The sequence below is a fragment of the Paenibacillus thermotolerans genome, assembly GCF_028745515.1.
In the GTDB taxonomy this organism is placed as follows: Bacteria; Bacillota; Bacilli; order Paenibacillales; family YIM-B00363; genus Paenibacillus_AE; species Paenibacillus_AE thermotolerans.
The window spans coordinates 57,672-108,847 of record NZ_JAQZSG010000016.1; the positions used below are offsets into that span (position 1 = coordinate 57,672).

The window sequence follows — 51,176 nt, forward strand, 5'->3', positions numbered from 1 at the left end:
GGGCATTGGAATCATAAAAGCGTGGAAGGAAGATGGCGGATATTCGTACATCGTGGAACGCGGCGATCCTATATATTGCGCCTCCATAGCGGAAATGTACCAAAAACTGTTTTCCGGTAACGGGAATCCGTACATTGTTCAGAGGGCAATACAACTTGCGCAAATCAATGGGCGACCGATCGACATTCGGGTCATGATGATGAGAGATGCGAACAAAAAATGGAATTATGCAGGCATGTTAGCTAAGTTGGCAATGGAAAAAAGTATCGTTACGAATGTATCTAGAGGCGGAAGTATTCTTTCGGTTGATAAAGCACTAAATAAATCTCTCGGCATTAGCGGCGATAAATTAGAAAGCATGAAAGAAGAAATGATTCGTCTCTGTTACGTTTGCAATAAAGTTTACAGCCGCTATGTTTATCAATCGGAAATCGGCTATGACCTGGGGGTTGACCAATCGGGGAAAATTTGGTTCATTGAAGCGAATCGCGGTCCGTCGCGCGTCGGATTTGCAAAGCTCAAAGATAAGACGATGTACAGGAAAATAAGGCAGTTGCAATATGAATACAGAAATAGAAATAGTATAAAAAGGCCCCCCGATCATTCAGGCGGCTGACAGAAATCGCCGGCCGCCTAATTGTTTAATATATCGTTCTTCCTCTTTCATCAGGCACGCCGGATTTTCGATAGAAATAAGTGTTAATCACATCGCGCCAATGCTTCGCATGGGCGGCTTGCTCTTCCAGCCGTGCCGACACGTGCGAAAATCTTTCTTCGTCGATCTTCCCTTCCAAAGCCCGCCACATGTCAACCAGCCGCTGCGCTTGTTCCGCTCCTTCGAAGTGCGTGTCGTAAATATGCTGAATGACGGTTTTCCCGGACTTCAACCGATGCGAATACGGAACATGATGGAAAAACAGCAGCAGCTCGTCGGGACATTCGGTCAACGATTCATACGTTTCCGAGTTCGGGCTATTGTACTGCAGCGTATAGCCCGTCCCCGTCGCAGCGGTACGGTCTACCCCGATTCCGTCGCGGTCGGCGAAATGGTACGTCCCCCAGCGCGAGTATTCGTACCCGTCGACGTCCGGACCGTAATGGGTATTCGGAGTAACCATCCAACCGACGCCGAGCGGCGCCGTATAATTTTCGTATATACGCCACGAATTCATCAGCATATCGCTAATAACATCCGTTACCTGGTCGTCATCGCCGCCGAAGGTCATTCGAATCCATTCCTTCGCGATGTCCTCAGCCGATAAATCGGGGTTCCAAGCCAACCGCCCATACCCGTAAAGGTTCGCTTGAGCCAGCGTATGACGTGTCCAGTTATCGTCGCTCCCGACGTTGGAAACCGCCGCAAAACCGCCGTGCTTGGCGCGAAACAGCGTTCCGTCGACAATCCTTTTGACGGTGGAGCCTTGACCGGACGCATAAGTGTCGAAATCAAGCGCCTCCTTCCACTGAGGCACCAGATAGCAAAGATGCCGCTGCTGGCCCGTGTATTCTTGAGTGATCTGGAATTCGATGAGCTGATTCGTCTGCGGCATCGCCCCGAATAACGGAGAAACCGGCTCGCGCACCTGAAAATCCATCGGCCCGTTCTTGATTTGCAGGATGATGTTATCGCGAAACCTTCCGTCCAGCGGCGTGAAATGGTCATAAGCGGCTTTCGCCCGATCCGTCGTCCGGTCTCTCCAATCCTGCATGCAATTGTATACGAAGCAGCGCCAAATCAGCAGTCCGCCGAACGGCTCAAGCGCATCGGCAAGCATATTGGCCCCGTCCGCATGATCGCGGCCGTAGGTGAACGGCCCGGGACGATGCTCCGAATCAGCCTTGACCAGGAAGCCGCCGAAATCCGGAATATGCTCATAAATACCGGCGACCGCGTCCCGCCACCATCGTTTCACGGTTTCGTCCAGCGGATCGGCCGTCGATAACCCTCCGGCTTGGATCGGTGCCGCAAAGTTGATGCTCAGAAACAGCCGAATCCCATAGGAACGGAACACGTCGGCCGCAGCCGCCACCGACGGCAGCAGCTCCCGGGTAATAAACTTGGTCTCCTCCGCGTGCACATTCACATTATTGATCGAAATCGCATTGATCCCTACCGATGCCAGCAATCTTGCATAGTCCCGCACTCTGTCCAAACGCTTCGTAATGCCGCCGTTTTCGTAAAAGAACGATTTGCCTGCATACCCGCGCTCAATGCTGCCGTCCGCATTGTCCCATTGATTGATCATCCGAAGCGGATTCGCGGGGTTCTCCAATACGTCGAGCCGATCCGGCACCCGGCCGGTTTGAATCCATCTGATGAGATGAAATACGCCGTAAAGAACGCCCGCGCCGCTCCCTCCGATGACAAGCAAGGCACGCCGTCCGACGACGCCTTCAGGAACGGCTTTCAATCGATATCCTTCCGGACTTATGGACGAAAGCTCATCGGCGTTCACGCCATATTCCGCCCAAAGATCGGTATCGGCCGTTCCGACAACCGTGAAGCATCCGTACGGCGGCGCTTCCGTTACCGTTGCCGGCTGCAGTCCCGCCGTTCTATAGACCGCATCGGTCAACTCTTTGACAGCCGTCGCAAGGGCGGGCTCGGAGGCTGCCGACCGAACGACGATGCTGCCGAGCCACTGTTCAACCCGATCGCGGACTTCCTCGACCGCTTTCCGGTATTGCAGCCATGCCGCGTACGATGTGCTCGTCATACGGTCTCCTCCGAACGGGCGAGTCCGGCAACCTTCCGGAACGATCGCTTCGCTTGATGCTGCGCATCGAACAGGAACGGCCAATTTTTCCTTCCGCGAACCGGGAAGTGATCCAGCCAAGTATAGTCGTCCGCCGCTCCCCAGAACGTAACGGCGGTGATGTGCTTGCTGTACTGTTTAAACAGCCGGAAAAACTGCTCGTAGCGCTCCGCCTGAAGCTCGAGCATGTCCGCGGTCGGTTCGGTCAGATCGGTTCGGCGGTCGTCGAAACGGAATACCGAAACGTCCATTTCCGTAATTTGCAGCTGGAGATCAAGAGAAGCGTACCGCTCGATCGCCTCTCGAATGGCATCGATCGAAGGATCGTACAAATTCCAGTGGGCTTGCAAGCCGACGCCATGGATCGGGACGCCGTTCTCCTTTAACGACCGAACCAACGCATATATTTTTTCTCTCTTTCCCGGGTTAGACTCATTGTAGTCATTGTAGAACAACAACGCTTGCGGATCCGCCTCATGGGCGTATTCGAACGCTTTCGCGATGTACTCCTCGCCCGCGATTTCAAACCATTTGGTCGGACGGTACAGCTCGGGCCCGTCGTCGGTGACCGCTTCATTAACGACATCCCAGCAATATACAACGTCCTTATATCGGCCTACTACCGTATCGATGTGGGACTTCATTCGGGAGAGAAGCGTTTCGCGGCTCGCGAGGCTTCCGTCCGGCTCTTGAAACATCCAATCCGGGGTCTGATTGTGCCAAACGAGCGTATGACCCCGCAGCTTCATGCCGTTCGCTCTCGCAAACGCCGCAATGGTGTCGGCATTGTCGAACGTATACTCGTCCTCTGACGGATGAAGGCTGATAAACTTCATATCGTTTTCCGCCGTGATCGAATTATAGTGAGTTGTCAGCAGGCGGCCCTGGCTTTCCAATGTTGCCGGGCTCACCGCCGCCCCGATTAGGAAATGCTCCTTAAACAGCTCATGCAATTTAGGCAGCGCTTCGTTTCCCATACTCTCCATTCGTTTCCCCTCCCGTATCGATTTCGCCGATTGTCTCTACATCGCTTCCCCCAGCTCGAGCAGCTCCGTAACCGTTACAAGCTTATAGCCTTGATCTGCCGCCTCTTTTACCAGAATCCTAACGGCTTCCACCGTTTGCGAGCGGTCGCCGAAGCCGTCGTGATAAATCAGAATCGCGCCGTTAGCCAAGTGCTTTCGGCTTGTTTTCACGATGTGGTCTACCCCCGGCGCCGCCCAGTCCTCCGTGTCCAAATTGACCGCGCCGATCATGCGGTTGGCGATCGTTTTGCAGATTGTGACGATGTCTTTGGTGTAATCCAAGTAAGGCGGGCGAAACGTTGCCGGCAGCTTCCCCGTCAGTTCCTTCGCAACTAACGCGGTTGCGGCGATTTCGTTCATGCTTTCGTCAGCGCTCAGCTTGGACAAGTAAGGGTGCGTCAACGTATGATTGCCGATCTCGTGCCCGTGCTCATGCACTTGACGAACCAGCTCGGGGTACTTTTTCATTTGATCTCCGACCATAAAAAATGTCGCCTTTCCCGATACGCTCTTGAAAATATCGAGAAGCTCCGAAGTATATGCCGGGTCCGGCCCGTCGTCAAACGTAAAAGCAACGGCCTTATGCTCCGTATTTACTTTGCGTATAAGTTCAGATTTGTTCATGGGCGTACCCCTCCCGTTTGATCGGCATCGGGTCCCGAAGCTTCAGTCGATCGCTCCGGCCCCGGTGCGTTGCGCTTTCAATGTATTTCGGTATTCGCTCGGCGTCTTCCCCTCGACCTTCTCAAATTGCGTAACGAAGTAATCCGAGTTGCTGAAGCCGACCCGGTCGGCAATTTCGTAAACCCGAAGCTCCGTCTGGCGAAGCAGCTTCTTGGCCTCCTGCACTCTATGCCGCAGCAAAAATTCGTTAAAATAAAAACCGTACGATTTCTTGAACAGCTGCCCGAGGTAAACCGGATTCATATAAAACTTCGCTGCAATGGACTTTAAGCTCATATTTTCGTTGTAATGCGTTTCGATGTACCTTTTCACCTTTTGGATGCTGCCCTTGCCGTTCTTTTTGCGCTGCTCCGCGATGTAGCTTGCGCTTTCCGAGACGAACGTGGAAACCATCGAGCGCAGCTTGAGCAGGGTGACCGGGTGCTTTAGCGCATCCAATACCGGCTGCAGCGCGGCAAGCTCCCTTTCGTCGCCGTCCATTTCCTGCAAGGTGCGAACGATGCCCATGACGCATCTTGAAATCGAAGCTCCTACCGCATCCGGTGTGAAATACCGGTCCCGAAACGCATCGAACAGCTCGGAAACAGCCTCGTCCAATCGGTTGAAGTCCGACTCCTCGACCGATTCCAACAACCGGTGGTACAAGGCGTTATCCAGCTCGATATTTTGTACGGGAATTTCCGCGATATCATCGAACAATACGGCCTTGCTTTCTCCCAGTGCGTATTTACGCAGCCGAGCCTCGTTTGCCGTTCGCAGCGATTCCTTCAATTGGTCTAACCGATACGCAACGCTGCCGCCGTAAACCATAACAGTGCCTTCCATGGAAGAAGAGAGCCGCTCCTGCACGGACTGTATATAAAGGTTCCAGTCCGTTTTGGCTCCTCGCTTGGAACAGGCGGCGATAAAGCCGTAGACGCCCCGCTGCTGTTCGTGCAGAAGCACCTCCGGATACCCCGTGTATTCGACGATCGTTTGAGAAAGCGTTGTTTTTATGTGGCGGAGGCGTTGAAACAAATCGGCTTCTCCAAAGTCGACCGGTAAATCGTTGACCTCTACGATGAAATATCTCATCGCTTGCCCTTCCACGATCCCCGTCAGAACGGCCAGCTCCATCATCAGCTTGGAATCGGCGCGCCCCGCCAAGAGCTCTTCGAATTTCGTTTCATTGGAAAGGGAATCGGCACCCGCATGGGGCATCTGCTGCGTCAGCCGGTCCAAAGCCGCAGCCAGCTCCTCTTCGTCGATCGGCTTTAAGATGAAGTCCTGTACGCCGAAGCGCATGGCCTGCTGTGCGTATTTGAAGTCGCTGAACCCGCTGACAATAATGAACAACGGTTCGTGCCGCTCCTTCCCCTTGACGGCTTGTATGAGCTGCAGTCCGTCCAGAACGGGCATGCGAATATCCGTAACGACAAGCTCGGGGCGCTCTCTTTCGATCCACTCGAGCGCCTCTTCGCCGTTGCCCGCTTCAAGAATCGTATCGAATCCGAATTGGCCCCAATCGATTAATTGTTTTAAGCCCTGTCGTGCGTATACCTCGTCGTCCACCAACAATACTTTACACACGATCGGTTCCCACCCCGCAAACGAAATTAAAACGCTTTCATTCCTTTCCAACAGTATACACCGGAATGGAGATACATTCACCTTCGCAAAATTTAGATTTTCCTTAGGAAATTAACGGGAAAAGTAAATAACGAAATTCGTATACGGGGAAGTACATTTTTGTTTTACAAAAGATAAAATGATCATCAGGCTTCCAAACATGCAGATGATCAGCACGATATCCTCTCAGCCACAACTCGCCGTTAATTCGTCTTAGATAAAAACCTTTTGGAAAATCATCGTCTTCATAAAGTATTTCGGTTGCTATTGTGATGGAGCCAAATGGAGCTTGGTTTTGCTTTAAAGGATAACCTAAATAACCTTCAGGCTGATCCAGATACTCCAGTCTTAGGTGAGGTCCCAGCTCAAGCGGACAAAATTCCAACCCAAGTTCTCCGGCTGTCCTAAAAATTTGAGCCGTAGTAGCTCCATCGGGAAAACCAAGATCACCGACGGTAAGTTCAACGGTATGCAAGCTGTACTTTGTATCGGAAGTCGTAAATTTATCATCAGCTAATAGTCTCTCTCCTGCCTCATTCATCAAGATCGAATAATGTTTCAATTTCTCGATAAGCTGCGATTTCGTAAGTCCGCCAACCTCCACGACCCTTTCAACAACTTGGCAATTAGGGTATATTTGCCCATTTCCATTGCGCATTCGTGTCACTCCTAATGAAATGGTACATAAGCTGAAAATCGAATCATTTTATATTCACCGTAGACCTCACCAAAATAATGATTTTTATCAACTACATTTATTTCCTCTGTGACTACCCGCATTTGCTCCTCCGCGAGAGTTTTATTCTATTGTTCAAATACAAAGCCTATCCCCTTTGCTCACTAATTAAAGGTACATTTTTAGACCTTCATGTGTTGCCTGAAAACCTAATGTTTTGTAAAATTGGAGAGCTTCTGGTCTCTTTTTATCTGTTGTTAATTGAATCACTTTGCAACCACGTTCCTTTGCACGCTCGATTGACCAATTAATTAACTGAGAGCCAATTCCCTTCCCGCGCTCGGAAGATGAAACTCGGACACCTTCGATTGTAGCTCTCCAACCTCCTTGATATGTGAGGTGGGGAATATATGTGATCTGTAGAACACCTACTACTTCTTCATCGCTACAAGCCACAATTAATTCATTATTTGGGTCAGCACTAATCGATTGAAACGCTCGTACGTAGTTCTCTGGCAAAGGCTGCTCATACTGTTCCCTTTTATTTCCTAATACATCGTCCGCAAGCATATATACAATTTTATCCAGATCTTCAATCATGGCCAGTCTACATGTTATTTTTTTTGTATCCATACATCCTCACAGCTTTTCCCCCATGCTACGATATTTGAAAAATTTTATCCGTACCCACAATAATTTGTAGCATTCTCATATAACTATCGAATCAGTTAGTGTAATCATAAATTAGGTGAACTCAATCAACTTCTTGTCTATCTCCTCAACCGCTCCAATATCCGATATACCATCCCACAGAATAATTGATTTAGCCTCATCGTTCTCAACAAAATCATCAAGCTGATTTATTTGACCCGAAAACAAAGCGCCATATTCTGTCCTTTCAGGGCCATGAAAACTGGGTTGGAGTCTAAATTTCATTAAACCTTTGAAGTTAATCTCCTCGATTGATTGATTGGTTTCCTCGAGAAGTTCTCTAATAGCACACTGCTTAGCGGTTTCTCCTTGTTCGATGATTCCACCAGGCAATTCCCAACTGTTGCTCCATTTGTTATACAGGAAAAGGTGCTTTCCCTGGCAAGTCACTACAATTAAAGCATGCGTTAGCGGGGCATCGAGTAAGGCAACATTAATCTGGTCCTCTTCGATTTCAAAGAATTCTAAGAAAACATTCCCCTTGGCATCTTTCATGATTACCATTGCTTTATCCCTCTTTTTCTTTAGCTATTGAGACAAAAAACACGCTAGACCCTTTGGCCTGCGTGCTGTTTATCACAGGATAGTAATCGCGAAGAACGTTAACCCATCCTTAATTTTATATGAATGTGTTAACGCTTGTCGTGATGATAGGATTGTGCTGGATCAGATAAAAGTTCGATTCCCTCGTCAACATTATGGTAATAATAACCACAATGCCATATTTTTTCAACAAACAAGTAACATTTTTATTGAATATTACTGCCCTTGCGTTCAATGAAGGCTTGCCGCAATACGAAATATACGATGAATAGCTCACGGTTAGATCGGATTCCCGTCAGAGTTAATCGGACTACCAATTCATTGGAATGCAACGCCAGTGTAAGCTTCTGTTATAACGGCGTGAACAGAAAGGACATCCCGCCACAAAATAAGGGATTGAAGCTATGCCAGCATCCGACAAAATCATCTCATTTTGATTTGTACCAATATAGCGAACGGACCAATTGAACACTGCCACATCTTAAGCTCACTTTTTCCTATAGACGATGGCCTTAATTCTTTCTTCACTTAGACAGTACATTTCGGACAATTTCGAAATATCAAAGCCGTTCCTAAATTGCATAATGATTTCAACGTTTCGTTGCTCCAATTCCTCTCGAAGCCCGCTTTCTGACCCCCATAACTTACGTTCTGCATTCGGGATATAAATATGGGTCCCTTGAATATATTTCTGAATTTCCCTTACCAGTTTTTCCGGTAAAACTTTATTAGCATTTACATATTTACTCATAATGTCTTAACCATCATCACATTTTGATCGAATAGCTGAAATCCTTCTGCGGATAAAGACAAAAGAGTAATGAAGTTCTGAGAAGAAACCCTAGCCCATGCTGAGTTTACTCCAATCTGCTGCATGGAAGCTAGCGTTGCTTGAATAAGATTACGCACTTCATATTGTGAAACTTCATATTTTGCTCTAAAATGGACCCCGAAAGCGGTTGCGAAATATTGATCATCCTTTTCCCACACTCTGAAGTAGGAGATACCTTTAATTTGCTTATCATTATCATATAAACCCAAGAATACATGCTCTGGCGTTAACTGCGCAAAATTCCCGCGATATTCTTCCGCAAGAAAATATTCCTTATCTTCCTCTAGTATTTCAGATATTACCTGTATATCATCATTTGAAGCCACTTGAATAGAGCTAAGATCTAGATGCTCTGGCGGCACCCATGAATCAAGGTTGCGATGCTCGGCAAATACATGAAAGAATTTATTACAATGATAATTAAAGGACTCCCAGAGTGTGATTTGGTCATTTCGTATTTGTCCGAGCGGCATACTTGTGCCTTGATAAATTCGCTTACCGCCTGCTTGTTTCACTTCATTTTCACACTTTTCAACCAAATGTGCCAACAAATGATCACATTCCTGCTGAATGCCATAGCCATATATAAATCCATTTTTTGTATCCGTTGAAATACCTACGGATACAAATGCAACGATTACTCCGTTTTTCTCTGCAGCAAATCCTTTCAACCGAAGGTCTTTTAAGATATAAGGTGCTCCATTTGTCGATTCAGGGAATAACAGTTCTTTCCAATCATCTTTCCTATAAGAAATATTGTTTTTATCCAACTGTGCTTGTTTATTCGCAAAATGTGTTTGGAAAAACAAGCGCTCAATAAGATCAAAGTCGTCATCGGGTTTTATGGGCCGTATAGAATAATCCGTCGCTGGCATTTTCAAGCCTCCCTTACTTTTATTTATATCATGCCATACAAGAGGATAAGGAAATATGTCAAAGTCAATTATATAAAAATCTCAACATAAACCAGGTTACTAAGAAATGCACTGCTTGTTGTGCTATCCGTTTGTTGAACGGAAATTAAATAAGCGATGGATCGGCTCCATCGCTGTGCTCTCGTATGCATTAGCTCAATAATAACATTTTCACTTTAAGCTAGCATAAAAATTCGGTTGTAGCTCATTTCTTTCCCTAATATAGTCAGATAGCCTCCTAGAACTCCCGCGCCCTACACTCAATCAGAAATCGCCGTAGTATCCAAGTCGGATCCTTTATGACCGGATTCATCGTCGCCTGCATCTCCGCGATAGCGGTGTCAGAGTTAGCGGTTAGGACTATGACGCTTTTCAGTGAAGGGACGACATAGATATACTGCCCGCCGTAACCGGAAGCAAAGGCAAAGTCCAATCCATCAACGCAGCCGACCCACCAAAGGTAGCCGTAAGCGGCATAGTCGGGCCAGCCCGCGGATTGTTTGGCGAAGGACGCGTCGACCCATCCGGCGGGGAGGAGGCGCTGGCCGTTCCAGATGCCGTCCGCCAAATACAGCTGGCCGAAGCGAGCGAGGATACGGGGTGTGAGAAACATATTATTACCGCCCCAGTTTACCCCCTCCGGAGCCTGTTCCCACCAGACCGGGACCGGGATGCCGAGCGGCCAGAATAACTTGCGGCTGGCGTAGTAAGAAAGCGGTACCTGCGCCGCCATCGTCAGAATGCCAGACAGTAGATGCGTGGAACAGGTACAGTAAAAGAAACGTTCGCCCGGCGAGTGGACGAGCGGCTTGTCGAGGATCGCGCTGGTCCAATTCCTACTTTTCCAGATATCTAGCATCTCTTGGCTGTTCTCCTCGACTTGGATGCCGTGTGTCATCGTGAGCAGATTCCTAATAGAAACGCCCTCGATGTTAGCTAGCCACTTCTCAGGCAGATTCGGCGACAGGTCGGAGACGAGCTGATCTACAGACGCAATAAGACCGTCCCGGATGGCGATGCCGACGAGGGCATTCATGACGCTCTTCGTGATGGACTTGATGCTGTAAGCAGCGGCTTGATCGGCCGGCGGTTCGTATCGCTCATAGACAAGCTGCGCATCCTTAACGATCAGGAGGCTGTAGAGACTCGGAAACGTCTCGAGAAGTGTTTCATAAGCTTGATCCAGTCGTCGTGCGTCCAGTTGGGCGGACATCGGTTCCATCATCGTGAATGGGACGTATTCTTCGATTCGGTGCATAGGTATCCACTCCTTCTGGATGAAATGATTTTACTGCCTACAAGTTACCGTATGCCAGCAACTGTCTTCCAATATGTCCATGCTCGTATATATCCACTCGCGTCCGTCCCGTGTTTTAAACAGGTTGCTATTCTAGCGTACAACGCTAACAGAACGTCTTGAGCAAGAAACTCTCGATCACTCTCCGACAACAACCGTGGGTCCAGTCCGCGAAGCGATGACGTCAATGATTCCATGCTCAAGTCGTCCGGCGTCGAGCAGAACGCGAAGAGTGCGTCGTATATTGGCGGACCGATCATCGGCGACGGGTCTATCAGCCCGACCAAGCCCTCGTCGCAGAACAAGAAGTTATGCGCTCCGCAATCGCCGTGTAATAAATATGCTTCAGGTTCGTGTCGATCCCGTTGAGCATCGACCAACCGCAAAACAGCGATGTGATCGTCCTCGGGAAGAATAGTGCCGATTCGGCGACGCGCGTCCCCGACGCGGCGTTCGATGAAGTCCGCCCAATTCAACGTCAAAGGTTCGTCTAACCACCCCCACCCAGGGGCAGGCGAAACCTGCCGATAACTATTCAATACGTTCCTAACTAAATGTCCCATCCACTCCCATTTAGGTATTGAGGTCGCTTCCGTGCCGGGCTTGCCAACGGTGTAGTCGTATACGAAATATCGATATTCGGGATCAATGTACCGAACCTTCGGCATCCATCCCCCAGCAGCATATTCCTGAAGGAAGGCCGTTGCGTTCCTGTTATATACCGGCTCGTCGTACTTTAGTACGAAGCGAGGACGATTGTCCGTCAAAATTGCAAAAACACGACCGTCTGTCTTGCCCGTCATACGCGATGACAAAACACTTGACTTAGGGATGATCCCTTGGTTTCGCAGCAGATCGAGAACTTCTTCCGGCTCAAGATCTTGTTCCTTCAGCGCCGGGTCGTATTCGTGCGCCAAAATGCTCATTATCATTAGTGTTTCATAGCCGGCTTCGGTACGGCATGCGTCGCGCATCGTCCCTTCAACCCGGAAACCCATCGATTCGTATAATCGTCTCGCTCTCATATTCCGTTCCCTTACATCCAGCCAAAGCCGTCTCGCGTTCCGTTCATGAAACGCGAACCATTGAATCGCTTGGATCGTTGCTTTCCCGAAACCTTTCCCTTTATCAGTTACAACGAGGCGAAGCAGTTCGACGGTGCTGCGGGAAGCCGCTGTTCCTAGCAAAATAGCGAACCCGACACGTGAACCCCTTGCGTCTTCAATTATCAAATGCAGCATATCCTCGGAATCTAACGCCTGTTTGTGTCTCTCAAAGCTCCATGGCGCAATATAAGGACGGTTCGCTTCATCAAGCTCGGCCGCGACCACGTAATTCAAGTCCTCTATGCTGCTCGTTCTGCGAATCGTTATTTGTTCGTTATGAAACAAAGTATCTGTCATCTTTCCCAAAATCCTTTCATAAAAAATGCTTGGGTAAATTCTGCCTGTTATTAAATGAAAATATCAAATTCATTCACATAAACCGCGTTACCGGATACCTCCACAACATTGCCGTTATCCGATACGGACACTTGAATCCTACCGTTCCTTCCGATTTCATGACCCTGTTCGATAAGAAGTTCTAATGAAGGAACGTTGTTATCTACGTACCTGGAATAGTAAGCCCCCATGACCCCGGAAGCAGTGCCTGTAACAGGATCCTCAATCGTACCCGAAAACGGAGATGAAAAATGACGCGCGTGCATGTGCGCATTAAAATCGTAAGTTTCCAGACAAAACGGGTGGATGGACGATCGGGGCATTTCCTTCAGCACATCAGGAAAAACCTTATTATTTGGCTGCATTCGTTTGAATGCGGCTAGAGTTTTAATGGGAACCAACAATGTCCATGTACCTGTGCTGCCGTACAACGTGGGAAGTTGCGTTTCAATATCGCTTTCTTCGATGCCCATCGAACGAGCCAAATCGTTAAGAGAACCATTAAACACTTGAAACTGGGGAACAGCCTGTCTCATGGTGATAAAAAGCCCGCCGTTTACAGTGAAACGTACCGGCAAGACTCCTGCTTTTGTTTCAATCGTAAGATCGGTTTTATCACCCAGTCGCCCCATTGTTTGTAGGGCATATAAAGTGGCCATCGTCGCGTGCCCGCATAGATTGATTTCATGTCCTGGCGTAAAAAATCGGATTCTGACATCTGCTTTATCGGATTTTAAAGGGAAAGCCGTTTCATTAAAGCCGACCTTCTCCGCGACTTCCTGCATTTGCTCCTCCGAGAGAGTTTCGCCGTCAAAGACGACCCCCGCTGGATTTCCCATATTCGGAATATTGCTGAATGCATCGTAATGGTAAACTTTTACTTTTTTCACATGTCCACCGCCTGTCCGTTTGTACCTATTATCTTACCAATTCCGGGTGGTGTAGTGATGAAATTTATTGAAGATAATGGCCCGGACGGTGATGTAAATAAAAAAAGCGATGGAACTATTCCATCGCCTCCATCGCCTGTTAATTCAACGACTTACTTCCGAAAATTGCGTTCACCAAGGTAAATCCAGCAACAAATGAAACGATTCCAAAATTATTAATAATTATCATCCAATACGGAATAGGTATGCTAAACGTCGTAGAGGTTGCAGTCATCGTAAAAAAAGAATATACAATGGGACTGTAAAAAGAGAGGATTAGGCACGGAACGCATATACTTAAGAGTAACTGTAAATTAACTTTAAAAAACCATTTTTTAACGAAAAGCAGTGAAAGATATATACCGAACAAAAAGGGTACAGAAGAAGTAAACCATAATTGAGGAGCGAGATTAAAGGTGGTACCAACAATTTCCTTTACTGCTTGTTCATAATGGTGAAATGCTACAACCAATAAAAATAACCCCAATAACCAAATGATTTGGAAGCCAAATCTTAACCAGTTAAAAGACATAATGTCCCCCTTTCGCAACCTCATCCTTCTGCGGCTAACAAATTTAATTAGTTCTTCTTGATTTATCAAAATGAACATCCCCCTCTATAGGGAATATCACGCGCCGACGTAATACTGCGCCTGCGCATTCCACAGTTCAGCGTATTTCCCGCCCCGATCGCTTAATAGTTCGTCGTGGGAGCCGCGTTGAATAAGCCGTCCTTCGTGAAACACGGCGATGTCGTGGCAGAACCGGCAGGACGAGAGCCGGTGGGAGACGAAGATGGCCGTTTTGTCACCGATCAACTCATTAAATCGGGAATAAATCTCAAACTCCGCTATGGGGTCCAAAGCTGACGTCGGCTCGTCAAGTACCACAAAAGGCGCATTTTTGTACAGTGCCCTTGCCAGAGCCACCTTTTGCGCTTCGCCCCCTGAAATTTCAACGCCGTCGTCGGAAAAATCCTTGTGCAAGAAGGTATGAAGCCCTTTGGGCATATTCTTTAACTTTTCGCCGAACCCCGCCATAATAAGGGACTCCTCCGCCATTTTTGCGTCATAGTTCTCGGCGGCGGCAACGTTATGGCCAAGCGACAATGAGTAGAGTTTAAAATCTTGAAACACAACGCTGAAAACACCCATATACGCCGAATAGTCGTACTCCCTTATGTCAATGCCATTTAATGTGATAACACCCTCTGTAGGTTCATAAAGCCGGCATAGGAGTTTAATCATTGTTGTCTTGCCGCTGCCGTTCATCCCTACAACGGCAAGCCGCCGGCCGATATTAAACTTCATGCTAAGGCGCTCAATGGCGTATTTGTCGGCGCCGGGATACTTAAATGACACGTCGCGAAACTCAAACTCCAGTTCGGTTTGCGGGATTCGTCTTTTTCCGCCGCTTATTCGCATGTTGTCCGGCAGGTCAAGATAGTCGAACAAAAGTCCGAGATACTGGTTGTTTGTAATAAAGTTCCCTAGAACCGAGACAAGCTTGGCCAGTGCGCCGACAGCGCCGGTAACCGCGCCGATATACTGAACCACGCTGCCTAAGGGATACATACCATATAGCGCCCGAAGGCCGATAAAGAGATAGACGCAGCCGCCTAGCACAGCATTGATAGCTGCCGCCAACGCGTTGTTCTTTCCGAAATAGTCGAAAATTTTGTACCAGAACTCTGCTCCAACCGATTTTTTGTAGTGTTCCTCGATCGCGGACGCCTGTTTATAAAGGCGAATGTCCTTCGCGGCGTTCTTAGCCTGCATATATTCGTTAAAAAAATGTACATAGGTGTTTGACTTCGGGTTTTCCTCAAACACCTTCTTCTGGATCCTCTCCTCCCTCTTCTTTAGTACATAGGTAAAGGGAAGTATAAGAAGGATGAGAAAGATCAGCAAGCCGGTGGCAAAAGGAGACGTTATAAACGTATGCTCGTATGAAGAGGCGGATGAAAACATGCCGATTACCAGCACGATAGACGCCGCAAGTTCAAAAACGGGCTGCAATAATTCCGGCAAACTGTAATGCAAGCGCATAATGCCAAGTCCGTTACCGTTAGTCTTGGCTTCAATATCCGCCAACGTTTCGTTATTTTTAGCATCTTCCACCTGATCGTAATTAAGCTGCATATACCGGTGACCTAAGAAAAAGTAGAAACGCGCCCACAAAGTACTGTTTAAGGTCGTAATCCGGCGCGACACCGCGGCGTTTACAGCCGAGAGGATAAACGCGAGCCCTACGGCAAGCGCGACGTACAGCGTAATGCGTTCCACATTGCGCGCGCCGGCCAGCTCGTTAATGATCTGGGCAGACAGGAAGAGCACCATTAACGGCTGCACAGCTTTAATAAAGGATGTGACGAAAGTAAGAGGAATATAGGTTGGCGTTAAACGATTTACAATGCCGTATCCGCGACGAAGGTTACGCCAGATGGAGCGATTCTTCATTTTCGGCAACCTCCTTATCCTTATAGTAGTGAGACTGGACCTCAAACATCTCGGCATATTTCCCGCCAAATCTCATTAGCTCATCGTGCGTGCCGCACTCGGCAATGCCGCCGCCGTCGATTAACAAGATCCTGTCGCAAAAACGCGTGCTTGCCAGCCTGTGAGATATGTAAATCGATGTTTTGCCCGCAGTCAGTTCGGCGTAACGCTGATAGATCTCGCTCTCGGCAATAGGGTCAAGCGCAGCCGTAGGCTCATCCAAGATGATGACCGGCGCGTCTTTATACAGTGCGCGCGCCAGCGCCAGCTTCTGCTTCTCACCGCCTGAAAGCTCGATTGCGTCGTCGTGCACACGCCTTACAAGAAGAGTCGATTCACCCTTCTCAAGTCCGCTTACCTTATCCATAAGTCCGGATAAGTATAGGCATTTCTTTACCTTCTCGTAGTCTGTCTTATCAGGAGACTGTTGCGAAACGTTTCCGGCAATATCGCAGCAGAAGAGATGAATATCCTGAAACACCGTGGAAAACAGTGTGAAATAATCATCCCTGTTATAGCGCGTAATGTCGACGCCGCTGAGCGTAATTTCGCCGCTTGTGGGCTTATAAAGCCCGCATAAGAGCTTAATAAACGTCGTCTTGCCCGCTCCGTTCGCCCCGACAATGGCGATGCGCTCTCCCGGCTTTATTTCAAGATCTATGCCGCTAAGGGTCGGCTCCTTCGCCTCCGGATATGTATATCCGACGTTTTTTAGTGTGATTGCAGGGGGGAGCATGTCGCCGGACGGCAGCTTATGGCCGGCGCCGGTGTTTGAAATATCGGGTACGTCAAGATAAGCGCGTATGTCCGACAACTCGCTTAAGGCTCGCATAAGCTCGCTGGAATGTGTCAAAATGCCCGACAACCAACCCGCAAACGCTCCAATGGCGGCAAACACGAGCACGAAATTGCCCAACGTCATTTCGCCGTTTAGCAGCAGGTAAATCAGAAACGCGTACGCCGCGCCGTCGCGCAATAGGCTGAGCGCGGCATCCGAAAGCTGCGCCTTCATATCACCCGTCGCTACCTTTTTCTCTTTTTCGGTACAGGTAGCGAGTACATTTTGAAAAATGCCGCTGATCAGGCTGCTAAGGCCATAAAGGCGCACGTCTTTACCACCGGACGGCTCTTTCGATACCTTCTGGATATACCACAGCTTGCCCTGAAGCTTTGACCGCTCCTCGCGCGTGTCCCTCTCGATCTTGCGCGCGCGGGAGAGCGCCAGCCAGTTGATTCCAGCCGACAGTGCAAGAAAGAGAATAATAAGGGGGTGTACCGCAACAATAACCGTACCATATGTAAGAAAACCCAATACGTTCATTGATAGCTGCGACATGGTGCGCGGTACGTTGGAGGAAGGAGAGTGATTACTTTGCATGGCTCGCCACGCCTTTTCCCCCAGCTTGGCGTATCCGGGGCTCTCCAGCACCTCGAAGTCCATGACCAAATGCTTATGCATGGTGATTTGAAGGTGTTTCAATATGCTGATGGTGCCCACTGATTCGTTGGTGATGAGATCGGCGTAGCTTTTCGCGCAGCTCAGCACGGCGAGTAGAAGAGCCATAACGCCCACCGACAGTATAAATTCGCCTGGCGTGACGCCTGCCGTAATATTGTCGATGACAATTTTGGGCATAAGTATACTGACAAAGGGCAGACCGACACCGACAAGCACCGAGATGACACAACAAATCAGCGTTAGCGGCCTTGCCCGCCAATGAAGCCGCATGGAGTAAACGATGTTTGACCACGCGGAGTACGCCGCTTTCTCTTTTGCCACAATAAAACCTCCTTATTTGATTAATGAAGCATCGGCTAAAGTCGATATTGCTGCAGGATATCGCCTTAGCGCATTGTCGAGAACAGCATAGCACTTCCGCGAATTTCGTCCTATCAAGCATTAGTTGAATTTGCAGGCTTTTGGGTCATTCAACTGCCGGTAGAATCAATGTACACACCATAATGTAAATAAGCGATGGATCGGTTCCATCGCTCTGCTCTCGTTCTCAATCATCATATACAAAATCTAAGTCATTATTGTCGGACAGTTTAATTACTTTATTCTTATACAACTCCAACCTTGCTTCAAAATCTCCTCTATTTTTTTCATACTCCCGTGTCCATTGATACATCATTTTTAACATTGCAATATCAGGTTTATAATGACATTTTTCAATACCAAGATTTTGCTTGAGGAACCGAGTTGAAATTCTTACCTTCCTCTTCCAAAGCGGAGTATCGAGAAATATGATTGTATCAGCCATGTCAAATAAGCAACGATAAGATTCACGGTCGGTTCCTTCAAATATCCAAGAACCATGCTTATCAATTTCCATAATAACCTCAACCTGCTCTACTGCTGTCCGCTTGGATCTCCCCGACTCTGTACGATGATAGACGACAGTATCCAACTCATACCAAGGAACGTTGATTTTATTTGATAACCGCTTGGCAAATGTCGTCTTGCCACTCGCTACTATTCCAGTGATAAGAACCTTTTTCATATTCCTCCGCTGTACATGTCCCGCTAATTGAATACCATCACTTTTTCCCTATGGGTAAGCTCCATGAGGTTATGTTCGTTTTGTTGGAAAAGGATTCTGATACCTAGTTTCAATCCCACACCAATTTCCCCTTCCTCATTTTTGCTATGTATATGATTTGCCCTGTGTGGCTAGGTAGATGTCTGAATTGATGTAAGAGCATTTCCAGAATAGTGGATTGATTATTCAAGGCAGCGGAGTTAAACGTCGGGTAATTTAGATAAGGTTGTTCCAGAAGTCTTTCTGGGTTCGCTTTCATCATTTCAAGAACTCGAATGATGCAATCATATGATTTATTTGATATCTCCAACGCTTGCTCTTTTGACATTCGGAGACCGCGTTTGAATTCGTTGCTTCTATCCTCGATGTAAGTAGCGCCAAAGTATGCGGTTTCAAACCACTGATGAACAGCGCCCGAAATGTGTGCTATTAAATTAGCTATGCTGTTACTCTCAGGTGTCGGTGACCATATGATATCCTCTTCCGATAACTGTTCAATTACCTTGCGCGTCCACTTCTGATCTGCTTTATATTTGATCAATAGATGGTCAATCACAATATTTGAACTGTCCAATAATTTACACCTCCCATATTTTGCTACAATCGTATCAAACGTTTGTTCGCATGTAAAGGGGGGCAAAGCGTTGGATCGGGAACGGATATTACACTCATTCCCAAAGTCTGCTTATGCCTCTGATAAGAAGGGCAGCCTGGTCGACCGTCTGTTTCACGATTTCCGCAGCTGCGTGGTCTTTGGCTAACCTAAGGCCTTGGCCGGCCCAAAGTGACATATACTCCGGATTATTCATTTTAGAGGCTGCTTGGCGAATATCCCTCGTCAACGCGTTTTGAATCGGGTAGGCGGGAATATCCCCCTCATAGAAGCGCATATCCTTCATGAATTCCGTAAGAATGCCACGCGCAGCTTTTCCTGAATAGAAATTTGTAACCTCGGTTGAATCTTCGTTTGACGAAATTATTTTCTGCTTATGTACTGCATGGGCTCCGCTTTCAATGCTTGCTAAAAAAGCAGTACCCATCTGCACTGCGGAAGCCCCTAATGCGAGGCTTGCAACAAGCCCACGCCCATCCATGATGCCACCCGATGCGATTACGGGAACCGACACATGATCCACAATTTGCGGAACAAGAGCCATAGTACCAATCAGTGCGTCTGCGGTGCTTGTTAAGAACGAGCCTCGGTGTCCTCCTGCCTCACTTCCTTGGGCAACAACCGCGTCTACTCCAGCGGCTTCTAAAGCTATGGCTTCATCGACTGTCGTTGCTGTACCAACGACGAAAATCCCTTTCTGTTTTATGGCTTGAACAATATCCTGCGACGGTATGCCAAAGGTGAAACTAAGGACGGAGACATTTTCTTCAAGCAAGACCTGTACTTGTTCTTCGAACGACTCCACAAGCTTCGGGTTCGATGTATTTGGAGCAATACCTATCTCCGCACGATATTTGTTAAGGTAATTATTCATTGCGGCAATGGTATCTTGGGGGGGATCCGGTTGTTCGGGTATGAACAGGTTTACACCAAAGGGCCGATCTGTTCTTTGCTTTATCTCCCTGATGGCAATTCCGATTTGCTCAGGCGATAAATAACCTGCTCCGAGGTTTCCGAGCCCTCCGGCGTTTGAAACTGATGCAACTAAATCCGGCGTCGTCGGGCCGCCTGCCATTGGCGCTTGAAGGATAGGGTATTCAATCTTGAGCTTTCGTGTTAGTTCTGTCTTCATTATTTCAAACTCCTTCTTGGCTTCATCTGACGCTACACTAGCGTAACAGTTTACTTTGTTGAATTTCATATTCTTCGACATAATTACGATACTTATTGCCGTTGTAGTAATCTATAATGTCTTGGTTAATTTCTGGGTAGAGTTGAATCGTGTTTAATTCCGAAATCGGTATCCATTTTACAGCTGTTTGATTAGGGTCTGGCTTTTCGGGGAGTTTAGGGGTTCATCCTGCTTTCAATTCGCATTCAAATGTAATGCCAACGGAGTGCGTACTACCATAAATGTAGTTGTTTTTAGTTGGTTGATATTCATAAACAAATGCAACGGAACCGACTTTTATGTCGGCACATGCCTCTTCTTTGGCTTCCCGCATTACAGCTTCAACGAAGGTTTCACCCGCTTCAAGGCCACCTGCCGGAAAATTGTAATGTACGCCGTCGTCGTTATCGTTTTTATACTCGATGAGCAAGATGGCTCCATCCTGAATGATCAGGGCGCAAGCACGAAGGCGTATCTTCTCCACCCAATCACGTCCTTTTGGTTTTGGTTACGACCATAGAAAATTGTATCAAACCCACAGCAGACTCGTGTCACGGGTTGGGAATGTATTCACCTTCCTTCTTGATCCATGAATAAACATCGTTAAAAACTCTTTCTGTATCCCCATTCATCTGATATTGTTTATTGTCACTAATTATTATTCCAGATTCATTGATATCAAAGGAATAATTAGTTAGAGCGCCTTCCTTGTTTCGATAAAAGATAAACATCATAATTTTTCTGCCGGTGCTCCCTTTATATGTTCTGAGCTGCCGATGATACGATACTGTATCTAGTAAGTTGATCAACTCACTGATATTTGTCTTTTCATTAAATTGATTAAATTGTATTGAATAATGTTGCGTTTCGCCTTGAGAGATTATATGAAAAGCTATCTTTTCAACCTTAGTTGTATCTTTCATCACACTTTGAATCTTTATTGGATACGCAAAGTACCAAATTAATCCTAAAACAATGAATGCAACCATGATAGATATTAAAAGGCGCATTTTTTTCACAAAAGCATCCTCCCCTTCACCGCGAGTTAACGTTACCATAATCCCCTAAGTGACTTGTACAGTTTAAAAGATCGCATTCCCATTCATCGCATACCAGGAAGCCTGCCCGCGAAACGAACCTGCATATAAGCCATCCAGCTGCATAAGCTCATCGTGGGTGCCATCCTCCGCAATCGTCCCGTTATGCAGAACGAGAATGCGGTCGGAATAACGTGCCCACCCCAGCCTATGAGATACGAACACCGCCAACTTCCCCTGGACCAGCCTTTTGCAACTGTTATAAAGTTCCATCTCACCGCTAGGATCGATGGCCGAGGTTGGCTCGTCAAAGGCGACCACATCACTATTGCGCAGCAAGGCCCTTGCTATTGCAAGCCGCTGCCACTGTCCTCCCGAAAGCTCACGCCCGTCTTCCCACACAGATGTCAGCATCAGGTTTAGACCTTCGTCGCTCTCTCCTAAAGAATGAAGTCCGCACGCATCTAATGCAGCTTGAATGCTTTTGTCATCTTTAGCATGAATGGATTGGCCGGCTGTGACATATTCCCGTATAGTTAGAGGATAGTGTCCGCAATCTTGAAATACCGCACTTACGCTTTTCCATAATAAAATTTTGTCCAAATATCGGATATCATGACCATTGAGGGTGATTCGTCCTTCACTCGGCTCGAACAGTCCCAGCATCAATTTGATAAAAGTTGACTTTCCAGCGCCGTTATCGCCAACAAGCGCAACCGTTTGACCCGCATAAAGCGTAATATTTAGTCCGTGCAACACCGACTCTTCTACACCCGGATAACGAAAGGAGACGTTTTCAAATCGAATCGTATTTATCGGCTTCTTGAGGACCTCCAATTGATGTGACGACACTTTAACAGGTTCGATCAAAAACTCAGCCAGATCGGATGCTTTCACGCCCTGCACATAAAGTTTGCTTAACGACCATGACATCTGCAAGGGGACGCCTTGTGCTTGAAATATGGTTTGAAACACGATTGCAACCGTACCTACCGTAACCGCTCCAACATCAAGCCGATACATCATGATAGCTAGAGACGTAAACATGGTCGCCATGAACCAGGTGGCGAACCAAGCCGACATCTTCCCCTCTTGTCTTCTGTAATTGTTTCGCGTGATCTCATACGCGCTCGCCTTGCCGTACCATAATTGCCTAAAATAACTTGTAGCGCGAAACACCTTCAGTTCTTTCAATACTTTCGGCTCCGATAGCGACTGTTTCAAATAATCGGCCATTCGGCCGTCTGTCGTCAGCGCTCGTGCGCTCTGTTTAACGGCAATTTCAAGGCGAAGCCTCTGGATGAGAACGATCATGCTGACGGCTAATAGTAATATAGATAACGTAGGATGACCGGCAGATACTACAACAAGCATCCCTGCGAATGTGCAAATTAGACGTATCGTATCCGCTAAGTTTTTCAAAATGCCGGTCAACTCCTCTCCCGCTGCCGCCTGTGCCCTGCTTAGACGGTCATAGTACTCGGAATTTTCCAACTGCTCTAAAGAGGAGTGGATACTACGATTTTGAATCTCCGTTAACATGTGTAGTGAAGCCCGATTTGCCATCAATGTGTCGCTCATTTTTCTTGTAAATCCGAGCAGAGCCGCTCCTATGGACGCGCCTACAAGCAGAAGCAGCGACGGCCAAACTTCCCGGAACACAGTATCCCATTCCTTTCCTGCATAGCGGATCGCTATGTCGATCAGCTGCCGTTCCGCCGTTGCCAGAGGCACAATAACCAAACCCGATAATAGCGGAACCATTGACCATAGCAAAATCAAAAAAGGGTGCTTCATCGCAATCAGCTTCAGAAGCTTTACTATTCCAAAAGCCCGCTGTTTGTATTGATCCAAACCGTATCCTCCCTATACCTTGATCATCATGCATACCATGCAGACTGAAGATGATATAACCGCGCATATTCGCCTTGCCGCTCCATCAATTGCTCATGAGTCCCTTGTTCAACTAGATTGCCTTCCTTCAAAACGATGATGCGATCGGCTAGCCTCGCGGCTCCTAATCTATGAGTTACAAGAATCGCCGTTTGTCCGGCAGCCGCTTGTAGAAAATCGGAAAACGACTGTTTCTCCGCTTTGGGATCGAGTGAAGCGGTCGGTTCATCAAAGACGAGGAAGCTTTCGCCTCGCATAAACGCTCTTGCCACTGCAACCTTTTGCCACTGCCCGCCCGATAAATCAGAGCGTCCGAATTCCGTTCCCACGATTTCATCAATCCGTGTGGTCAGCCCGCCGATCCCCGCTTTCTCGAGAGAGTTGCAAATCATAGAGTCTTCTTCGATGTTATTCATATCACCGACAGCTACATTTTCCCGTAAACTCAATTGATAACGGGTAAAATCTTGAAAGACGACCGATGCTCGATAAGCAGAATCTCCGGCATTGACAGCACCTTGTTCCGTCATCCAACGGACCGTCCCTTCATCTGGGTTATACAGTCCTAGCAGAAGCTTTACTAAAGTTGATTTACCGGAACCATTTTCGCCTACGATTGCTACTTTTGATCCAGGCTCAATCTCGAAGCTGATCTGCTGCAACGTCGGTCGGCGATAGGGCGTTTTATCATATCGGAATACCAACCGTTCAACCTTCAACCCAATTTTTCCGGCATATCCAGTTTCATCGGCAAACCGGTCGTCTTCGAGCTCACGGTATGAAATAAAGTCATGCCCGCGGATCACCATTTGCGTCAGGGTTCCTACCTGTTTCACGGCATTCGGAATCGCTCCGGCCAATATGGTTATACACTGAAACAACATGACGTAATCACCGGCGGAACGTGAATTGCTCGTACTTGTCAGCATGATGATAAGGATCGCAACCCCGCTTATCAACGCAAGCGACATTTCCGGAACGAGCTTGCTCCTCTCGCTTTTGACCAGTGCTTGTTCGTTCCGCTTGCTTGCATCCTGAAAATATCCGATCCAGCGCTGCTGCAGTATAGATCCAAGGCCGAAAATCCGCATTTCTTTTGCAGGGCTTTTGGAAATAAGCAGATTGTGGATATGATCAGCCAACCTGAACGTTGAAGTTTGATTTATTTTAAAATGCTCCAAACGGGCATCTATTGAGGAAAATAACCAGCCTTGGAAGCTGCCGAAGGAAATTAAAAAAATAGCTAATGGCCAGTACCCCATCCAACAGATGACACCAAATAAAAATACAGTTTGCAAACTATTCAGTAGAAGACTCATACCTTCTAGATATACAGAATCAGGGGAGTACATCAATGCGCGATTTCGCAAGTCTTTCACCGCAGGCAATTCCGTCAGACGAAAAGGCAACCGCGCCGTCTTCTCGACTACAGCACGTTCTTTTTGGAGAGTGCCGATTTCGTAGATCCGCGTATGCATGAGCAATGATGAGGAACCGATAAAAGCCGAGGCTGTCATAAGGATGGCAAGAAAAGCACACAAGACGATCAAAGTTAATACTGAACCCGGTCGGCCCCATAGTTGAATGCTGTCAATCACAAGTTTAATTAAGATCAGTCTAAGCGGCAGCAGCAACATGTTGAGTGTGTCGAGCACCGCTTTTCGCTTCATCGGCCTCTGATCATCGCTGCCAATCATTTGTACCGAATACATAAAAATGCGATACATCTCGGTTATGATGAAAATCCCCCCATCGATTCGATATTGAAAAATGTATCCTAATATAGAAAAAAAGTGTAGACTGTTATTTCACCGGTATGTATAATAATATTATCGAAGGCAAGGATACCCGTGCTTTATTTGAATTCACCCAAAAACCGTAATACCATCTTCAGTATTTACTAAGACACCTTTAGGGTGTCTTTTATGTTTATACAACCCACACCAAACAGAAAAAGCAGGTTGCCGAAGCGACCTGCATGTGCGCGTTAGTGCAATCGCTTAACGAAACGGGACGGCGTCCTGTCCCATCAGCGGTGAACGCTCCAACAATTTCTTGATGATCCAGCCGTCGTCACGAGTGCCTTTCTTCAGGTGCCTACATGCCCCCTCAATAAGTCCCGCCCACCACATTGGCGCGAGCAGTTCCCACTCCACCGGCTCAAGAGGCGAAACTTCATCATAACCATAAATCACTTCGTCGTACTTTCCCCGCCACGAGAGCGCAAATTCGCCGACTCTATGATCCCAATGAGCAAGCTCAAAGTCGAGTATACCGGAGAGCTTCCCATCTTGGAATCGTAAGTTCCAAGGTGTAAAATCACCATGGATCACGATACCTGGCCGGGAATGCAACTGCAGTCCCTCCACCCGTTTGCGAGCACGTTCGAGGTGCCACCGCAAAATGCGTATTTCTTCCGGTCTATTCTTTTCATTTTCTGACAGCAATATATCTAACTCGTCGTCGAATAGGATCTCCTCACATCGCCGCCAATCCTTACGCTGTCCAATTCCGCTGAGTCTCTTAAGATCATTGTGGAATTGCGCTATAAGGCGTCCCCTGGCTCGCTGCTCGGCTGCCGGATTCTCGACAGAGGGCGGTTCACCTTGAAGATAAGGGAACAACCCCCAGAATTGCTCCCCCGACTCAATCGGCCCTTCAATGACGGATGCAACAGGCCATCCAAGTTCGGCAATGCTCTTGAGCAGATTTGCCTCATACTCGATATCATCGATGTGAGTTGCTTTATGCCAGAGGCGTAGTACAAGGCGTTCGTTATTACAGTTCACAAGCCAATGTTGGTTGAGTCTCCCTCCCAGCGGAGCGACTACATTGATATTAAGCTTTTCTAAGAGTTCACCACTTGGCAGCATCGAGTCTGCACTATTGCTCACCATTCAACCTCCCTTCTCTCAGTTTGCGAAAAAATGTATGTATCTTTTACACGATACCAATACTGATATATTTCTGAATATCCTAATTTTTCATACAGCCTAATGGCGGGGAGGTTGTTTGCTACAACCGCCAAATAGCTCGATCGAGCACCGTTATCCTTTCCCCATTGCAAAAGATGCCGTATCATCTGTTCTCCGAATCCTTGGTTCCTGAATGATTGATCCGTGATAATATCATACAACCCTATATAATCTCGTTCGATCACCGCAAAACCACAAGCGATCACCTGTTTATTGTGATACAGAGAAATGAACCCTTTTTTCGTCCTGATGTTGGAAAGCATTCGTTCGATTGTAGCCATATGATTACCTTTAAGGCCACTCAATCTACAGAACATCTGGATCCATTCCGCGTCGATTCGATCATCAATCTTTACATTTTGGAACTCGGGGGCTTGGATTTGATCTAATCTCCGTGTCTGGACACTGGTAAGGTCTATCTGATCATAGCCTTCTTCCTCTAAGACTTTATCAAGGTTATAAGGATGAATGAATGGCGTAATCTTAAAGGTGGTCCGCAATTGGTTAGCCGTGTAGATTTTCTCGCATTCTTGGATTTTGTGACGCAGGTCTAGTGATGAGCCGTAGATCGGACTGATCGAATTAGCCCGCTTCGTATATCCGTCCGCAAAACGTAATAACCAACCGTCGTACATTAAAGTTGATAAAGACTGCCAGTGATTTAATGATAATTCTTCAACCAACTTTTTTTCCATAAATGCCCTCCAGCGAATTGTATATTAATACAATTTAATGCATTAATATACATTATGCAAGAGATATTCGCTGACTGGCCCCACCTACAGCGTCCTAACCCCCCTTTGAGTAGCTGTGCGTAGTAAAATCAATCGCTCAAAAAAACCGGGCAAGATTCCTCTCGGATGAGGATCTTACCCGGTTATTTCGCGAACATTTGTTCTATTAAAAGTAGCCATTACCTATTTAACATCATAGCAAACAGTAAAACATAAGTCTATTTCTTTTTTGAAAAACATGCCAATATATGTATCAGGCTTTGAAATATTTAGGAGGTACTGTTATGAGCACTCAAAATGCCTTTAGTGAAGAAGATGCCCGATTGAATGAAACTTTGATGGAAATTGAACGACAACGTTCCCAACTAAAACCACGTTATTTTGGCGACGATTTTACCGAGCAAGTATTGGACGCTAAGCAAGCACAAACATTGGATCGCCTGGAGCAGCTTTATTCAGAACCTTACTTTGGCCGCCTTGACTTTCAGGAGGAGGGCGTACCTCAAACGATGAAGCTTTATATCGGTAAGCGAGGCATGGAGTGTGGAGATACCGGTCATCCGTATATCATTGATTGGAGAACTCCTATAGCAAGCTTATTTTATTCATTTACCGGTGGGGACACTGCTGTGTCTTACGAGGCGCCCGATGGGGTAATTAAAGGAGAAATACACCGTAAGCGCAATGTATCTATTCGCGAACATACTTTACTCCGTGTGGTGGATAGCTATGTACGTGGGGGCGAAAACAACATTGGCCTTGGCGATGAGTTCCTCTTGTATCGTCTTGGAGAAAAAAAGGATAACCGTCTGCGGGATATTGTCTCTACGATTCAGGCTGAGCAAGATCGAATCATACGGGCCCCACGAAATCTAGCCTTGATTATTCAAGGAACGGCCGGATCCGGAAAAACTACTGTTGCTTTGCACCGGCTTGCATTTTTAATGTATCAATATCAGGATAAAATGCGGGCGGAAAGAATGATCATTTTTGCTCCAAATACGATGTTTCTCGACTATATCTCCGGTGTGCTCCCTGAACTGGGGGTGGGCAATGTCAAACAAACTACATTTACGGAATGGGCACTAGACCTGCTGAGCGGTATAGACGGGCAAGTAAATCTTTCCAACGACAAATCTGAAGGAATCCTATGGTTTTCGCTGGAAGATCAGGAACCAACGACTATGGATCAAGCACCGGGAAGACTTAAAGGGTCTACTGCCTTCATGAACGAGATAAACGCCAAGCTTCGAAGTTTTGAAGAAAATTATATTAAAGACATAGATTTTATCCCATGGGAAGATTGCATATTGCCGGCACAAACTATTCGCCGTTGGTTTTACGAGGAATATCGCCATTATCCTATAGCCGCCCGCAGAGAACGATTAATCGGTCGAATAAATCGATGGTTAGAAATGCAGCTTAAAGAAGTAGCTGACAGTAAGAAGCGTAAAGTGATAAGTAAATCAGCAAAACATTGTTTGCGATCCTATATTAAGCACATTCCGGAAGTTAATGTATTCTCCTTTTACAGAAGCTTATTTCCCAAAGACTCGTATCTCGAGAAAAAATATGTCCAGCAGGAAGATCTCGCTCCGCTTATTTGGATTCACTTCACATTCAATGGATTGCCAAAACAATTGTTTGACCATGTGGTGGTTGACGAAGCACAGGATGCCTCTCCTTTCCAGATCGCACTGCTAAAAAAATGCATGCTTGAGCCCTCGTTTACGATACTGGGGGATTTGGCGCAAGGAATCCATGATTACCGTGGAATTCGTCGCTGGGAGGAGATAATGGAATTGTTTCATGTCGAACAAATCTCGTATCACGAACTAATACAAAGCTATCGGTCGACGCTGGAAATTATCGAATTTGCAAATCACATTTTACCCTTTACTGATTCGGCGGTTCCGTCAGCGCAACCCGTGTTTCGCAGCGGTGAACCTGTATCGTTCATTCCGATCACTTCGGAAAATGAGCGATTATCAACGTTGAAATCCATTATTCACGAATATCAAAGTGAAGGTATGCAAACCATCGCAATAATTGGACGTACATTCGAGGACTGCTTAAAAATACACACAGATTTATCGGATATGGGTTTCTCAGCATTTTTGATTTCGGAAGGGCAGCGAAAGTATCAAGGAGGCATTTCAATTGTTCCGGTATACTTGTCCAAGGGGCTAGAATTTGATGCAGCATTAATTATAGATGTCGATAAAAGACGATATACTTCTTCACCTAAGGACGCGAAATTATTATATGTCGGCTGTACCCGAGCGCTGCATAGATTAACACTGCTTTATCATGGAGAACCATCACCGTTGATACAATGATCAACTTGTCGTCCGACAACATGTCGGACGACATTTTTACTTTCATCTCATTTACATTTACCGAGCATTTACCTCCAGCACATTGCCGGTTTCATCTTCTATCACGCGAATATAATTATCGTCGATTAACTGAATTTTCCCATCCGGCCGCATGTTTTCATGCTGCTCGGTTAACCCGTGAGCGACTGCTTTGCGAATCAAGCCTTGATTCTTGAACACCAATGTATGCAGGTCGTAATCGCCGGTCATTCGATCAGCATAAACAACGGTTACTATCAGTAAATTTTTAGGGGTCCACTTGAAGTTTAATGTGAGATTATGAGTATTCACATTCATATCCTTCAGTCCCAACGGTATCGAATCCTTATGCCCCGTATAGACATTGGTAATCTCAAGATCCCCTTCGCCTGCGCGAATCATATAGCTGTGTCCCATCATACTTCCATAAAATGTATCGTTATAATTTTTCAGTCCCGTAACGGTCACTTTTCCTGTCTCCTTGTTCCATTCGGCCACTTCACCGTCCAAGACGGCTGCGAGGAATCGGATCGGAACATAGAGATGACTAATATACCACACAGGTTCCCTTCCCATATCTACCTTTTGACCGTCCACTTCGGCGAACCTGCTTCCCATGTGAACGACAATGCGCTTCTTATTCCCGCTTAAGAACGCCGTGTCTTCACCTTCCATACCCCAACGCAAGCTTGCCGCACTTCCGAGCGTGAAAAAACTTCCGTAAGTTACTCCGTCCTTAAGAAGCGTATCCACATGGCTTTTACGTCCATCCTCCCATACCGTTTCCAGCACGACATACTTGGAAGCCGCATTTGCCATATGCGCTCCCGCTGACAAGAGCATCGGCATAATAAGAATAATAACGGCGGCAATTTTCCATTTGTTGATCTTCAAATTTCGTAACACTCCTTAAAATTACTCAGAAGTCTTTGCATATCCTTAGACGCAATTACAGTTGTTTGGTTGCATCGATACGATATATGCCGTTGTTTCCAGGGTGATTTTGAATCCATTAACCTCGAAGATGCTTGCACCATACAAACATATTTCCGAGTGTTTGAAAGCCGACCCTCGTATAAACTCGCATTGCGTCATCCGGTTCGGGATCAAGCGTCCACATTCCTCCGTGATTGATGTATAGCTTGCTGACGCCGGCTTCCTTCAAGCGGCGCATGCACTCGTACAACAGGTTCGTCGCCAATCCCCGCCTTCGATGTGTGGGAGCCGTTCCGAACGGCTCGATAATGGCAATATTGTTCTCGCTGTCGAGCCAAATATTTGCAAAGCCGACGACTTGATTCGTCTCGTCCGCAATGACCAAGTCCAAATCCTGACGGTACGTCGGGCAGGACATCAAACGGCGATAAATCGCCATATCCGGCGCAGTCAACCCGGCTGAACCGGTCATGATAACGACCTTTTGCTCTAAATCGCCGGTCTCAATGGGTCGAACCTTGAACCCTTCAGGAAAGGCAGGCTCTTGGTTCGCCGTTTTCAAATCGATTACCCCGGAATACATGTACCACGTATGCTGCTCGTATCCTCTGGCCTTCAAAGTCTCTACTCGGGGCTGGTCTTCCACATAACCCCAAATATAAACTTCTTGTCCGCTCCGATCTTCGAGCGACGGACCGCAATACTGTTTTTCCGCCCAGGCGAATATTTCATCTTCCAGATGAACGTATTGAGGCCCGGTAAAGCAATAAACAATTCGATAATGCCCTGGCCAAATGGCGCCGATGATCGTCCCGTCCTCGATTTCGCAAATCGTCAGATTTTGCAGGAACGTTTCGCCGCCGAAGGCGCGGTTGTAGTCGAAATCCCCCAGACTTGGGTAAAACCGGCGGTTCGGGTCGATAAATTTTTGGGTGATCACCTTGCGGAGCGCTATGTAATAGCTCTCATCCCTGTATGGCCGAAACTGTACCGTCATATGTTCTCACTCTCCGCCTCTGACAGCTATAAAGAACGGCTGTTCAACGTTCAGAATAATCCATTATTTAGGAACACTTCAAGTGAAAAAACGATTATAGTTATGTCTCCCGCCTGAGGGCTGCTCGCTCTAACGGACGGGTATGCAGTTATTCGGCGTTTTGGATGAAGTTTTCAGTTTTAACGGACACCATTGCAGTTATTGCTTCGAAAAAGCGGGGATCAGCGCCAAAAATCGGGGTTTAGTGTCTGTGGTGTCCGTCCCTCGTATTTAAGGGGAATGCTCACGAATACTCTCTCATTCGCAGGATTTCGATGTCTTGGTAGGGGAGAACATTGTAAGTGAATGCAGGGGTAGACGCCGCTGAGNAGGAATCAGCGCCAAAAATCGGGGTTTAGCGTCTATGGTGTCCTTTAGCTGTTTTGAAGTGGGCAAATTGGCGGTATAGCGTCTGTGGTGTCCGTTAGCCGTGTGGGGGTGGGTCCATCGTGTCCGTATTTTCAAGTTTCCTTGTTCTTAATGTAGCATTGTAGCATTTATCTGCCTCAAAAGGGGATGTCCCCGCTCGAAACTAAAAAAAGACGCACCGTAAAGGGCGTCTCATCTCACTATAGAACTAATGTTCGTTTGGTGAAGCACTCAAAGCAAAGCCATTGTATATTCGACCTTCATATTATTAGTATAAAACAGACGTAAAAATAAGTCTATATTTTTTCCGCAGCATGCTCTATATTTTGTTTACCCGGCCGGGGAAACAAATACCGCGCATGTACGAGGAGGCAGTCGTGCAAATCCGTTTATGGAATACCAATTTGAAGGTCCGGTTGTTCGGCGAAGCGCTGTTCAACATGCTGTTTTGGATGTACTTCCCGTTTATTACCGTCTATTTCGGCGAAGCGTTAGGCAATCACATCGCAGGCTTGCTGATGACGGTCCCGCCGATTTTCAGCATGCTCGGGAGCCTGCTCGGCGGCGCTTTGGCGGACCGGTTGGGACGGCGCCCCGTCATGCTGCTGGGCGCGTCGCTTCAAACGCTGATGTTTGCTATGTTTGCGATGTCGCCGTCCCACTGGATCGACTACTTCGCCTTTATCGGCATCGGGCTGGGGGGAGCCGTATACAGGCCCGCAAGCTCGGCTATGGTTGCCGACCTCGTTCCCGCGCATAGCCGCCGCCAAGTGTTCGCAACGTTTATGACGGCCAACAACATCGGCGCGGTGCTCGGTCCCGCCCTGGGCGCCATATTGTTCTTCCACTATCGTCAAGAGCTGCTGTGGACGTGCGCAGCCGTGCTGCTGCTCTATTTTACCGCCATTTATTTCATCGTTCACGAAACGCTGCCGCAATCGGCCAAGAAGGCGGAAGCTTCCGCATCGATCGCTCATGTGTTTAAGGAACAGTGGCAGGGTTACGGCGTCATTTTTCGCGATAAAGTGTTTCTGGTTTATATACTGGCAGGCATCTGCGCCTTGGTGTCGATTATGCAGCTGGATCTGTATTTGCCGGTATACGTGATCAATCATGTCCCTCCTCAGCCTCTGTTCGCGTGGAGCGGGCGTCCCGTTATGTCGCTCTCCAGCACGGAGGTGTTCGGATGGCTGCTCGGCTTAAACGGTTTGATGTTTGTCCTGCTGATCCTTCCGGTAACGAAATGGTTCGGTCATTGGAAAGAGCGCAATTTATTCATGCTCTCCTCGCTGTTGTCCGGTGTCGGCACATTCCTGATCGGATTGAACTCGAATATTTGGTACCTGTTTCTCATCACGGTCGTCTTTACCTTCGGCGAAATTTTACGTTCTCCGGTCATGCAAAGCTTCATCAGCCGCTATGCCCCGGAGCATGCGCGCGGACAATATATGGGGGCCGACAGCCTGCAGTACACGATCGGGAAGTTTTTGGCCCCGATGACGGTGTTCCTGTCCGGCTGGGTGCCGCCTATGGGAGTACTCACCGTCATATTGGCGTTCGCGTGCGTCAGTGCCGTACTATATTTCCAATTGTTTCGGATGTATGCGGAGCAGCCGGAAGCGGCTAACGTACAAAAAAGCGAGGCCCTTATTTAAAATAAGGGCCTGGCTGCTCTTTCGTAGACGGCCGGAGGTCTTTGAGCGCGGGCCATCCGTCGTTCCACTCCAGCGGATCGATCATAAGCGGTCTGCGGGTCGCCCCGTTGCCGAGCTTCGGATAACTGACATCCACCGCATGATAGACGAGCCAGTCCGTTCCGTTGTCGTCCCGAACGATCGAATTATGCCCCGGTCCGACGAACTCCTTCTCTTCGCCCGTCATAAACATGCCGACGACAACAGGCTTGCCTTGCGAATACACAATGTCATCGCCTTGCTGATCCGTATAAGGGCCTTTAATATTGTCCGAACGGGCGACCGCAACCCTATAAGTGCTGTTTTCTCCCTCGCAGCAGGACCCTAGTGACCCGAAGAAGTAGTAATAGCCATCCCTCTTAATAATGTACGGCGCCTCGTAATCGGAACCGGCAATGCGAAACTTTTCGCCGGTTATACTTAGCCCGTCCTTCGCAAGTTCAATCCCGTAAATTCCGTGAAAGCTTCCCCAGAACAAATAGGGGGTTCCGTTGTCGACAAACAGCATCGGATCGATCGAGTTCCTAACGCCGATTTCGTCGCTTGTAAACAGCTTTCCTTTGTCCTCGAACGGTCCGGCCGGTTTGTCCGCTACCGCCACTCCGATGCCGGGGTTCGGATCTCCCCACTCCGACATCGAATAATACAAGTAATATTTATCGTTAAAATATGCGATGTGCGGCGCCCACAGCCCTCCGCTGTCCTTCCATTCCGGCTTCGATTCGAACGCCTCTCCCGATACCTCCCAGGAAATCAAATCGGGAGATTTCAGGATGGGGATAAGGCGCGAGCCTTCCCCGTCTCCCCAATCGTCCTCCGTGCCGAAGGCGTAAAACAATCCGTCCTCCCCGCGAATGACGGACGGATCGGCCAGCACGGGCTCGAAAACCGGGTTAGTATATAACACCGGCTCCGGCTGAGCTTCCGGGGCATTGCCGCTGCCGCCTCGATCGGCAACAAATATGGCCGCGATAGCAATCATCAAAGCGGCTCCGGCTAAACCTGCAGCTACCGCCATAGATTTCTTCATACCTGCCCCTCCGGTTCCCATTGCGCGAGATCAGCCCTTCATACCCGTCATCGTGATGCCTTCGACGAAATATTTCTGAGCGAAGAAAAACAGCAAAATCGTCGGGATTAACGCCAACACCGAACCCGCCATAATGTACGTCCATTCGGCATTGTAGAAGCCTTGAAACGAAGCGAGAACAAGCTGCAGCGTGTACTTTTCGGGCGTATTAATGTAAATCAGCGGACCCAAAAAATCGTTGTAACCGCCCAAAAAACCGAATATCGCCTGAGTCGCGAGCGCCGGCTTGGACAGCGGCACCATGACGCGGGAAAATATGCCGAACGGGCTCAGGCCGTCAATCTTCGCCGCATCCTCGAGCTCCGAAGGAATCGTCTTGAAAAACTGCCGCAGGAAAAATACAGCGGCCGCCGCGCCGAACATGCCGGGGATCATCAGCGGCTTCCAGCTGTCGATCCAACCGATGTACTTAAACAGGATAAAGGTAGGAATCATCGTTACGACTCCAGGAATCATCATGGTAGCAAGCAAAGCGACGAACAGGATGTCACGCCCGGGAAATCTCATTCTGGCGAACGCGTAAGCCGCCAATGCGCTGGTAAACAAGCCGATAAACGTCGGCGGAATAATGATGATTAAGGTGTTGGCGAATCCGCCGAGCAAGCTTGCCTTCGTTAATACAAAAACATAGTTTTCCCAAACCCATTCCTTCGGAATCCATTCCGGCGGCATGGTAAACACGGCTCCCTCAGGCTTTAAGGAGGTGGAAACCATCCATAAGAAGGGGATGGCCATAAACAAAGAGCCCGTGATGAGAAACAAATATGCGATTGTTTTTCGGATGGTGCCGCCCTTTCTCTGCCGAGAAGCGGCTGATATTCGATTAGCAGTCGTTACAGTCAACGGAACTCCCTCCTTAATCGTAATGGACCCACCGTCTGGACAGCCTGAAGTTGATCAGCGTGATGATCATGATCGTAATGCCCAGCACCCATGCCATAGCGGAAGCGTATCCCATGTCCATATACCGGAACGCGTTAAGGAACAAGTAGTAGACGATGGTCGTCGTCGAGAAATTCGGTCCGCCTTCGGTCATGATCATAAATCTCGGGAAATCCTGCAGCGCCCCGATGATCGAAGTGATTAATATAAAAAGGGTTGTCGGCGAAATGCCGGGAACGGTTATATGGAGAAACTTTTTCCACCCGTTCGCTCCGTCAATTTCTGCGGCTTCGTATAAAGATTGCGGCACGCCTTGCAGTGCGGCCAAATAAAGCACCATGTTAAAGCCGAGCCCCGACCATACGCCCTGAATAATCATAGCCGGCATCGCCCAGTCTTCGTCGTTCAACCAGGAAGGCCCCGTAATATGAAGAAGACTAAGGAAATAATTAAGCAGCCCGAAGTCGGAGTTAAAAATCCATTTCCAAAGCAGCGTCAAAGCCACGACCGAGCTGATCGTCGGAAGGAAAAATGCGGTTCGAAAAATATTGATTCCTGTAACTTTCTGATTTAAAGCAATGGCGATTCCTAAGGATAGCACCATACCGACGGGAATGCCCGCAGCCGCATAGAAGGTGTTTACCATCGTCTTCCAAAACAGCGGATCGTCGAACAGCAGCTTATCGTAGTTTGCAACCCCGTTGAATACCGGAGGATTGAATACGTCGAATTTCGTAAAGCTCACGTAGACCGAATAGACGATCGGGATAAAAGCGAAAAGCATGAAGCCCAATATGGGAGCCGAAATAAATAAATATGCCCATGCGTACTCTTTGTTAAAGCGGCGCTTGTTCACCGTCCCCACCCTTCCATTGAATTATAAACAGTAAGGGAGAGAAGTTCTCTCCCTTATCGTTTCACGATTGTTATTCAAATAGATGCGGGTTGCCCTCTTTCAACGCTTTGTCGATTTCCGGCTTCAACTCGTTCATTAAATCCTGAGCGGATTTTTTGCCGTCCCACAGCTGTCCGAGGTTTTGATTCAGTACGTCCCACCATTTGTTGTTCGGCACATACGTCCAAGGACCCGGACGCTCCGCTTCGGCCGCCTTAATGAACACCTCAGCATGCTCCGGTTTTTGGCCGGGCTGAAGGAATACGTCCGTATTCGCCATCGATTTAAAGTTCGGGATCGCAAACCCAAGCTCCGATTGAAGCTTTTGTCCTTCAGGTCCCGCGAGGTACTCTACGAGCCTGTGGGCAGCTTCCGGGTTTTTCGATTTGGCATATATGCCGAAGCCGACGGATCCGCTCCAGCCCGCCCACTGCTTTGTCGGGAGAGGAGCTACGTCCCAATCGAAATCGAGCTTGCGGTATGCCGGAACCATCCAACGTCCTTGAATGATCATGGCGAGCTTGCCGGTTTCGAACATTTGACCGTCGTTCATCGCTTGAAGCGCGCGGGAATCGGGGGCGACGCGGTGTTTGTTTCGAATATCCGCCGCAAATTGAAGCGCATCCGTCCCTTCTTTGCTGTTCAGCACGAATTCGGTCCGGTCCGCGTTCAGTACTTCGCCGCCGTTGCCCCATACGAAGCCTTCCCACCAAATCGGCCCCATTCCGTATTGCTCCGGCTTGCCGTCGCCGTTGTCGTCTTTCGTTAATTTGGCGGCGAGGCCGAGCAGCTCATCCCAGGTCATCGGAGTATCCGGGCTCGGATAAGGAACTTTGGCTTCGTCGAACAATTTCTTGTTATAGTAGAGCACCGTCGGGCCGATATCCTTCGGCAACGCGTACAAATCTCCTCTTCCCAGGTTCTTGCCGTCATACTTGTAACGTCCGAGCGCCGATTCCCAAATATCGTTCAAATCGATGGAGCTCGCGTCCACGTACGACTGGATATTCATAAGAACCCCTGTGCTGACCCATCTGCCGAAATCGCCGTCCGGCACGTAAAATACGTCGGGAGCGTTTCCGCCGGCCAGCACCGTATTCATCTTTCCTACGTAATCTGCAGGAATGTGCAAATATTCGACATCGATATCCGCATTTTTCGCTTCGAAATCTTTAATGAGCTTTTCAAATACCGCTTTTTCCTCCGGGTCGCCCCATCCGGAAAACTTAATTTTCGTAACTTCCTTCGGCGGTTCGGTTTTCGTGCTTTCCGAATCGGTGCCGCTGTCTGCAGCTTTGCTGTCTTGTGTCGCCGGCGGCTCGGAGTCGGCCGATTCGGGAGTTTTCGCGCAGCCTATTAACGATCCAAGTACAAGGATGAGGCATAAGAGAAACAGAGCATTCTTCTTAAACATACTTCAATCCCCTTTCTAATCGCTTTTCGATTCCATCGGTTATTTGCATTACAGCATTAGAAATTTGTGTCATAATGGGGAAGAGCGAGAAGTACTTCCGTACCTTCTTCTCGAAGCCGTGAGCGAAAGGATCGCATTCCATTGGCGTGGGCGACCCTTTCGTTCTTTTTTGTACTTCCATCCCCTTGCATCCCCTCCTTTATGAAAAGGTTCCCGCTTACGACGATTTTGCATTTCGGCTAACGTAATCGAGCCTCATGGCCAGATCGGTCTCGTAATTGCCGAACTTTCGGCCGAACAAATTGATTCCTCCGTCGTTCACGGCGTCGGGCTTTACACCGATGCGGACGACAATATACGAATTTGCTCCCGGCTGCACCTTATCCAATACGACGTTAGAAATTTGACGGCCGTCTACGAACGTCCCGCGGTCGTTCACGCGCCATGTTTTGAGCAAGCCGAATTGAGTGTTTCCGCTGCCCCACCAGTCGGGGGTTAACAACCCGCGTTCCCCGCCGAAGTCTCCGGGACACGTCCAAGTCCCTACTTCGACCCCGTTAACCCAGAGCGTAATGTCGGACGGCCAATCCGGGTTCGATAACGGCGCTTCCGAGCACAGCTCCATTGTAATTTCCAAATTTTTAATGACGGTCCCGTGCGGAGCCCGATTCGGAAACCGGTATTCAAGATACCCCTTGCGAAACCAAATGAGCTGTGCCGTCGTCCGCTCCGGTTCATAAAAAGCGCCGGGATCGTCCAATTCGCCGATGATCGATTTTTCTCCGAGAATTCCGCAAGTCGGGCTAATGCTGCACTCGAAAAAATGTCCGATCGGCATGTTGACGACGACAAAGTTTTCCGGCTGCTCCGCTTCTTCGTTCGTGTCGACGATGATCCGGCTGTACACCGCCGCGCACATCTTCTGAGTTCCTCTTGTGCCCGGAATAAGCTCGGTATGGATTAACCCGACGTCTTCCAGCTTCTTAATATTGACTGCTGCAGTTGAAGCGGGAATTTGAAACACTTCCGCAATCTCCGCTACGTTCATGCTTCCTTTCAGCAGCCGCTTGAACATGGCTACGCGCAAATCGGAAGAAAGCGCTTTCGCAATTTCGGCAAAATCATCAATGGTTGTAATTAATACTCGGTTGGATTGATTGGAGTCGGTTCGATCCGCTATGATTTTCATCATTTCATGCCCTTCTGTCGTTAAAAACTTTGTTTTAAAACAATAAAAGTTGTTTGATAGTGCTTTCATAATACAATGTATTCTCGTTTTTTTCAATACTTTCCAATTGCAATCGCTTATATTAATATAAAACAATAAATGTTGTTTTTAATAAACCATCGATTTCGGAGGATTTTTGACATGGAGTTGAAGACGGCTGCATTTCGCAACCCGATATTTGAAGACGGCGCTGATCCATGGGTTGTGAGCAAGGACGGGTATTACTATTACACCCATACGACAGGAAGTAACATTACCTTGTGGAAATCAACCTCGCTTACCGGAATTCCCTCCGGAATTTCCAAGGTCGTATGGACTCCGCCCGAATCCGGTCCGCAAAGCAAAAACATATGGGCGCCGGAAATTCATTGGATCAACGACAAGTGGTACATTTATTTTGCAGCGGATGACGGGGAAAATGAGAATCATCGGATGTACGTATTGGAGTCGGAAAGCGAGGACCCTTTCGGGCCTTATATGAATAGAGGAAAGATTGCCGACGCATCCGATAAATGGGCGATCGACGGCACCGTACTCCGCAAAGACAGCGGCGAACTCTTCTTTATATGGTCCGGGTGGGAGGGCGATGTCAACGTTCGGCAAAATTTGTACATCGCCCCGATGAGCAACCCGTATACGATTTCCGGTGAGAGGGTCGAAATTTCAAGACCGGTTTACGACTGGGAAACCATCGGAGAGCCTCACGTTAATGAAGGGCCGGTTGCGCTTGTTCGGAACGGAAACATCTATTTGATCTACTCGGCCAGCGGAAGCTGGACGGACGACTATTGTCTCGGCATGCTGTCGGCCGATGCGCATAGCGACCTGCTTTCTCCGTCCTCTTGGCGGAAGCATCCGCTCCCGGTCTTTTCCAAGACCGAAGACGTATTCGGTCCCGGACACAATAGTTTTGTGAGATCCCCCGACGGCACGGAGGATTGGATCGTCTACCACGCCGCCAAATCAAAAGGTTCGGGTTGGCAGAGAAATGTTCGGATGCAGGCATTTACTTGGAATGACGACCTTACTCCGAATCTGGGATCGCCTGTTTCTACTTCGGTTCCGATTGCGAAGCCGTCCGGGGAAATGTAGCGAGATCATGCAAAGAAAGGAAATATGCCGTTACGACGCCGCCCCAAAAAAACGCATATTTCCTTTCGTTGTTTAAAATTCGAGCAGAATAGCGGTTCGATCATCCGGTTGCAGTCCGCTGGCCTGCTCGGCCTGCTTCACTTGTTCGGCGTACGATTCGAACCCTGAGGTTAACAGCATCTCAAACGCTGTCTCCAAGCTTTTCCCCGGGAAAAACATCCCGTCCGACATCAAAAGGAGATGCGTCAAACCGGATGTTTGGAGCGAACCCGACTGGATGTACTCCTGCACTTCATCCGTGCCGTTGGCCACTCCATACCCGTCGGGCGTATTTGCCATCCAGCGCTGGTAAATCCACCGGTTGCGTGGCGCATCGTAAAAACTTTCGTCCGGCAGTTCTACGCCGTTGTTCCGTTCTCGCTCTCTTTTCGCTCGGGCCCGCTCCGACACACCTTCGACCCGGTTTTCCGTAAGTACGCGAACAGTGCCGTCCGCGAAACGGGCGAGCGCCATGCAGTCCCCGAGCTGGGCATAGCTTACCGTATCGCTCCGAATGTGCACGGCGGCGATACAGGTTGACCACAACTCATGCTTTACGGAAAAATCTACGCGATACTCTATCATTTTATTTCTTAACAGGCGATTTGCTTGTACGATCCCGTCCGAAAGTGTATCGACACGATTTAATCGTTCGAAATAAGCTTTAAACAAATTCGAAGCCAGAAAAGCGCCGTTATGCCCGCTCTCATCCTTGAAATCATGAAGCGGCGTCACGCCGTCGAGAACGCCGTAAATTCCGGCCTCCGCATTGACGAAATAAGCATCCTCGCATTCCCGCTTCAACGGGCTTGCAAGGGAAAACGCGTGAATTTTCATATATTAAGCTCCTCCGACTTGAAAACAGTTGGTTGAAAAAAGTAACACTACAGGTTGCTATTCGGTCCAAAACGAAGGTCTAAATTTTTTTTAGCAACGCCTGGAGTTGCTATTCCCCAATTTCTAACTCTTGGACCGAGATTTTGGGTGCAGTAGCAACTCATAGTGTGGCTAATTTCCCGAGCAACTCGAAAAACAAGCCATTAGTAACTCGTAGTGTTGCTATGTTGTGTAGCCGGTTCATACGGGTTACGGATCTATTCGACGAAACCAACTTCTCCTTCCTGTATTCTAGAACAAATGCCGCATTGAAGAAATCCTCTATATACTGAAAATGCCGCGCTTCGGACCGGAGAAAATTGTAGTGGTTTTGAATCGGCGGATATCATAACATGGAATTATCGAACTTTTGGGGGAAAGAACATACATATGCGTCTAACAAAACATTGGGGATTAATCCTTTCGCTGGCCATACCGTCGATCGTTTCGTTCGCCACGGCGACGCTGTCCGGCACATTGAATTTGATCATCATCGGCCAGCTGGGCGCGACGGCGATCGCAATCGTAGGCGTTTCAAATATTGTCATGTATAACGCGTGGGCGATCTTCTCGGGGATCGGCCACACGATCAACTATTTGGTCGCTCAAAACTACGGCGCGGGCGACATGAAGAAGGGGATCGAACGAACATACATTGCGCTTTATGTGACGACGATTGTAGCTTTTCTGATTTTGGCGGTCGGATACGGATTTTCCGGCGGGATTCTGCGCTTGATCGGCGGGGAAGCGTCGAGCGGGCTTGCGGAGGGAGGAGCGTATTTGACGATCCGCTTTTACGCGATGGCGTGCGGCATATTGAATTTCGTGTTTCACGGCTTCTTCCGCGGCATCGGCGATACGAAGACGCCCATGATTCTCTCGGTGCTGTCCAACCTTCTGATGGTATTCTTCACTTACGCCTGGACTTACGGCAAATTCGGCTTCGCCGAATACGGATTGACCGGCGCGGGGTGGGCTTTCTTCCTTGGGGAGGCGGTCGGCCTGGCAGGGTGCCTGTATGCTTATTTTATTCGCCTCCACGGCAAGTATCGGACGCGCTCCAAGGTGTCTTGGAACCGGTCGGAAGCCAAGCTCATTTTGCAAGAAAGCGGCAAGCTGGGCGTGCAGGAGTTTTCGCTCAGCGTTTCGATGCTGATCTTTACGATGTTCGTGGCGGTCTTGGGCGAAAGGGCGCTGGCGGCCAACGAAATCGCCCTGAACGTCATGTCCTTCGGTTTTATGCCCGCCTTCGCGTTCGGCTCGACGGCTACGATTCTTGTCGGACAGCGAATCGGCCAAGGAACGCCGCAAGAAGCGCGCAGGCTCGGCACGGATACGGCGGTGCTCGGCTCGATGTTGCTGCTGGTCGTCGGTACGGTCGAATTTTTTTTGGCGGAAAAAATTGCGAGCATATATACCTCCGACCCGTCGGTGTATGAGCTTGCCGGTTTTTTGATTATGGCTTCGGCCTTTCTCCAGCTGTTTGACGGGCTATTAAATTTCTACGCGGGAGGATTGAGGGGAACGGGAGATACGACGTTCCTCCTGATTACTTCGTTTGTCTTAGGCTTTCTCGTCTTTGTCCCGCTGTCTTACCTGGCCGTATTCGTACTGGATTGGGGAAGCATGGGCGCTTGGCTGTCGCTCTATACGTTCCTGATGCTGTTCGGCGTCACGGTCACGATTCGGTTTTATCGAACGGATTGGAGCAGAGTGTCGGTGAAGGAAGCTTCGTGAACCGGCTTTGCGCATTAATCGCCGCTCACGGTTCCAAACCCTGCCTCCATCTCGCAGGATGGAGTCGCATTCTTCGTTCCGACTACGGCCGGAAGCTTATACTCCCGGGCCACAATGCCCGCATGGGACAAAGCGAAGTTAGCGGAACACATTGTCCGCTAATTCGGGTCAAACGGCTGGATCCCTCGAAAAAACGGAACAAGATGTCCGCTAATTTGTTGAAAAGTCAAAAAATCGAGAGAAAACGCCGTGTTTGCGGACAACGCCTTCCGTTAATTCGCCGAATTATGTAAACTAGCCCATTTTAGCGGACATCCGTTTCCGTTAGTTAACGGCAACTGCCGGATCGCAATAAANGCCGTGTTTGCGGACAACGCCTTCCGTTAATTCGCCGAATTATGTAAACTAGCCCATTTTAGCGGACATCCGTTTCCGTTAGTTAACGGCAACTGCCGGATCGCAATAAACAAGCGGCGCACAGCATAAGGGTGTGCCGCTTGTTTGCGCTAGAGGCGACGCTTTAGTTTGTTGTTGTGCTCAAGTTCGCGTCAGTGTCAGTGTCGGTGCCTGCGCCTGTGCTTGTGCTTGAAGGCGCATGTTTGGAATTCACCCACTCTATCAGCTCATCCGTCATATTGTCTTTGAGCTTTTGGATGAGCTGCTCTTCCGACATTCCTTTGGCTTGCGCCAGTTCCGCGAGCGATTTGCCCGATTGGAGCCCCGCTTTCACTTCATCTTCGGTCATGCCGATAATTTGCGCGACTTCTTCGGGCTTGCCGATCCGGCCGAAGCCGAAGCCGAAGCCGCGTCCGTGGCCGTAGCCCCTGCCATGGCCTCTTCCGGTTTCACTCGAATCGATGATCTGTGAAAGCCGCTCGGACAACGATTCCTTTTGCTGATCCGCTTGCTCCTGTGTGATTTTTCCGGAGCTAAGCCGATCGTTCATTTCAGTCGTTTCCGCTGCAATCAGCTTGCTTAAATACGCCTCTTTGGAAAGCCCCTTTGCTTGAGCGATTTCCGCATAAGTCGATCCCTTTCCCAACTGATCGAGCACGTCGCTCTCGGTCATGCCGAGCAGATCGGCGGTCGTCTTCACCAAGCCGCCGGATTTAAATTCGCCGCCGTGTCTTCCTCTATCCGCCTTCTTCTGAGCCGCGGCGGCAGTTGAAGCGGTGCCGGTTACAGCCGGGGAAGTACCGGTTGAGGAGGTGTCCGTTGAAGCGGCGGCAAACACGCTGTTATGCGCAAGGCCCGCCCCGCCTAATATCAAGCCTGCTGCGAACGTTCCCGTTAACATTTTTTTGCCAAGATGATTCATCTTTCATGTCTCCTTTGCGGTTTAGGTTTGTCTTACAAGTTGAAGTATAGGCACCTAACCTGAAACCGGCCTTAGGATCCGTTGAAAGGATCATTAGCGTTTGCTGAAAAGTTGCTGAATTCCGGTATAGGATATTTTCCTGGAAGCTCAAAGCTCAAGCAATATTTCTTCGATCTGCTCCTTGGTTACCCCCGTCATTCGATGTTCCGTGAGCTGCTTCAAGCTGGCGTTCTTCATGAATTTCAACAACGGTCCATGGAACAGGTGAGGAACGTGCTTCTTCAGCACCTCCGTTGCCGCTTCGTCGTTCAACAGGTCTCCCAGTTTGGACTTCTCGGTATACGCGACTCGGAATAACGATGCGTTCCGATATGAAAACCGGTATTGTCCGGAACCGACCGTCAGCCGCACTCCATGTTCCGTCTCCTCGATCGATAAGATTCCTTCCGCTTCCAACACTTGGCGATCTCCTTCAAATAACGTTTCCACCGACGCGCCTTTTAGCACAACTTCCGCTGTCGTATTGACGGGAACCGTCGCGTTGACCGCAATGCGCTCGCCATCCACGCTCCAGCCGGATTCAATGAGACCGTACATCGAGCGGTGCGATGTTGCTGCATAAGTGAGCGACTTCGCTCCGAATAACGGTTCGATCCGAATCCGTTTAAATGCCGGCAGTGAATCGTCCATTTGCAAACCGGCAACCTTCCGGTACATCCAATCGCCGATTGCGCCATATGCGTAATGGTTAAACGAGTTCATATCGTCGCTCCAGAACGAACCGTCCGGCTTAATGCTGTCCCAATGCTCCCAGACGGTCGTCGCGCCCTTCGATACGGAGTAAAGCCATCCCGGATAGCTTTCCTGCAGAAGCAGCCTAACCGCAGTCTCGTGGTAGCCGTTGTTTGAGAGAACAAAGCACAAATACGGCGTACCGACAAATCCGGTCGTCAAGTGGTAATCGTTTTCCGCAATCAGCTCATTCAAGTCTTGGGCCACCCGCGCTCTAACGGACTCATCGACCAAATCAAACATCAGCGCCAGCACGTGTGCCGTTTGAGTGGGAGCGGCGATTCTTCCGGTAGGGGTAATATATTCCGCTTGGAACGCTTTTACGATGTTGTTTTGGAGCTCGCCGTACGCTGCGGCATCTTCTTCCTTCTCAAGCACATTAGCCGCATCGCGAACGATTCTTGTCGAATAGGCGTAATAAGCGGTCGCAACCAAATCGCGAGGCGTGGCGCCGACATAGCTGTTTTCTTTGGCGTCCAGCGCCAGCCAATCCCCGAAATGGAAGCCGGTGTTCCATAAATATTCGTTGTCCCCTTGTGCGCGAATATACTCGACCCATTTTTTCATGCTCTCGTACTGTTCGGCCAGCAGACGGCGGTCCTCATAATATTGATAAACCGTCCACGGACAAATGACCGCGGCGTCCCCCCATGCCGCCGAATTCGCTCCGCCCACGACATCCGGTATGACGAACGGCACGCCGCCGTCGGCGTGCTGCTCGGCGCTCAAATCATGAAGCCATTTGGTAAAGAACGGTCCGCCTTGAAAGTTGTACAGCGCCGTGCTTATGAATACTTGGGCGTCGCCCGTCCAGCCCAATCTCTCATCCCGCTGCGGACAATCGGTAGGCACGTCGACGAAGTTTCCGCGCTGCCCCCATGTAATGTTGCTCTGCAGACGGTTCACCCGCTCGTCCGAACATTCGAATTGACCGGTCGGCTCCATATCGGAGTGAATGACCTCGCCTTCGAATGCATCCAGAGGAAGCTCCGCTACCGGATAACCCTCCACCTTCACATAGCGGAAGCCCATAAAGGTGAAATGAGGCGCATACCGCTCTGTGCCTTCCCCTTTGGCGATATATTTCACGGTTTGTTTCGCAGACCGCAGGTTGCCGAAATAAATGTTCCCTTCCCGATCCAGCACCTCCGCGTGCTTCAATACGATTTCCGTCCCGGCCGGTGCTTGGACTGTCATCCGCACGCGGCCCACCATATTTTGTCCCATATCCAGTACATGGTCCCCGGCGGGAGACGAAATACGAGATTGGACGGATCACCTCGGTTACCCGCATCGGCCAGTTTTCCTGAGCCGTCAGATGGTGCAGCGGGAGGTCGTAGGTTTCCGCCGACTTCCACTGTCCGTCGTCAAACTCGGCTTCGCTCCAGCCGTCCTGCTCCAATCTCGCGTCGTACGTTTCGCCATGGTAAATCGTCGAATAAACAATCGGACCGGCGGACGCTTTCCATGACGAATCGGTTGCAATGACGGATTCGGTTCCATCCTTATACTTCACGTGAAGCTGCAGCAGCGCCGCGCGGCGCTCGCCGTACTTGTAGTTTTTCCCCTCGAAGCCGAGCCCGCTTCGGTACCAGCCGTCTCCCAGCATGATGCCGATGGCGTTACCGCCCGGCCGAAGAAGCTCCGTTACATCATAGGTTTGATATTGCAAACGGTTCGGATAGCTGGTCCAACCGGGCGAAAGCAAATCATCCGCCGCCTTACAACCGTTCGCATAAATTTCGTAAACGCCCGCCGCCGTTGCATAAATTCGAGCCGACGCGATGTTCCCGCCGAGCTCGAATCGTTTCCGCAGCAGGTAAACCGCTTCCGCAGCCGGGTCGATATCGTTCTCCTTCGGCGTAATCCATTGTGCTTTCCACTCGCCTACATCAAGCAATCCCGTTTCGAACCATGCGGTATCGCTCCATTCCGACTCTCTCCCCGACGCATCCCAAACTTTCACCTTGTACACGTAACAGGTTCTCGATTGAAGCGCAGGACCGGCATACGGAACTTGAATCGATTGCTCCGTTTCCGTATATCCCGAATCCCATACGGGCGCACTGTCCTCTGCCGTTACGACAATTCGATAGCCTTTCTGCATCGTGCCGCGCATCCGATTCGATCCGCCAGCTGATACGGGGAACCGCAACGCCAAGCCCTAACGGATTTGTGCGGTACTCGCACGTAAGGGCACTTACTATTAATCCGGCCGGCATATGAATTTCCTCCTATAATAGTATTTGGAATGTAATGAGCCTTTTCTTCTGCGCTCTAATATGTAGTCGCTTTCAACAAAATGCAGCCACATTCCAAATATATTCAAGGAGGAAGATGCATTCCTCTTTCTATTTTACCGGAGTAAAAATTTCGATCGATATTTCCCGATTCGGCAAGCAATCCTTCGCAAACTCGAACTTTTCGATAATCATCCCTTCTTCTCGATTCGCAACATTGTTGTCCTGTCTGTAGGCGGCCAACAGCCCATAAGGGTCGGGCTCCCACGGATGCGGGCCTTCATATTTCACGGCGGCGTAAAGCGATTCCGGAATCGTGAACCCCATCATCCCCTCGGGAATGTCCGACAGCTCGCTGACCTGCAAGCAATAAAAATATGTAAACATCACTTCACAGTTGTACCACGGCGCCCAATATTCATCGGGGTTGACGACGTGCTTGATTTCCCCTTTCCGCTCCAAGAACCGTTGTTTGGTTTTGCCGATTTGGCTGAAGTCCCCGTCTTTGAACGCTACATTGACCGGGAATCCAACCATCTTCAGCTCGCCGAGCTTCACCGTCGTTACTTCGTTTGCCGTTCCGGTCGCTTTTGCTTGCTCGCTCATTCGGATCCCAACCTCTCTAATTGATGGCAGCCTTCCTGCTCCAGCTCTTTCATCCGTTCCAGCAGCTCAATCGCCTGCATCCGCCGGTCCGGGTCTTCGATCGGCGCGCGCGGCTGGCTCCAAGGAAACAAATCGTTCAATGTGCGGAAAGCGTCGCTCACTTGCTTATAGTGTCCGGCGGCCTGTGCCAGCCCATCGGCAAAGCCGCCGGCAAATCGCTCGGAAGCCTCTTTTAAAAATTGATAAGCGTAACGGCGGGCTTCGTTCCCCAAGTCGGCGTAATACCCCATAAAAAAGCCCTCCATCGTGTTGTTCCGCACCGCTTCGATCCACTTGTCGTAAGCGGCGGCGCCGCTGTAGAACGTCCGGCTGCCCCATTGGTACGCAGGCTTCTTGAAGAATGCCGAAGCGAATCTCAACGTTTCCCGGACGGCGGCTTCTTCATCGGAGGGCGGTTCAATTCGCGAAGCGTAATGCAGCGATATAAAGCCGCCGTCCTTCAAATCGCCCTGATATACCGATTCTTTGGGCCATTCCCCGGTATGCCGCCTTTCCAGGCATGGAGCGCACGGACAGTAATTCCGCCCGAGCATCGTCCAAGGGATTACGTCGTCGGCTCCCTCATGTCCGTTGCCCCCATGCCATGAATAAGTGAAATACCCTGCATCATCATAGGCGTAAATGACGGACGTCTCATTCCCCAAATCCAATTCCTTCGCAAAAACCGGCAGTCCTTTGTCTAGAGCGAAACGGGCGGTATCCCACGCTTCGCGCTGCAGCCGCGCGAACGAACCGGCATCCGCAAAGGTATGCCAGCCTTTTATGTCCACTCCCAAATGACGTGCGAGGGCAAACATTTCTTCCTCCGGTTCTCCTATGTTAGGCGCCGACAGCGCTTCATCCACGACCGTAATAAATGCGCTGCCCGTCATTCCGTAAACCCACGCGGCGCTGCAGCGGATGTCGAAATAATCGAGGCACGACTTGACGGCTCCGATGTGCGATCTATGAAATCCGGAAAAACGATACCGCTCCAAAGCTGCTTGTTTCATTATCAGCATCCGCCTCCCATTTGCTGTTCCCAAGTGAACTTGGCCAAGTTGCTCCTTGCTTCGTTATACACGTAACCTTCGATGACCTTTGCCGTTTGCGTCTCCATGTTGCCAACCTCCGTTTAATCTTGTTTCACGAACAATCGAATGGAGCGGCTGAGCCGCTCGAGCGATCGGACGCCGGCTTCCTCGGCGGATTGCGCGCGGCCGATTGCCTGAACGGCCGTATCGGCCGCTGCAGCATCATTCGGCGATCCGCCGGAAGGGAACGGGAACCGCGCGGACAGCTCCTTCAGCGCCTCGGCCGCTTCGCCGTACCGGTCAGCCGCATCTGCGGCAACGGAGGCCGCTTCCCGGCGCCCCGCAGCTTCGAGCTTGAAGGCTAACCCGTGCAGGAATTCCGCCGCATAAGCTCTCGCTTCAGCCGTTATGCTTAACGTATAAGCATTGCCGATCGGATCGACCCGCCGCTTGCGGAACGCCTCCTTCCAACAATCGTAGGCGGCTAATCCGCAAACGTAACCGACGAACGTTAACTCCCCGTAAGCGTGCCGGATCGCCATATCGAGCGCGTTGCGAACCGCTTCCCATTCCCCGATCGGTTTCTCCTCCGTAACGGACAAAACAAACAATCCTCCGGACAAGCCGCGTCCGAGCCGGTCGTACGACATCGTCTTTTTCCCTCTGACGTCTTCCGCGTACAGCAGCTGTTCCTCGTCGTCATACCCATAAATAATGCCGAACTCCGGAGCGCCTAAATCCCATGCGGCAACCGGCATCCCCTTGGTTACGGAACGACGGATATGAGCGATGCTCTTGTTCAACATATACGGTGTCGGAGGCTCGCCGCCGTCGCCGGTATGCTCGCTTTCAAGCCCTACATTCAGGAGCCCGTCATGAAATTTCGACTCCCAGAAATACATCGCCGGGCCTGTAGCGTCGATGCGTTCTTCCTCCGCCGTTAGCCGGAACGCTTGAGCCGTCAGCCCCATGACATCCGTCAAGGAATAACGAGCGCGGCTCGTGTACGGCAGCAATGCATAAACCGCGCCTGCGAAAGATGTTTTGCAGCGCTTCCACTCTCCCGACCCCGGCCCTTTCTTGAGCGGGAGCACCGCTTTCCCCGGCATGCCGGAATCCCTCCGTTCCCGGACATAATCCTGAAGACGGATGCGCGTGCGCTCTTCCCTTACCTTATGGCGGGCTCGGCTCAACGACTGATACACATTGTCGGTCGTCGTTCGGAACAGCCGGGCGATTTCGGACGGAGACAGCTGCCTGAAAAAATGAGCTTCAAACACCGCCCGTTCCTTCGGCGTCAAGCATTGCAGCAGGTGGCGGATCGTCGTTAAAAACTCCTTCTGTGCCAGCCGCGCGGACGGATCCTCGCCGTCGTCCTTCCGCTCTCTTTTGCCTGTTATGTAAGCTAAGATGCTGTCCAAATCCCCCCAGTCCACGCCGTCTGCCTCGCGTCCCTTCCATATTTCGGTAAACGTACGTTCCTTCCCGGAGTGCTCGGCTTGTCGAAGCTTCATCAGCGCCTCATTGCGAACGATTCGGTGCAGCCACGGCAAAAACCGGTCCATGTCAGCCAGCGTGCCAAGATGCATGAACGCCCGCAGGAGCGCCTCCTGCACAATGTCCTCCGCCAAATGAGGATCGCGGGCCAAGCTTCGCGCCCAATCGAACGCTCGTGCCCGGTGCCTGCGCACAAGCTCGCCGAACGCATCCTGATCTCCTGCGCGCGCCCGTTCGATCAGGCTGTTGTCTTCTAAAGCGCCCTCCATCATTTTCCCTCCCCATGTAATGATGCTCGCGGCACCGAAAATCTGAGTTCAAAAAAGCCGAATTCAAAATTATTTTTCATTCACCGCCCGTAACCGCTTTCATTATCTCGTATCATCAATACCGGAGTTTTGGTAGAATTGTGATATGTTTCTTTTCTAGAATAGTTGAAAAAGGGAAATAAAACCATAGATTCGAGTGCAAGGAGGCCGTACGGCATGAGCGAGATCGTTAAGCGCAATGTAGTGTTGTTTCCTGTCTTGTTTGCTTTGCAATTTCTGGCGTTCCACCTTGCTTACGATTTTTTCCCGGGGGACGGGGTACGGATCCATATTTTTCTCATTGTATGGTTTCTTGTATGGGTCACATGGTTCGCCGCAGCCTATCGGCAGGCAAAAAGAAAATGGCTCTATTTCACGCTGATCTTGATCCTTTCCGTTGCGGGACAATTTCTGTCTTGGATTTCGTTCTTATATTTTTTGTTTCACGGTTAAAGAAAAAAAGGAATCCCCCGGATGAACCGGGGGATTCCGGAGAAACCGGCGTTCCATTTGGTTTAGATTCCAAACGAAACAGTAACAATTACCAACAAAATAAAAAGTACCAGAATTGCCGCAGTGCTTATTCCAAATCCAGCGCCGCCACATCCTACTGCACCCATGCATCCTACCTCCTTCACAATAGAGATTGTTCATAATACGCAGCTCCAGCAGATGATGAATGGACAAATGGGGCGGGATAAACGAACAATCGTCCTTGCCGGTAATCTCTGAACCCAGTTCAGAGCTTGCGGATCGCTCTTACGGACATAGATGCAGTTATTCGGCGTTTTGAATGGAGTTTTCCGTTTTAACGGAC

The 51,176-nt window shown here is 49.2% G+C and carries 44 protein-coding genes and 1 pseudogene (1 of these 45 only partly in view); 6 read left to right on the forward strand and 39 right to left on the reverse strand.

Features of this window, described 5'->3' with window-relative positions; genetic code table 11:
* A protein-coding gene (locus PT964_RS14610; protein ID WP_274364099.1) for a YheC/YheD family protein crosses the window boundary here: on the forward strand, nt 1–616 show its 3' portion. Its footprint begins 152 nt before the window's first position; only the last 616 of its 768 coding nucleotides appear in the window; its start codon lies off the left edge, out of view; it ends in the stop codon at nt 614–616.
* Nucleotides 617–641: 25 nt separating this feature from the next.
* Here PT964_RS14610 and PT964_RS14615 read toward each other — a convergent pair whose 3' ends face one another.
* From PT964_RS14615 to PT964_RS14725, 23 genes are all read right to left on the reverse strand, one after another.
* Nucleotides 642–2,717, reverse strand: a complete 2,076-nt coding sequence (locus tag PT964_RS14615) for an alpha-glucuronidase family glycosyl hydrolase (RefSeq protein WP_274364100.1) — start codon at nt 2,715–2,717, stop codon at nt 642–644.
* On the reverse strand, nt 2,714–3,742 hold the full coding sequence (locus PT964_RS14620; protein ID WP_274364101.1) for an endo-1,4-beta-xylanase: 1,029 nt from the start codon (nt 3,740–3,742) through the stop codon (nt 2,714–2,716). The genes PT964_RS14615 and PT964_RS14620 overlap by 4 nt, the downstream gene beginning before the upstream one ends.
* Nucleotides 3,743–3,778: 36 nt before the next feature.
* Nucleotides 3,779–4,405: a polysaccharide deacetylase family protein gene (locus PT964_RS14625; RefSeq protein ID WP_274364102.1), complete on the reverse strand. Its 627-nt coding sequence runs from the start codon at nt 4,403–4,405 to the stop codon at nt 3,779–3,781.
* Between the two features lie 42 nt (nt 4,406–4,447).
* On the reverse strand, nt 4,448–6,034 hold the full coding sequence (locus tag PT964_RS14630) for a response regulator transcription factor (RefSeq protein ID WP_274364103.1): 1,587 nt from the start codon (nt 6,032–6,034) through the stop codon (nt 4,448–4,450).
* 103 nt (nt 6,035–6,137) lie between these two features.
* Nucleotides 6,138–6,731 (reverse strand): helicase, encoded by a 594-nt coding sequence (locus PT964_RS14635; protein ID WP_274364104.1) that lies wholly within the window; start codon nt 6,729–6,731, stop codon nt 6,138–6,140.
* Nucleotides 6,732–6,917: 186 nt separating this feature from the next.
* Nucleotides 6,918–7,382, reverse strand: coding sequence for a GNAT family N-acetyltransferase (locus PT964_RS14640; protein ID WP_274364105.1), 465 nt, complete (start codon nt 7,380–7,382; stop codon nt 6,918–6,920).
* Between the two features lie 111 nt (nt 7,383–7,493).
* Nucleotides 7,494–7,964, reverse strand: a complete 471-nt coding sequence (locus PT964_RS14645) for an NUDIX domain-containing protein (protein ID WP_274364106.1) — start codon at nt 7,962–7,964, stop codon at nt 7,494–7,496.
* 526 nt (nt 7,965–8,490) lie between these two features.
* Nucleotides 8,491–8,754, reverse strand: a complete 264-nt coding sequence (locus PT964_RS14650) for a CD3324 family protein (protein WP_274364107.1) — start codon at nt 8,752–8,754, stop codon at nt 8,491–8,493.
* Complete coding sequence (locus PT964_RS14655; RefSeq protein WP_274364108.1) at nt 8,751–9,710, reverse strand: hypothetical protein; 960 nt, start codon at nt 9,708–9,710, stop codon at nt 8,751–8,753. Before PT964_RS14655 ends, PT964_RS14650 begins: the two co-directional genes overlap by 4 nt.
* A 277-nt stretch (nt 9,711–9,987) precedes the next feature.
* Nucleotides 9,988–11,007, reverse strand: a complete 1,020-nt coding sequence (locus PT964_RS14660) for a serine hydrolase domain-containing protein (protein WP_274364109.1) — start codon at nt 11,005–11,007, stop codon at nt 9,988–9,990.
* A gap of 44 nt (nt 11,008–11,051) precedes the next feature.
* Entirely contained in the window at nt 11,052–12,449 is a 1,398-nt protein-coding gene (locus tag PT964_RS14665) for a GNAT family N-acetyltransferase (protein ID WP_274364110.1), read from the reverse strand.
* 50 nt (nt 12,450–12,499) lie between these two features.
* Complete coding sequence (locus PT964_RS14670) at nt 12,500–13,378, reverse strand: PhzF family phenazine biosynthesis protein (protein ID WP_274364111.1); 879 nt, start codon at nt 13,376–13,378, stop codon at nt 12,500–12,502.
* Between the two features lie 667 nt (nt 13,379–14,045).
* The gene (locus PT964_RS14675; RefSeq protein ID WP_274364112.1) at nt 14,046–15,875 is read right to left on the reverse strand and encodes an ABC transporter ATP-binding protein; all 1,830 of its coding nucleotides are present in this window, start codon (nt 15,873–15,875) and stop codon (nt 14,046–14,048) included.
* Nucleotides 15,850–17,694: an ABC transporter ATP-binding protein gene (locus PT964_RS14680; RefSeq protein WP_274364113.1), complete on the reverse strand. Its 1,845-nt coding sequence runs from the start codon at nt 17,692–17,694 to the stop codon at nt 15,850–15,852. Before PT964_RS14680 ends, PT964_RS14675 begins: the two co-directional genes overlap by 26 nt.
* 226 nt (nt 17,695–17,920) lie before the next feature.
* Entirely contained in the window at nt 17,921–18,418 is a 498-nt protein-coding gene (locus PT964_RS14685; protein WP_274364114.1) for a P-loop NTPase family protein, read from the reverse strand.
* Nucleotides 18,419–18,527: 109 nt separating this feature from the next.
* Nucleotides 18,528–19,031 (reverse strand): DinB family protein, encoded by a 504-nt coding sequence (locus tag PT964_RS14690; protein WP_274364115.1) that lies wholly within the window; start codon nt 19,029–19,031, stop codon nt 18,528–18,530.
* 94 nt (nt 19,032–19,125) lie between these two features.
* Nucleotides 19,126–20,205 (reverse strand): NAD(P)H-dependent flavin oxidoreductase, encoded by a 1,080-nt coding sequence (locus tag PT964_RS14695; RefSeq protein ID WP_274364143.1) that lies wholly within the window; start codon nt 20,203–20,205, stop codon nt 19,126–19,128.
* Between the two features lie 220 nt (nt 20,206–20,425).
* Nucleotides 20,426–20,725: an NUDIX domain-containing protein gene (locus PT964_RS26430; RefSeq protein WP_337995035.1), complete on the reverse strand. Its 300-nt coding sequence runs from the start codon at nt 20,723–20,725 to the stop codon at nt 20,426–20,428.
* A 67-nt stretch (nt 20,726–20,792) separates the two neighbouring features.
* Nucleotides 20,793–21,299 (reverse strand): hypothetical protein, encoded by a 507-nt coding sequence (locus tag PT964_RS14705; protein ID WP_274364116.1) that lies wholly within the window; start codon nt 21,297–21,299, stop codon nt 20,793–20,795.
* 24 nt (nt 21,300–21,323) lie between these two features.
* The gene (locus PT964_RS14710; protein ID WP_274364117.1) at nt 21,324–23,132 is read right to left on the reverse strand and encodes an ABC transporter ATP-binding protein; all 1,809 of its coding nucleotides are present in this window, start codon (nt 23,130–23,132) and stop codon (nt 21,324–21,326) included.
* Between the two features lie 26 nt (nt 23,133–23,158).
* The gene (locus PT964_RS14715; RefSeq protein WP_274364118.1) at nt 23,159–24,883 is read right to left on the reverse strand and encodes an ATP-binding cassette domain-containing protein; all 1,725 of its coding nucleotides are present in this window, start codon (nt 24,881–24,883) and stop codon (nt 23,159–23,161) included.
* Between the two features lie 288 nt (nt 24,884–25,171).
* Nucleotides 25,172–26,065, reverse strand: a complete 894-nt coding sequence (locus PT964_RS14720; RefSeq protein WP_274364119.1) for a phosphotransferase enzyme family protein — start codon at nt 26,063–26,065, stop codon at nt 25,172–25,174.
* The gene (locus tag PT964_RS14725; protein ID WP_274364120.1) at nt 26,062–26,841 is read right to left on the reverse strand and encodes a GNAT family N-acetyltransferase; all 780 of its coding nucleotides are present in this window, start codon (nt 26,839–26,841) and stop codon (nt 26,062–26,064) included. Before PT964_RS14725 ends, PT964_RS14720 begins: the two co-directional genes overlap by 4 nt.
* 323 nt (nt 26,842–27,164) lie before the next feature.
* Here PT964_RS14725 and PT964_RS14730 point away from each other — a divergent pair, with 323 nt between their 5' ends.
* Nucleotides 27,165–29,219 (forward strand): HelD family protein, encoded by a 2,055-nt coding sequence (locus PT964_RS14730; protein ID WP_274364121.1) that lies wholly within the window; start codon nt 27,165–27,167, stop codon nt 29,217–29,219.
* 57 nt (nt 29,220–29,276) lie between these two features.
* Here PT964_RS14730 and PT964_RS14735 read toward each other — a convergent pair whose 3' ends face one another.
* The gene (locus PT964_RS14735) at nt 29,277–30,131 is read right to left on the reverse strand and encodes a stalk domain-containing protein (protein ID WP_274364122.1); all 855 of its coding nucleotides are present in this window, start codon (nt 30,129–30,131) and stop codon (nt 29,277–29,279) included.
* Between the two features lie 118 nt (nt 30,132–30,249).
* Nucleotides 30,250–31,170: a GNAT family N-acetyltransferase gene (locus PT964_RS14740; protein WP_274364123.1), complete on the reverse strand. Its 921-nt coding sequence runs from the start codon at nt 31,168–31,170 to the stop codon at nt 30,250–30,252.
* Nucleotides 31,171–31,955: 785 nt separating this feature from the next.
* Between PT964_RS14740 and PT964_RS14745 the strand changes: the two genes are divergently transcribed.
* Entirely contained in the window at nt 31,956–33,233 is a 1,278-nt protein-coding gene (locus PT964_RS14745) for an MDR family MFS transporter (protein WP_274364124.1), read from the forward strand.
* Here PT964_RS14745 and PT964_RS14750 read toward each other — a convergent pair.
* The 6 genes from PT964_RS14750 to PT964_RS14775 form a co-directional block, all read right to left on the reverse strand.
* Complete coding sequence (locus PT964_RS14750; RefSeq protein ID WP_274364125.1) at nt 33,226–34,302, reverse strand: family 43 glycosylhydrolase; 1,077 nt, start codon at nt 34,300–34,302, stop codon at nt 33,226–33,228. The genes PT964_RS14745 and PT964_RS14750 overlap by 8 nt on opposite strands.
* A gap of 30 nt (nt 34,303–34,332) precedes the next feature.
* On the reverse strand, nt 34,333–35,205 hold the full coding sequence (locus tag PT964_RS14755) for a carbohydrate ABC transporter permease (RefSeq protein WP_274364126.1): 873 nt from the start codon (nt 35,203–35,205) through the stop codon (nt 34,333–34,335).
* A 13-nt stretch (nt 35,206–35,218) separates the two neighbouring features.
* Complete coding sequence (locus PT964_RS14760) at nt 35,219–36,100, reverse strand: carbohydrate ABC transporter permease (protein WP_274364127.1); 882 nt, start codon at nt 36,098–36,100, stop codon at nt 35,219–35,221.
* 70 nt (nt 36,101–36,170) lie between these two features.
* Nucleotides 36,171–37,553, reverse strand: coding sequence for an ABC transporter substrate-binding protein (locus PT964_RS14765; protein WP_274364128.1), 1,383 nt, complete (start codon nt 37,551–37,553; stop codon nt 36,171–36,173).
* Entirely contained in the window at nt 37,546–37,734 is a 189-nt protein-coding gene (locus PT964_RS14770; RefSeq protein ID WP_274364129.1) for a hypothetical protein, read from the reverse strand. The genes PT964_RS14765 and PT964_RS14770 overlap by 8 nt, the downstream gene beginning before the upstream one ends.
* 36 nt (nt 37,735–37,770) lie before the next feature.
* Nucleotides 37,771–38,745: an ArsR/SmtB family transcription factor gene (locus PT964_RS14775; RefSeq protein WP_337995036.1), complete on the reverse strand. Its 975-nt coding sequence runs from the start codon at nt 38,743–38,745 to the stop codon at nt 37,771–37,773.
* Nucleotides 38,746–38,922: 177 nt separating this feature from the next.
* On the opposite strand from PT964_RS14775, the gene PT964_RS14780 reads away from it, so the two are divergent.
* On the forward strand, nt 38,923–39,873 hold the full coding sequence (locus PT964_RS14780; RefSeq protein ID WP_274364130.1) for a glycoside hydrolase family 43 protein: 951 nt from the start codon (nt 38,923–38,925) through the stop codon (nt 39,871–39,873).
* A gap of 72 nt (nt 39,874–39,945) precedes the next feature.
* Here PT964_RS14780 and PT964_RS14785 read toward each other — a convergent pair whose 3' ends face one another.
* On the reverse strand, nt 39,946–40,749 hold the full coding sequence (locus PT964_RS14785) for a protein phosphatase 2C domain-containing protein (RefSeq protein WP_274364131.1): 804 nt from the start codon (nt 40,747–40,749) through the stop codon (nt 39,946–39,948).
* A 429-nt stretch (nt 40,750–41,178) separates the two neighbouring features.
* Between PT964_RS14785 and PT964_RS14790 the strand changes: the two genes are divergently transcribed.
* A complete protein-coding gene (locus PT964_RS14790) occupies nt 41,179–42,525 on the forward strand; it encodes an MATE family efflux transporter (protein WP_274364132.1) in 1,347 nt (448 codons plus the stop codon).
* Nucleotides 42,526–42,539: 14 nt separating this feature from the next.
* Here PT964_RS14790 and PT964_RS26560 read toward each other — a convergent pair whose 3' ends face one another.
* The 6 genes and pseudogenes from PT964_RS26560 to PT964_RS14815 all read right to left on the reverse strand — a co-directional run bounded on the left by PT964_RS26560 (nt 42,540) and on the right by PT964_RS14815 (nt 50,320).
* Complete coding sequence (locus tag PT964_RS26560; RefSeq protein WP_425262733.1) at nt 42,540–42,677, reverse strand: PEP-utilizing enzyme; 138 nt, start codon at nt 42,675–42,677, stop codon at nt 42,540–42,542.
* A 368-nt stretch (nt 42,678–43,045) separates the two neighbouring features.
* Entirely contained in the window at nt 43,046–43,843 is a 798-nt protein-coding gene (locus tag PT964_RS14795; RefSeq protein WP_274364133.1) for a hypothetical protein, read from the reverse strand.
* 147 nt (nt 43,844–43,990) lie between these two features.
* Nucleotides 43,991–46,857, reverse strand: a pseudogene (locus tag PT964_RS14800) (family 78 glycoside hydrolase catalytic domain).
* Nucleotides 46,858–46,986: 129 nt separating this feature from the next.
* Nucleotides 46,987–47,481, reverse strand: coding sequence for a GyrI-like domain-containing protein (locus PT964_RS14805; protein WP_274364134.1), 495 nt, complete (start codon nt 47,479–47,481; stop codon nt 46,987–46,989).
* Nucleotides 47,478–48,533 carry a hypothetical protein gene (locus PT964_RS14810; protein WP_274364135.1) on the reverse strand — a complete coding sequence of 352 codons (1,056 nt, stop codon included), beginning with the start codon at nt 48,531–48,533 and terminating at the stop codon, nt 47,478–47,480. The genes PT964_RS14805 and PT964_RS14810 overlap by 4 nt, the downstream gene beginning before the upstream one ends.
* A gap of 122 nt (nt 48,534–48,655) precedes the next feature.
* Nucleotides 48,656–50,320 carry an RNA polymerase sigma factor gene (locus tag PT964_RS14815; RefSeq protein ID WP_274364136.1) on the reverse strand — a complete coding sequence of 555 codons (1,665 nt, stop codon included), beginning with the start codon at nt 50,318–50,320 and terminating at the stop codon, nt 48,656–48,658.
* A 216-nt stretch (nt 50,321–50,536) separates the two neighbouring features.
* Between PT964_RS14815 and PT964_RS14820 the strand changes: the two genes are divergently transcribed.
* Nucleotides 50,537–50,812 (forward strand): hypothetical protein, encoded by a 276-nt coding sequence (locus PT964_RS14820; protein ID WP_274364137.1) that lies wholly within the window; start codon nt 50,537–50,539, stop codon nt 50,810–50,812.
* 62 nt (nt 50,813–50,874) lie between these two features.
* Here PT964_RS14820 and PT964_RS14825 read toward each other — a convergent pair whose 3' ends face one another.
* Nucleotides 50,875–50,979, reverse strand: coding sequence for a YjcZ family sporulation protein (locus tag PT964_RS14825; protein WP_274364138.1), 105 nt, complete (start codon nt 50,977–50,979; stop codon nt 50,875–50,877).
* Nucleotides 50,980–51,176 lie beyond the last annotated feature (197 nt).

What these genes read in the sequence shown, in the direction of transcription:
- PT964_RS14615 (WP_274364100.1), bottom strand. Translation starts at nt 2,717, where the DNA reads ATGACGAGCACATCGTACGCGGCATGGCTGCAATACCGGAAAGCGGTC.
- PT964_RS14620 (WP_274364101.1), bottom strand. Translation starts at nt 3,742, where the DNA reads ATGGAGAGTATGGGAAACGAAGCGCTGCCTAAATTGCATGAGCTGTTT.
- PT964_RS14625 (WP_274364102.1), bottom strand. Translation starts at nt 4,405, where the DNA reads ATGAACAAATCTGAACTTATACGCAAAGTAAATACGGAGCATAAGGCC.
- PT964_RS14635 (WP_274364104.1), bottom strand. Translation starts at nt 6,731, where the DNA reads ATGCGCAATGGAAATGGGCAAATATACCCTAATTGCCAAGTTGTTGAA.
- PT964_RS14640 (WP_274364105.1), bottom strand. Translation starts at nt 7,382, where the DNA reads ATGGATACAAAAAAAATAACATGTAGACTGGCCATGATTGAAGATCTG.
- PT964_RS14645 (WP_274364106.1), bottom strand. Translation starts at nt 7,964, where the DNA reads ATGGTAATCATGAAAGATGCCAAGGGGAATGTTTTCTTAGAATTCTTT.
- PT964_RS14650 (WP_274364107.1), bottom strand. Translation starts at nt 8,754, where the DNA reads ATGAGTAAATATGTAAATGCTAATAAAGTTTTACCGGAAAAACTGGTA.
- PT964_RS14655 (WP_274364108.1), bottom strand. Translation starts at nt 9,710, where the DNA reads ATGCCAGCGACGGATTATTCTATACGGCCCATAAAACCCGATGACGAC.
- PT964_RS14660 (WP_274364109.1), bottom strand. Translation starts at nt 11,007, where the DNA reads ATGCACCGAATCGAAGAATACGTCCCATTCACGATGATGGAACCGATG.
- PT964_RS14665 (WP_274364110.1), bottom strand. Translation starts at nt 12,449, where the DNA reads ATGACAGATACTTTGTTTCATAACGAACAAATAACGATTCGCAGAACG.
- PT964_RS14675 (WP_274364112.1), bottom strand. Translation starts at nt 15,875, where the DNA reads ATGAAGAATCGCTCCATCTGGCGTAACCTTCGTCGCGGATACGGCATT.
- PT964_RS14685 (WP_274364114.1), bottom strand. Translation starts at nt 18,418, where the DNA reads ATGAAAAAGGTTCTTATCACTGGAATAGTAGCGAGTGGCAAGACGACA.
- PT964_RS14705 (WP_274364116.1), bottom strand. Translation starts at nt 21,299, where the DNA reads ATGGTAACGTTAACTCGCGGTGAAGGGGAGGATGCTTTTGTGAAAAAA.
- PT964_RS14715 (WP_274364118.1), bottom strand. Translation starts at nt 24,883, where the DNA reads ATGTATTCGGTACAAATGATTGGCAGCGATGATCAGAGGCCGATGAAG.
- PT964_RS14725 (WP_274364120.1), bottom strand. Translation starts at nt 26,841, where the DNA reads ATGGAAAAAAAGTTGGTTGAAGAATTATCATTAAATCACTGGCAGTCT.
- PT964_RS14730 (WP_274364121.1), top strand. Translation starts at nt 27,165, where the DNA reads ATGAGCACTCAAAATGCCTTTAGTGAAGAAGATGCCCGATTGAATGAA.
- PT964_RS14740 (WP_274364123.1), bottom strand. Translation starts at nt 31,170, where the DNA reads ATGACGGTACAGTTTCGGCCATACAGGGATGAGAGCTATTACATAGCG.
- PT964_RS14750 (WP_274364125.1), bottom strand. Translation starts at nt 34,302, where the DNA reads ATGAAGAAATCTATGGCGGTAGCTGCAGGTTTAGCCGGAGCCGCTTTG.
- PT964_RS14765 (WP_274364128.1), bottom strand. Translation starts at nt 37,553, where the DNA reads ATGTTTAAGAAGAATGCTCTGTTTCTCTTATGCCTCATCCTTGTACTT.
- PT964_RS14770 (WP_274364129.1), bottom strand. Translation starts at nt 37,734, where the DNA reads ATGGAAGTACAAAAAAGAACGAAAGGGTCGCCCACGCCAATGGAATGC.
- PT964_RS14775 (WP_337995036.1), bottom strand. Translation starts at nt 38,745, where the DNA reads ATGATGAAAATCATAGCGGATCGAACCGACTCCAATCAATCCAACCGA.
- PT964_RS14780 (WP_274364130.1), top strand. Translation starts at nt 38,923, where the DNA reads ATGGAGTTGAAGACGGCTGCATTTCGCAACCCGATATTTGAAGACGGC.
- PT964_RS14785 (WP_274364131.1), bottom strand. Translation starts at nt 40,749, where the DNA reads ATGAAAATTCACGCGTTTTCCCTTGCAAGCCCGTTGAAGCGGGAATGC.
- PT964_RS14790 (WP_274364132.1), top strand. Translation starts at nt 41,179, where the DNA reads ATGCGTCTAACAAAACATTGGGGATTAATCCTTTCGCTGGCCATACCG.
- PT964_RS26560 (WP_425262733.1), bottom strand. Translation starts at nt 42,677, where the DNA reads ATGTGTTCCGCTAACTTCGCTTTGTCCCATGCGGGCATTGTGGCCCGG.
- PT964_RS14795 (WP_274364133.1), bottom strand. Translation starts at nt 43,843, where the DNA reads ATGAATCATCTTGGCAAAAAAATGTTAACGGGAACGTTCGCAGCAGGC.
- PT964_RS14805 (WP_274364134.1), bottom strand. Translation starts at nt 47,481, where the DNA reads ATGAGCGAGCAAGCAAAAGCGACCGGAACGGCAAACGAAGTAACGACG.
- PT964_RS14810 (WP_274364135.1), bottom strand. Translation starts at nt 48,533, where the DNA reads ATGAAACAAGCAGCTTTGGAGCGGTATCGTTTTTCCGGATTTCATAGA.
- PT964_RS14815 (WP_274364136.1), bottom strand. Translation starts at nt 50,320, where the DNA reads ATGGAGGGCGCTTTAGAAGACAACAGCCTGATCGAACGGGCGCGCGCA.
- PT964_RS14820 (WP_274364137.1), top strand. Translation starts at nt 50,537, where the DNA reads ATGAGCGAGATCGTTAAGCGCAATGTAGTGTTGTTTCCTGTCTTGTTT.
- PT964_RS14825 (WP_274364138.1), bottom strand. Translation starts at nt 50,979, where the DNA reads ATGGGTGCAGTAGGATGTGGCGGCGCTGGATTTGGAATAAGCACTGCG.